Consider the following 55,208-nt stretch of genomic DNA (forward strand, 5'->3'; position numbering starts at 1 on the left):
ATGGAACGAAGTTTAATCAAAGAAAGGAGCGAAATCTAACGATCTGAAAATTGAAATTTTTTAAAACCTTTTCGCCTCAGAAAAACGTTAAAAAAAAATGTATGTTGAAAAACCAAAACCTTAAAAGAAATGAGCTGAATTTATGGAAAAAGTCTACGAAATCGTCAAAATTAAGCAAGAATGTCGTGTTTATGAAGAGTTTCCACCATTAAAGATTACCTCGTCTTATTCAATTGCAAAGTGGTTGCAAGATGAAATTGGCTATGACACACAAGAAAATTTAGTGCTGTTATGTTTAGATACCAAGAATAATATTAACAGTTACTCAATCGTCCATAAGGGAACGTTAAACTATACTACTTGTCACCCAAGAGATATCTTTCAACGTGCGTTACTATCAAATGCTTGTCGAATTTTAATCGCACATAACCACCCCTCAAACAAGCCGAATCCAAGCAAGGAAGATGATATTGTGACCGAAAATATTGAATCGTGCGGAAAAATGTTAAATATCGAGCTTTTAGACCATATTATTGTTGGACAAAATACTTACTACTCGTATCGAGAAAATAATCGGATAGGTGCTTTCTAGTTTATGGAAAGCACCACACAATAAGAAAGGAGAATTGAAATGAATGAATTAATAGAAAAGGCACATGCCAAGATGATGGAAGAAATGAGTGAGGAACGTCCAAGGTCGGAAGATATCATACACAATTGGTTGTGCCAACAGGTACAAGTAGATAATGAGCTTTTAGAGGGGATTCTAAAGGAAGGGAAAAGTATTAGAAAGGCAATGCAGTACTGTTATTCGCAAGCAATGAAGCAAGTAATTGGAGGGTGCGCACTAATTATCCATGATGATGTTTTTCAGTGGGTGACAGATTACTTTAAGAGTGAAGAAGTTGAAATAAAGCAACCAAAGATGAGCGTAACGAATCCATTAGTAACAGTAAGTAAGCAATGCGAAAAAGAAAACCATGTTCCTAAAAAAGAAACAAAATCACCGGAAGGAGAGCAATTAAGTTTGCTAGATTTTCTATGAAAAATGCGAATGATTATGCTAAAAATTGTCTTAAACCGCCAAAAGGATTCTTTGAATGGTGTTATCAACAATTTCCAACGTATGTATGGAAAAACAAACGAGAAACGATTGTCGCTTCGACTAGAAAACATAGTTGCACGTATGAGAAACGGTTAGCAAAAAATTCAAGATTAACATTTTTTGATAAGTGCCAGTATTTCATGATTGTTCTGTCATCGACAAAAAGAATCGAGATACAAACCTATGAAGTATACTCTTTCTTTGAAGAAGGGAAGCAAATGTTTAAATATCACCTTTTAAACTTAGAGAGGTTAGCAGAGAACAAGCACTTGAAGTTATGCAGAGAATCAAATGAGAATTACCGTTTTGGTAAGAGAGCAGTCACTGGAATGTTCAATTATTATATTCCAGAGGTTTATCCTAATGGTTGGATAGAGAAGCTAGGTAGAAGTTCAGAGCTAAAATATCTTGACTTGAGAGGCGTGCAACCAGAACAATTAACCCACATTTACAAATACAGAGAAAGAATTGAATTTGCTCAAAAAATAGGGGCAAAACAGCTTGCACAGGATATTATGAACAAAATATACCTGATAGATATGCGTGTAATGACAAAAAATTGGCTAAGAAAGTTCAAGAAGTTTTTTCAAAAATCCTCTCGTGGATATAGTGACTTCTTGTTAAAAAAAGAAATGGAAACACGAGGCATTCAAATGATTTTAGGTATTGAAAAATATATATCCAGATATGATATCAATGAGTTTTTTGAAAATAATCACTTAATGAAGTTACAAAAGTATTTATTAAAGCAAGAGGTACGTTTTAGTATGTATCGAGATTATCTGAATATGTTAAACGACGAAGGAATCAAGGTGAATAATAAAAACAAGTATCCTGATGATTTAGAAGAATCACATGATAAATTAGTAGATGTTATCAATGCTAGAAAAACAGAAAATGAAAAAAAGAAGTTTGTAATACGAGCCCAAAAATTAGCTTATATGGAGCGACAAGTCGGTAATATCTTGTTCATACTACCTAAGTCTGTAGAAGACATAAAACAAGAAGGAAAAGAACTAAAGCATTGTGTAGCTAGCTACATTGACAGGCACGCAAAGGGGGAAACAACCATTTTATTTGCAAGAAAGATTGATTGTCCAAGCAAACCATACTTTACATTAGAATTTAAAGATGGAAAAATTGTACAAGTTCAAAGTACTAGGAATAGTATGCCAGTTCCAGAAGAATTGAGGGAGGCAATAAGTATTTGGGAAAAAGAACTTAGAAAAGAGAAGTATGCAGCATAGAAACAAGGACTATCTTAAGTACGAATTAAGATAGTCCCATAACGTTTCTGATTTGTATAAGTTCAGTATATCACTGAGAGGATAGTCAATGCAAGAATCAGCTTGTAAAGCTTGAAGAAAACCGAAATGGAGGAGAATAAATGTATACGATCAAATCTGCAAAAGAAAAGTATCTTGTATTTAAAAATGAAAAGAAGATTGCGGAGTTTCTAACACGAAAAGAAGCGGAAAGTTATTTAGATACGTTGACTGCCTATTCTGAAAAAATTAGTTGTGAACCAAAGGAGAGTATTCTTTATGACTAAAACTATAGGTGGGATTCACTCTAACAAGCAGAAATATTTATCTTTGAGTCAATTAGTCGATTTATTGGTAAAGCAACGCGTCTTAGATAAGGAAGTTGCTTGTGCATTGATGACTAATCACAGCTATCGATCCAATGCCCTGGAAGAAGAAGGATTACCTACCAGCATATTATTTGATTTGGTAAAACTGACTGGACGAAAACTAAAAGTATATCCGAGTAAAGACAACACAATTTATTGGTTAAAGTAGATTTACTCATATATTCTGAAAAGTGAATAAGTGTCATAACTAATAGGATTATATTTAAACGATAATAAATCACAAATCGAGATATCAAATCATTGATTTATACGCCTAAAAAGTGTATATTAGGTGTATAAATAGGAGGGGTTACATGTCAACAAAAGAAAGATTGAACGTTAATTTGGATTCTGAATTGAAGAAAAATACAGCAGAAACATTAGAAGCATTAGGACTTGATTTTACAACCGCCATTAATATCTATTTCAAACAAATAGTTAGTAAGCAAAAAATTCCTTTTGAAATCTCTGCTCCAAAATATTTCTCTGCCGAAGAAGTTATGGGAATGAATTGGAGAGAAGACTTAGATAGCATTGAGGACGAGTGGGAATGAGTTACAAAATAAAATACACTTCTGCTTCAAAAAAAGATTATGAAAAACTCGACAATAGTCAAAAATTACAAGTAAGGAAGTCTTTAAATAAAATTGAGGAATTTGGATTAGACACTGGACAACCTCTTAGAGGAAAACTGGCAGATTGTAAAAAAATGAAACATAAAAAATTAGGTTTGCGAGTGATATTCAAACAGTCTGACTTAGGGATTGAAATAATTGAAATTGTAGTGATCGGAAAACGGAACGAAAAAGAAGTCTACAGGGAAGCAGAAAAAAGATTGGGTAGATAGAAATAAACTACCATTAATTTACAAAGGGGGCAGAAACTTTTAAGTTTTTGATCCTTTTTTATATTTCAATATGTAAAACAGATGATCACAAACGAAAAATCCTTCCCGGTAACGGGAAGGATCATGAAGATAATAGCTTTTTAATATGTTTCGTCAACTTTTTTAGTAATCATTGGGAAGAATTTCATGCAGTAGATTGCACAAATGCCTACGACGATATAAATGATTTTTGCAAAGATAGTTGTTGAACCACCAGCAATCATAGCAACTAAATCAAGCTCGAACAAGCCGACTAACAGCCAGTTCAGCCCTCCCACAATCAATAAAGTTAATGCAATAGCATCTAAAGTTTTCATTAGAATTCTCCTTTCTTAATTTGTTATAATAATTATGTACTAAAAAAAGAAACATTGCTTATATAACGCTCAGTAATTTTAGTAAACTACGCAAAAAGATGAAAACAAGGAAATGTATCACAGATAATGTATTTAAAAATACTATCAAACTTATAAAACGTTAGATTACAAATTTTAAGAGTAAAATCAGCTGAAAATCTAAAAATATAATACAATGTGGTTTTTTAGATGATAGATTATCAATATAAAGCAATAACATGTATAATTGTAGTTAGAATATCGATTGAGTTCTAAAAAATAAAAATAGGAGAACAGTATGCGAAAACTAATTATATTGTGCTTGTTGTTTTTTGGTGGTATAGCTTCGAGTATTGAAGCAGCAGAAATCCCTACAAATAGCTTTGGGTTTGCTGGCTATAGTACAGGAACAGTAGGTGGACAAGATGGTCGTCAAATTTTTGTTGATACGGCACATGATTTTCGGGAAGCTGTACGCGGCAATCAACCAGCGACGATTTATGTGAAAAGCAAAATTGATTTAACAGATTTATTTGTCTCTTCTCCAGGAGTAATAGTGGATGTGGGTTCAAACAAATCAATCATTGGTACCAGCCATCATGCAGAAATTACTGGTGGTGGTTTAAGAGTTCGTGGGCAAGAGCAAGTGATTATTAGAAATTTGAAATTAACCAATGCGCTATCTTTTGATGAAGGTGAGTATCCGGATGGTAGTGGAGGTATACAAACAAACGTGCAAAGTCGTTTGAATCCTGGTGATTTTACTGAAATCGATGCAATTACTATTGAGAATAGTCAGTATATTTGGATTGATCATAATTATTTTTCAGATGAACCTTGGACTGCAACTGAGGTACCTACTGGGAGCAATAGACATGATGGATTAATCGACATCAAACGAGGTTCGAATTGGATCACCGTTTCAAATAATATTTTTACCAATCACAATAAAACGATTTTGGTGGGTCATTCTGATTCAAATGGAGCGCAAGATATGGATAAATTAAAAGTTACATTTGCTTATAATTGGTTCAAGGGAACTGAACAAAGAAATCCTCGGGTTCGTTTTGGGGAAGTTCACGTTCTAAATAACCTTTATACGGATATTTCCAGCTATGGAATCGGTGTTGGTGTCAGCGCACAAGTCATTGCTGAAGAGAACACCTTTATTAATACGCGCCGATCTTGGGGGCACCCAGATGGCCCTCCTTCACCAATGGGATACCTATTGAATAAAAATAATCTTTTGATCAATAGTAGTTATGATCAAGATCAAACTGGAAAATACCAAGAAGTACCTTCATATGGTATCAATTGGAATCCGTCCGACTACTATAGGCTACCCTCAATTCCTGTAAATGAAGTTGAAGTATATGTGAAGGCGAATGCTGGACAATATACTGAGTAAGTCATGTATAACATACCTTAAGATGTGTTATTATTTCGAGTTAGTTAAAAGTTCACATAATTAGTCAGATTTAGATGTTTAACAGTAGTCCAGTCGAGTTTACTGTTAAACAAAAAATAAAAGAGTATATAAATAAAATATTATTTTGCGTTTTAGAAACGAAGCTAAAAAGGAAAAACAATTTTTTCACCACCCTATGAAAAAAAAGTTTTCACTTATAGATATAAAGTGTTATTATTGTTAAAGCAAGAGAGTCTTAATTAGCTTTGTCCTTGCACGCTCATTCTCAAAAATCTTCGGTTTTGATAATATAAATACGTTATTTACATTCTTAAATTAAAAACCTAATATAATCACTTTTTCAAGACATCTGATGTTATAAGATGTCTTTTTTTGTGCTCTTCTCAAAACCGAAGATTTTTGAGATAGTTTTAAAAAGGGAGGTGATAGAACATAAAAAAAAAGGTGAAAATAATACATGAGATGGATAAAACCTGACACAGAAGCTAAAAGGAAAGTTTTAGCTACTAAGGTATTTCCTCTAGTTTTCTGTACTAAGAAACGAAGTATCGAATGAAACAACGTATAAATAAAGTATAAGCAAGTTCACTAGTTGGTGAAAATCATGAATATTCTCAGAGTTTGTACTGTGTTAACCTTGTTTAGCAGAGAGTTAATGTGAATAACTCTTATGTGAGAAGGATTATAGGGGGAGGGATATGAAATTCAAAAAAGATACATACTAAGTGTAGGTATGTTACTTATTCAACTGTATGTGCCAATGATTGTTTATGGGACAGAAGTCCGGTCGGTAGAAACAGAAGGAACAGTTAGTTTTACTGGCGTCTATGAAACACCAGGAACGCCAGAGCCAGCACCCGAAGTTGAAGTAAAACCAACCTTTCCCAAAGAAATCGCCCAAGCACCATCAGAAGTGCCAAAGAGCGAGCATAAAAGATTACCGCAAACGAACGAGAGTCAGATGAATATTTGGAAAATATTGGGTATTCTGATCATCGTCGTTACTCTTAGTTTTTGGAAACACAAAACGAAAAAAACAAACCAAGAAAGTAGGATTTAAATACATGAAATTCGTTAGATTAGCAACCATTGCAGCGTTAAGCTCCACCATTTTTGCAGGAGGACTGACAGCTTTCGCAGATGAAACACCTGAAACTCCCGAAGAAACATCAAAAGCAGTAACTAAGGTAGAGACAGATGGAATAATTGAATTTACACCAAATGAAGAGGAAGAGCTAGTCGTTGTGCCGCCAGAAACAGAGCCAGACGTTGATATTAATCCTGAAGTACCAGGAACAACCGGACCTTTATCGATCATGAAAGCTGCCACCATGAACTTTGGGTCACAAGTGATCTCAAATCAAGATCAAACCTATAATATGATCGCAGAAAAGCAACAAAAAGCTGGTACAACAGGTGAGGAAAACAAAGTTCCTTATGTCAGTTTTGCACAAGTACAAGATGTTCGTGGAACGAATGCTGGTTGGGATCTACAAGTACGCATGACCGACTTTAAAGCAACGAATACAACGGTGAATGATACACTGATCGGTGCAGAGATTTCATTGTTGGATCCAAGAATCCAGTATGAAGGAAACACGGCTGGAAATGCACCAGGAGCGCATACAAGTGGATTGAAATTGATGCCAAATGCTTCTGCGGTATCCGTGATGACAGCTGAAAAAGATAAAGGGGCAGGGGTATCTTCCGTTGTTTGGGGGAACCAAGCAGACCTAGATGCGCAAGAGGCGGATCCAGAGAAGGATGTAGTGACCAATGATGCAATCCAATTATTTGTTCCTGGTAAGACAGCGAAAGATGCGACACAATACAAATCAACACTAACTTGGGAATTATCCAATACCCCTGGTAGTAGTGGTGTAGACGAAGAAAATGGTGAAGCATAATCTAGATTCTGAATCGGTGGAAGGCAAGCTATTTTAGATCATAGAAACAAATGACGTAGCGTTACAATTTTGTAGCGCTACTCTCTTTAAAGGAAGGGGTAAACGAATGAAACAAGCAAATACATATCGAAAAAAGAAAATCCAAGAAGTAGGGATGATACTGGTTCTATTATTGGTTAGTTTGCTGGCACCGATGCGCGTGGGGGCAGAAGAAGGAACCTTGAATTTTTATGTAACGCCGGAGTTCTCAGAAAATCAAAAGTCAGGAAATGATCGTTATTTTCAATTAAACCTTGCGCCAGATGCGACAGAAAAGTTGACATTGAAACTACAAAACGCCAATGCCGAAGCAAAGAAAATCAAAATCACGCCACATACTGCGTATACGAATGTGATGGGGGTCGTGGAGTACGGACAAGACGCGGAAGAATCCGATCCAACGCTCAATCATTCGCTGGGTGAGTTGATTGAACAACCCGAAATCATTGAACTTGCAGGAAACGAAACGAAAACAGTGACCCTTGATCTAAAGATGCCCAAAGAAGCCTTCGAAGGATTCTTAGCAGGTGGCTTACGGATCGAAGAAGTCAAAGAAGAAACAACAGAAGAGACGAGTAACGAAGAAGGAGTCTCCATCCAAAATGAGTTTGCCTATATCATCGGGGTGGTGGTGAGCAACAAACAAGATGCTGTACAACCTGATTTAGAGTTGTTAGATGTTTTTGCCGATCAACTCAACTACCGTAATGTGATCAGTGCGAATCTACAAAACTTCACCCCAACATTCGTGAATCGCTTAGAAGTTGAAGCAACGGTGCAACGAGTTGGCGAAGAGGATATTTTATACCAAGCCAGTCAAGAGCAAATGCAAATGGCACCAAACTCTAATTTCAATTTTCCGATTTCTTTAGAAGGCGATCGCTTTCGTAGTGGCGAGTATCTATTAAAAATGACAGCACGTTCAGGAGAAGAGGAATGGCAATGGGAACGAAAATTTACGATTGATGCAGATGAAGCGCGAGCATTGAATCGTGCAGATGTCACGATTGATTCAGGTATTAATTGGTGGATGATTGGCTCAATCATTTTACTTGTGTCATTATTCGGAATCATTCTTTACCTATTTATCCATAAAAGAAAAAAAGAGCAAACGAATAAGACGGAGGGAATGTAATGAGTTCAAGATTAAGAAGAACGATGCTTCTTTTAGGGACGACAATTCTAGTGATTCAAACAGCTTTCATGCCGATCGGCATATTATCCGCAGAGACAACGATGGACACCGATGAACATGAACCAGTTGAACTTTCTTCTACCCAAAACTCCTTAGAAGAACTAACTAATGATCCTAACTTTAACTTTCAACAATCCGACATGCAAGGAATCGTCAATTCCCCAATCAATGTGACAATTTCTTCTGATCAAGAAGTCTCTGAAGTAAAGATTAGATTACCCGAAGAAGCAACAATCATCAAAGATCAGTTATCAGAAGGAACTTCAGTTGTACAAGAAGAGCAGCCTTATGAATGGATTGTTCAATCAGAGAGTGTTCGAACTACGTTTGTTCTTCCTTTAGTATTTGAATCAGAAGGAAACTACGAGTTGTTTTTGGAAGATACAACAGCAATGATTGAGATTAATAGACAAGAAGTGTTATCAGAAGAAGAACTTACAACAGATCAAGAACAATCTGAGGATATTTCAGACACCACTGTTAGCACAGAAACTCAGTTCAGAAATGCTTTCAATGACACGAGTGTGACCAGAATTAATTTGGTTAATAATATTTCTTTAAGTCAATCATTAAATACACTGACAAGAAATCTTGAAATTAATGGAAATGGATTTCAATTATATACAGGAAACATTCAAATTACATTGGGGAACAATTCTGTTCTAGGATTAACAAGCTTAGTATTTCGTACAAATCTCCCTCCATCTAATACAGCTATTCATGTAAATGGTAGCAATGTACAAATTAGATTACGCGATTTTGATTTTAGCAATAACATGATTGTTTTTTCCAATAGGACGGCATCCACATCAAATTATTCTGTAATATTTGATGGAGGCGTAAATACTTTAAGTAAACTTTCCGGTACCTTAGCTCAATCATTGCCTGGAATATTTATTAGTGTACAATCAATCGAGATACTTAATAATAGTGTTCTTAATCTTACAAATGGAGTTTTAGATTTTAGTGACAGTTTAACATCATTTAATATTTCTCAAGGGTCAACATTCAATTTAAACAATACTTTTTTGTTAGGTAATCCAATTCGAAGCCTAAATAATTTAAATGTTGAAGGAAAAGCAAATATGAATATTACGAATAACGGATTAGGAACGATAGAAAATATCAGAATTGGGAATGCAGGTGAATTCTTGTTAACCAGTGACTGGAGTTCTGGAATAATTAGTAAGAGTACTAATAACATAGAGATAATGAGAGGTAGTTTGATTGATATCAAAAACTTATCCGGTGGTACAATAACAGATGGAGATATTAATGTTAGCATTGATTCGACAAATTTAGCCTTGTGGGATTTAGGACTACAAGAAGAAGAAAAGGCTTCTATAGTATTTTCTGATATTCATGCGTCACTATCTGGTGCCAATGCTTCGGTTATTGGTACGACAACGAATGATCGTTTTCAAAAATTATACGATGCTTCCGGATTGGCCTCATATTCTCGAATGAGCAGTCGCCCTGTTGAAGAAATGACACGAACCGTTATCGCAAAGTATATTGATACAGAGGAAAATGAGATTGCAGATCCTGAAGTCATTACGGGACTGCTAGGTGAAAATTATCAAACAAAAGACAAACAGATTTCTGGTTATCAACTAATAAAAAGGCCTTCCAATGAAGTAGGTGAATTTTCTCGAGAGACGATTGAGGTATCTTATATCTATGAAGCATCTAATGTCGTACCAGTGGATCCCTTGGATCCAGAGACAGAAATTGATCCAGAAAATAAACCACAGCTTCCTGAAGATCAGGGAAGGTTAAGTATCGATTTTGTCTCGCAATTCCACTTTGGTACGCAAGGTATCTCGGCGAGAGATCAAACTTATTTCGCGCAAACACAACGTTTATTGAATGAAGATGGTACCGTTAATGAAATTGAGAAACGCCCCAACTATATCCAAGTTAGTGACCGTAGGTCAGATACAGAACGCCATGGCTGGCAATTAGCGGTTACGCAAAAAACACAATTTGAAAATGAAGTAGGCCATCAGTTGACGGGTGCTCAACTGCGCCTAACGAACCAACAATTAGCTACTGCACAAGATGGTATAGCACCTGAACTCCAACAGACCAATCCATTGGCATTGACTCCAGGTGTTAAACGGGTATTATTGATGGCTCAGGGTGATGAAGGGCAAGGAACTTGGATTTATCGCTTTGGCGATGGAGAAACAGCATCGGAGAGCGTGACGCTTACGGTACCCAGAGGAGCAACTCCCGAGGCTACAACCTACAAAAGCACACTGACGTGGGAATTGAGCGCTGTTCCTAGTAATTAAAAGATTGCTCTCTACATCTGTTGTTTCTTTAATGAAACATACTATCTGCCAAAATGATCCACAAAATTATGCGTGATTTCCTGTGGATCCATCAATAGATAAATTTTATCCTGTCAATTAGAAAGGAGTCTAAAAGATGGAAATACCAATAACGAAGGATAGTTATCTGCTTCAGTTGCAAGAAAGCATGCCACAAGATAAAAGGGAAACAGAAAAATTGAATGAGTACCTAACGCAACAATTCGAGCAACTCAATCAATTAATAAGTACGATTTCACCAGATAATTTTACGGAAAATTTCCCGAAGATCCTAGGGGTAGATGCGAAATTAACACTAATGGCAGAATTGATTTGTTATGACTATAGCAAATTGCCAATAAAAGAGATCCTTCGGATTGTTGAGACGGACTATCGTACGTACTTCAAGGAAATTTGTGGTAATGAGCTGATTACAAAAAACAAATATTCGATGGTATTTAATGTAGTCTAAAAATAAACTTGTAAAAGGGTTGTTTAGAAAAAATAATTTCTAGACAATCTTTTTATATTTATATAATTTAAGCAACTTTCTTTTTTCATAGAATTATTTAATAAAACTATATTCAGTTAAACAATGCATTCAATAGACAACAGGAGTCCAACAGAGTATACCCTGTCGGACTTAGCGTTATTCAATAGAATATAATTTATTGATAGGGGACATTTAAGTTGTGCAGATTAGTTGAGTTTAACTATAATAAATTAAACGCTTAGGGTCCTTAAATCATGTTCAAGCATATCTAATGAATACCTAGCGGAATGAGACTGAGCTTGTAAATAGATAAAACAAAAAGAACTAGTACCTTTATCTATTGAATTTCTTTGTAAAGTTAATTTGTTGTGGTCATTTTTATAATTACAATATAGATCGAAATTATCCATAAAATATAATAGACTGATAAGGCTGTAAACATCTGTGTATCGGTCTATATTTAATCGGTTTACGTTATAAAATCCGGGAGTACCCATAATAATAGAAGGTGGATTCCATTGATTCAGATCATAGGAAAATTCAAAATCAATCAAAGAAATTTCCTGATGTTCATCAATTAAAATATTATCGAATGAAATATCCCTATGAATAATATTATATTTTTCATGGAGTAATTTAACTACTGAAATAATTTCTAAAATAATTAATTTTATTTTTTCAGGAGATAACGGTTCTTTTTTCATAAATTGATATAGAGTCTCTTTATTTAGATAATTTATTTCCAAGAAATAAGAGTTTTCTAAATAAAAATCGTCAATAAACGTTGGAAATTGAGTTTCTTTATTTAGTTTTAAGAGGCTCCTCTTTTCTAAAGATAAAAGATTAATAGTATCCACATTATTGATTGTTAAATCACCTTGATGCATACCTTGTTTTAATAGTACTAGCTCATTTCTTTTTAAATCAAGGCATTGATATGTTCCACCTTTACCAGTTTTCTTTATAACTTTAAATAGCAATAAGTGTTTAGGAATTTCTTTTAGTCTGGGAATATAGTAATCGTCTACAGGTATAATTATATCGCTCGGAATAGTTTTGTCTCTAGGGTCATTGAAATTAGGGTCTACAACTATTTCCCCATATCTATAATTAACCACAGAACTTAACATATATCTAAAATCTGAAGGGATTTCAGGAGATAAGTCTGATTTGAAAATCAGTTCTAGCTCATTAAGTGTACAAAGAAATTCATCATCATCGTTTGGATAAATAGTGATTAACTTTCCTATTTGAGAATATCCTAATGCCCCAGTATTTTGTATGTCAAATTTTGCTAGAGTAGAAACGATTTTAAAGTCTAGTTGTTTTGTTTTATTATAGTTTAAAAATTTTTCAGCTATATTAATGGCATTATTAGTATTAGCACTTAAATGAATTTTAAATCCCTGTTTTTTTTTGTTATACAATTGTTTGTATGCATAAATCCAGTGATCTTTTTTTAGGGGATGTAAGTTATATTTAGATAATAAATTAAAATAGATACCATGTTGCTTCTTAACTCGATCATAGTAGTTCATATTAAAAATCCTTTACCATATATTTGCTTGCCATCGTTCAATGCTAATACATAAAGGGAATGAGCGTATATATTTATTAATAAATTTGCTTCAATATCTTCCGCTAATAATATTTCTGACAACGTAGAAATACTGTAACGATTTTCTCTTTTATTATGGTAGGATAGAATTATAAAATCATAAAATAAATAGGAGGTTTGGGGAGTGAGACTTCGATTATCCTTATAGGAATCAATAAAATTTTTTAAAACATTCTGAATTTTCTGATCGATGGTTCGTTCAGCCATATTAGAATCCCTCTCTTTTAAGTAAGATTTAATTAATTATACCTTAGAAAAGGAGTTTAGTAATGAAAAAAAATATATTAGATATAAAAGATTTAAGTCTAAAATATGAAGAAAAATTTGCGATAAAAGACATTAATCTTTCCATATTTACCGGTGAAATAGTAGCATTAGTTGGGCATAATGGAGCAGGTAAATCAAGCTTATTCAATATTATTGCTGGGATTCAAACTCCGACGACGGGTTCAGTAAAATTTAATCAAGATTTTATAGAAAAACGATTATTTGCAACTATAGGTTTTTCACCGCAGACTCAGGTGATGGATTGGTACACAAATGTGTGGGATAACGTTTACTTAGGCAGTCAATTAGCAGGAATAGATGCAAAAACAGGGAAATTATTGACCGAAAAAGCCTTAGATTTATTAAGTATATCGGATTTAAAAAATAAACCTGTAGATGCACTATCTGGGGGACAGCAACAACGTGTTCAAATTGCACGCTCCATTGTTCACCAGCCTGACTTCTATTTGTTAGATGAGCCAACAACAGGACTAGATGCAGAAACATCTAATCGGTTGTTGTCATTTTTAAAAAAAGAAGCAGCTAAAGGGAAATCAGTTTTTGTGTCGTCACATGACTTACATTTATTAGAAGAATTTTGTGATAATTTAGTTTTGATAGATAAAGGAAGGGTTTTATACTCGGGGGATCTAAAAAATTTCTTGATTGAAAACGCGCCTAAAAAAAGTTACAAGATTACTACTGATAGATCAATTGATGAAGAAATTATTCATAAGTTAAATGAAAAAGGTATTGCTGTGACAGGTTTAGACAACTTTCAGTATAGATTTATATTAAATCAGGAAAGTGATTTAACACAATTGTTTATGGATACAAAAGAATTCTTTAGAATAGATGAAATTGTTAAGGAAACTATGTCATTAAGAGACTTATACATTCATTATAGAGAAGGGGGTCTTTAAAATGATGCCAAGTCAATTTAGGGAGCAACATTATTTAGGAATAAAGGGATTAAAAATCATTATAAAAAATGAGCTAAATGCGTTTCTTAGAAACAAAGGATTGATCATATCACAATTGGTTCAACCGATCTTGTACTATATTTTTATTGTCTTAGGTATCAATAGTTTTGTTACAAATATTGCCTATGAGGGGAAAACAATTTCTTATGCCGATTATGCTTTAACTGGGATTTTGGGAATATTGATTATTTCACAAATGACTCAAACAATTTATCGAATTACTATAGATAAAAGATATGGTCTATTAGCTTTGAAACGTCAAAGTGGAGTTTCACCATTTTATTACATTATAGGAATGAGTATGTATCCTACTATAGGCATATGTATTCAGTCTAGTGTACTTTATATCATAGCTACTTTGTTTGGAAGCTCAATTGGTCTAATCAATTATTTGGCAGGGATAATAGTTGTGATAATTGTCTTGTATTTTTGGACATCCATAGCCGCGTTAATTACGATGAAAATTAATGATTATCAGCGAAGAGATTCAATTATTTCGTTTATTATTACTCCATTAGGGTTTACAGCTCCTGCATTTTATTTAATTACAAATGTTCCTACATTTATTAAAGTTATCGGTTATTTTAATCCGTTAACTTATCAACTGTATGCAATAAGGTCTATAGTATTTGCTACACCAGCAAATAGTTTATTAATCATCGTTTTAGTATTTTTAGCTACATTGATTATGATAAGTATTTCGTCATTTGCTGTTTCCAAGATGAGTTTAGTGCTAACAGAACGATAGAAGGTGATTGAGTGAGAATCCTAAGCATTTTTTTTACTAATGATCGTAAATGTATAATTGCAAATATGCTAAGTAAAACAGGTAATTATAGACTTTATTATTCGCTGTATCCATTTGAAAAGAAAGATATGATATGTGAAAGATCTTTTATGGTAGTGCCAATAGGTATAAAAAAAGGAAAGCTTATCTATAAAGAAAAAAATCAAGTGAAACATTTTTATGTGCCTAATTGTAATGCCTCTGGGTTCTTAAATAACGTCAGATCAATTGATTATAATACTCTGTTGTATGATACTTATAAAAATTTGAGTTTATCTGTTACGAATGATAGAGGAGGCAATATTGTATTTGTAAACCAAGACAAATTAAATATTCCATTACATTTTATTGTAAAAAATTGTTATTTTCTTGATAGCAAAACATTGATTCTTTTATGTAGTTCAACTTTGAATAGCTCAATGCTAGTTTATTACAGTATTCCTGAAAGAGAATTAAATTATTTAAAGATGACTAGTCAACTTACTTTCCCCCTTTCTTTCTTTGAACATCAAATAATTGGTGAAAAAAAAATTCCTTGTTTAACTCACATTAATAGAGATGACGATACACTTTTGATATGTTTGCATGGAGGGCCTAAATATCACTATAATCATGAATACTTAGATTTAATCTTTGATTTCTATCATAATTTCAATAATATTTGTTTAGTAAATTTCCCTGGAAGTACAGGATATTCCCAAAAATATGAAAATGAGTTAATAGGTAACGGAGGTGTTGTTGATATTGAAGCTGTAAAATCTGTAGTTAGCTATTATGATTCTCAAGGATTTAAAATAAAAATATATGGTGAGAGTTATGGAGCTTATATCGCAATCTGTCTCTCTCAATTTATTAATTTTAGTATAGCAAGAATAGTCTCTGTTAGTGGATTCACAAATTTATTTTATATGTATCTTTGTTCAGATTCGAGAAATCTTATTGAAAAGTATTTTTCTGATTATAGGAAATTTTCTCCAGAAAAAAATCTGGCAATGAAAGAATTATTACCTATAAGGTTTCTTCATGGAAGTGAAGATAAAACTTGTCCGATTGCACAAATTAACTATTTTGTAAAAAAACACAATGGAATGCATTTGACAGTGCTAGATGGTTTTTCTCATTATGAAGTAAATATAAAAAAAGAAAAAATCAGAAATAAAAGAATAGTCAGATTATTGAAGTGATTATTGATGAATGTTATCATATAATTATAAAATTTACGGAGGTGCAGTATTATGTCTAAAGAATTGAAGAAACTGGTTGCAGATTTGCAGGGAAATATGGATGTTGTCGGTGAATTTATGGATAGTCCTCAAAGTGTCTTGGATAAATACAATGTACAAGGTAAAGAAAGAACTGTGATGTTGGCAAAAGATAGCGAAGGCTTGAATAAACTAGGGTTTTCGAGTCAGTTAGTTGAAGGAGCTTTATCGGGTGCTCACAGTCAAAGATGTCATGCCCCAATATAAAAATATTTCCATATCTCTCTACTTTGTTTATGTAGAGGGATATTATTTTGCTAATAGCATTTTTAAGTCAATCAAGTATATTTAAATAATCTGATTTATTTGCCAAGTTGAAGTTTAATTTATTGTGTTTTTAAATATTTAAGAATAAAGTGGGCCTATTAAATTGTTTCCTTACCATACTTACAAATCGTTTTTTATTCTATAAACTGTTTGTCTAGTAATGTTATAATTTTTTGCAATCTTTGAAATAGCAATTCCCTTATTAAGATCTTCAACGATGCTTTTATAAACAAGGCGACGTTGGGGATCTTTTGTGTCTGCGCTGTATAACTTAGGACGTCCTTTATAAACGCCATTCGCTTTAGCAATCTTAATTCCTTGTGCCTGGCGTCGTTTAGATTCAGTACGCTCTTGTTCAGCAATCATGGCTAAGATTTGAATGATTAAGTCTTTGATGAATTTATCCAGGAGAGGATTTCCGATTGCTTCAGCCATAATCGGCAAACTGCTGATAATGAGTCGCACATTTTTCTTCTTTAGGTAATTAACTGAATCGATAATCTCGTCATAATTGCGTCCAAGTCGATCGATGGCTTCCACAATAAAAATATCTTGCTCTCTGACAAAATCTAAAGCTTCCTGGAAAATTGGCCGATGACTAATAGTCGCTCCAGACTGTTTCTCGATGAAAATTTTTTCAGCACCAAACTTTTTCATTTCTTCAATTTGTCGTTGTTCATTTTGATCGATCGATGAAACTCGGATATATGCAATTTTCAATAATTTTTACCTGCTTTCTCGAACTATATAAAACACACCCTAATCATACATTGGAAAACCATATTTTTCAATGTTATATTCGTGTCTATTTAGGGTACACTTAAAATTACCATTGTTTGGTACAATACAAGATATAGGGTATTATAAGTAGTAAACTATACTATGGTTTAGAGGATAAAAATATGTCATACAAGAAATATAATTTTGCAAGAAAGGAATTCTTATGGAAGAAACTAAATTTTCAAATCAAAATATGCAGCAATACTATAATAAAATTATGAGTATGGAAACTAGTGACTTGAATGTCATAATTGCAGAAAAAAAAGTTGAATTAGATAGAAAAAAAAGCTTATTAAATGTATTTATGATCTGTTATATTTCATTTTTTGTACTAGGTCTTCCACAAAAAGTGTTACCAGCAATATTTTATGGCAATTGGAATATTGCTAGTTATTCGATACTAACATTCATTGCTATAGTTTTAGGTGTTTCAGCTTATAATTCTTTTGTAAGGAAACATGTTGAAGAATATGAAGTATTAAATTACTTAAAAGAGAAAGAATCAAATAAATAATATGAGGACAGCACTTCTAGTTTATATTTGAAAAAGGCTATAATTAAAAATAAATTTCCTCAAAAATTGAAAGTGGGAAGCTCAGTACTTACTGGCAAAAGAAGATGTGAAAGATAGTAGGATTTATGCCGTTTGAATATGGTATAATCGTGAGGTAGAAAAGTGAAAAGATGGTGGCTAATCTCTTTAAAAAGGGGTGATGCCTATGGTTCATAGCTTTATCCCTAGAAGGGAGTAGGCACGTGTCAACTTTTGAAGCAATTCAACTGATGATCGCTTTTGCGACATTAGTTTTGCTGATTATTGACCATAAAGACCAAAAAAAATAACCATCTAACACTTTGACCGAGAGTAGATGGTTTGAAAAAAATTATTTATTTCAGTCACCGTCTTTTTAACGGTTCTACACAGGAGTTATGTTCGCGCATAGCTCCTTTTGTTGTCTTAATTATAGCAAAGCAAAGTGAAAGTTGCAAATACGTTGAATTTTTATAAGTAATGTCACTATAGTCAAAAAAACTAGGATTTTTCTAAAATAATCAGCATTGAAATCTATAAATGAAGATGTATTATAGTAAAAAGGAAGAAAAACAAAAAGCCGATGTTCGTACGAGCATTCTAAGGTCAGATTCACACGTTAAGAGGTATCATTAGTCGAACGAAGCGTCATACCAGCTACGAATAGACATATTTTTAGGGGGGAACGAAGTAAATGAAAGAACAACAATTAGGCTATACTTTTTGGGGACGTCCATTATATGGATTAGAACGAAGAACGGCTGTATCGATCGATTGTGCTTGCGGTGAGCTGATTCAGCAAAATATTCAAACGAAACAATATCAATGTAAAAATTGTGGGAATTGTTACCAATTCGTTGATCAAGACTTCCAATTGCTAAATGAAAAAAATAAGTAGGTTTATTATAGTCAGACAATTAGTCTGACTTTTTTGTTATTTTAGAATGTTCCCCTTTACAGAAACGAACATATGTTTGTATAATCGAATTGAAATGGGGGAGATTATTATGCTTGATTACTCAAATGAACCAGTAAATGATTACTACTTAATTGATATGAAGTCGTTTTATGCGAGTGTTGAGTGTGTAGAAAGAAATTTAAATCCATTAACAACTGCTTTAGTTGTGATGAGTCGAGCAGATAATACAGGGTCAGGACTTACTTTAGCAGCGTCACCAACTGCCAAAAGTAAATATGGAATCACAAACGTTAGTAGACCTCGTGATCTACCTTATCCTTTGCCTAAAGAATTACACATTGTTCCGCCAAGAATGAACCTATATATCAAAAAAAATATGGAAGTAAATAGTATTTTTCGTCAGTACGTCGCAGATGAGGACTTATTGATTTATTCGATCGATGAGTCGATTCTAAAGGTAACAAAATCGCTGAACTTATTTACAACACGTGGTACAAGAAGTGAGAGAAGAAAACAGCTCGCAAGACAGATACAGTTACACGTTTACCGTCAAACTGGTTTGATTGCAACTGTCGGTGCCGGTGATAATCCACTTTTGGCTAAACTTGCCTTAGATAATGAAGCTAAGCATAATAAAGGATTTGTTGCGGAATGGACGTATCAAAATGTGCCAGAAAAAATTTGGACGATTAAAGAAATGACGGACTTTTGGGGTATCGGATCACGCATGAAAAAAAGATTGAACCATATGGGGATTCTGAGTATTAAAGATTTAGCCAATTGGGACCCATACGCGCTTAAGAGGCAACTAGGGGTTATTGGACTACAGCTCTATTTTCATGCGAATGGGATTGATCGGACAGATATCGCAGAACCGCCAGAACCAACCAAAGAGAAATCTTATGGGAATTCTCAGGTGCTACCGAAGGACTACACGAGGAAAGAAGAAGTTGAGATCGTGGTGAAGGAAATGGCAGAACAAGTGGCTGCACGTATTCGGCAGCATAAGTGCAAGACTGGTTGTGTTCGCTTGTATATAGGTACGTCGATTCTGGAATCAAAGTCAGGGTTTTCGCACCAAATGAAAATCCCACTCACTGATAATACGAAAGAGCTTCAGTACTACTGCCTGTATCTATTCAACAAATATTATGAAGGACAAGAAGTAAGGCACGTTGGAATTACGTATAGTAAGCTCGTTTATACCGATTCGCTTCAGCTTGATTTGTTTAGTGATCCACAACAACAGATTAATGAAGAAAAACTAGATAAGATTATCGACAAGATCCGACAGAAATATGGATTTACGTCGATTGTACACGCTTCTTCTAAGTTAGAAGGCGCACGTAGTATTACTAGAAGTACATTGGTTGGTGGACATGCTGGGGGCAATGGAGGGCTTAATAATGATTGAATATAACGATCGAGGACGTTTGAAATGGGCAGGCTTTTATCTTTCAGATCACACAGAAAAGATCGATGCCGACGTCGAGCAGCGTGCAAATCAAAACTTGGCCAAAGAACAAATGACGACTGAAGAGATTACGGAAGTATTGAACGCTGCTGTCCTGAAAAGAAAAGTTGTTTGTATCCAAAAGGAAGAACGTGATACTGAAGGCTACTATCCGGATGATATTAAGGGAGAAATTCATGGTTATGATGAACTAGGTATTTTTATTGGAGAACATAAGGTCCATTACGATGAAATTCGCCACATTGAAATCCAGGAGTTAGATAAATGGAGTCAGCTATGAATATCATTCAGCAGTACGAATGGCGCTATATTTGCTATGAAGAATTACTAGAGAAAATTTGGGGATATGGGCAACAATTGATTAACGAGGTTGGCGTTGAATGCTTTACCTTTTATGTGGAAGCTAGCGCAGGGTATCATAGTTTCTACTATTATATTGCGCCGTATGAAGAAAGTTAGAGAAGTACTGGGAGCAAAAAGGCTTTTTAGGGATCACTGGATCATCTGTACAGAAAATAGCGGTAAGGAAAGTCGAATAGATGCTAAATCACCCTTTCCAAAATCTAACGCTATTTTCTGTTTAGTTGTTTCAGTGATCCCTTTTCTACTGAAAATAAAGAGAATTGATGTGTGATAGAATAAATAGAAAGCTATTTGAAGAAAAAAATTATTATGTGTAGATAATATACAAAAGGAGTAAAAGAATTGAATCGATCAGAGTACAAACAAATGCTGACAATGAAATATTTTTACGAGGAGAAATTGCAAGAAATCAAAAAGAAACATAAGTCTGATCCGGATTTGTTTCATCCGATCGGGAAGGATCGTTATTGTCTATACTGTGAGAAGTATCAAGAAATCCAAGATAAGCTACAGCCTACTTTAAAACAATTAATGCAGTATGAAAAAACACACGAAGTGAAACAACCAGTGATTCAACAGTTGGCCGCAGTCCCCAAAAAGGAAAAGGCGAAGCCAAAAAAAGTGTATCAAGTCTATTCTTTCTTGTTCAAAGATGGTTCAGAATATTTGGTTTATACGTTCGCCCAGGAAACGGGTTGTCGTTTATTAGGGAGACAGATTTCAGAATTAAGCAAGGCAGTTCCTATCTCTAAGGATTATTATTCTTCTATTTATTTAGAACAAGAAGATGGCTCGATTATTTCAGTAGAAGCACGCTTGCAAGAGCATTCGACTAAGAAAAGTTGGTTATTAGCAGAAAAACAGCAAACGAGAATAAAAGCGACAGGGAATTGTTTTAATGAAAAACCATTTGAATATTTGAAGTATACTAAAGAGCAATACAGCTGTTTGGTCACTTTTTGTGGGAATACGGAAATTAAAAAAACAAAGAAATTCTCAAAAAATGGGAAAGTAGCTTTTGAAACAGCGCGTGGCATGATTGCGTTAGAGTACGGACAAGTCCTTCTGAAGCTCTTCCCAGGCACGTTCATAGTCATTAGTGAACAAGAATTTAGCGAATATTTTGTAGAAGACGAATCATTAGTATGGATGAAGAAAGAATAGAAAAGTAATAAGGATTAAGCTTATTTAGGGATTAGCCCCAATGAATAAAAAAAGTAGACAATAGCATGTTATAAACGTTAATATATTATTGCGAACGCAATAATAGTAAGAGAGGTAGGCTCACCCACCATGTCTCGAAATACCTTTGTTTATTCCCACCCAATCAACGTATTTATTATCAAGTATCTAGGAGTTACTGTCGATCAATTTTGTGAGTCTTATGGCTATAGTCAAGGTACTGTTGCTAGTTGGATCACACGGAATCGACGAGTTGAATCACTACCTGTAGGTTTCATTTATGATTTAGGGCTTGCGGCAAGCTTAAACATGTCTGATCTGTATGATAAACTACTACTACTTCAAGAAGATTATGATGCTTATTTGATTAGTACAGGGAAAAAGAAAAAGAAACATATTGAATAATAAATATGTTTCTTTTTCGTATTTAAAAAGGATAGAAAATTTTATATTTTTATATTTATATAAATTTATGAAACTATAAATCAATTTACTTCAAATCAGCAGCGAAAATTAAAGACACAAATAGATTAAAAATTTATATTTGACCAAATCATTAAGGTATAAGTTATACCTTAATGATTAAAAGTATAACTTATACCTTTAACAAAAAAGTACAGCTTATAATTTTTTTTACCTATATTTCAGCGTTCTTATACATCAATATTTAACTTATACTTTTATTGTTGACCTTAATTGATATTTAAGTTATACTTTAAATATCAATTAAGGCTTAGGAGGATTTATATGGATAATTTTCAAGGAACTACATTTACAGTTGGCAATTTCAAAGGCGGCGTTGGTAAAACTAAGATTGTCAGCATGCTTGCTTATGACAATGCAATTATAAGAAATAGAAAAACACTCATTATAGATTTAGATCCACAAGCAAACTTAACACAAGTTATTGCAAGAACTTTTGGTATAACCACTATCAACACTACTATAACAACTGGTATTGCAAAGGGAGAATTAGCAAGTAGTATTATTAATATAAATGAAAACCTTGATTTACTAGCATGTGACACAAGTTTTCGATCGTTCTCTTCTTTTGCGAACAAACATGAAAATGAATTAGATCAAGTTACAGTCTTAAAAAAATTACTTCTACCAATAAAGAACAACTATCAAGAAATATTTATTGATGTTCCACCGACAATTAGCGAGTTTTCCGATAATGCTATGGCAGCGTCAGACTATTCGATAATTTCATTTCAGACAGCCGAAGAATCTTTGGAAGGAGTTAACAAATATGTAAATTATCAAAAATTCATGGTCGATAGATATAATCTTAATTTACAAATTATAGATATTGTACCTTGTATGGTAGAACCAAATGATGATTTTGATAAAGAAATATTAGAAGAAGCAATCGAAAAATACGGAACTGTGGTATCCAAAAATCTTATTCACTATCAAAAGAGATTGAGAAGATACTCTAAAATTGGCATACAATTAAGGAAATATAAAAATGGAAATTTTGATCAATGGGATTATAAAGCACACCAAGTATTTATAAATATTTTGGCAGAACTGGATGCCAGACAAGAGTTTTTAAATAAATAAAAGGAGTTGTATAGGTAATGCCTAAAGACTTTGATATTCCTAAAACAATGAAAAATGGTGAGTTTGAACCTTTATTACCAAATAACAAACGACAAGACGTAAATATATCCGGTGAATTTAACTTTAGTAATAGTGCATTGAGTAACACAAAAAATATATCTTTTAAAAAAAGAGGCCGACCAGTTTCAATTACTGATACAAGAAATAAAGTATCAGTTCCCAAAAAGATCTCTCCAGCATTAAATAGTAAACTATCAATTTTACAAGATTATATGACAGAGTTGCAAAGTGAAAAAGGACGAATTTCTTTTGAAAAAATCGTGAATACATTAGCAGATTCATATATCCAGCATAGACTAGGAGTAGCAAAAGAAGAACATATAAAAGAAGAAATACAAGAAGAATTTGATAAGCTACCAAAATAATTTTTCATCTTGTAACTTCAAATTAAAGTATAACTTATACCATAAAAACAACAATTAAAGTATAAGTTATACATTATATATTTAAAGTATAAGTTAATTGTCCACCAATATATTAGCTATTAAATCAGCATTATCATAATTATATTTAAAGTATAAGTTATACATTATTTGTATTTAAAGTATAACTTATACTTATTTTTTTAATGTATAACTTATACTTTAAATGCGGTAGTTGTTTTATTAAGTCTAAATACGTGATATAGTTCAATTGTTGAAAATCGAGAATTGATATATAAATTTTTAAGAAAGAAGGCAAACAATGAGTACTTTTAATTATTTAAAAGCAAATCGTGCTTATAACGAATTATACTATCAATACCCAAAAGTCTTTATTGAAAGTGATACTTATAAAGAATTGTCGGAAGGTGCAAAAATTGCATATATGCTATTAAAAGCAAGAAGTGAACTTGCTATAATAAAAAATCAAATTGACGAGCAAGGGAATCTCTATTTCGAATTTACTGGAAAAGAGTTAGCCAATATGATGAATTGCAGCGAACGACGTATTACAAGCATAAAAAAAGAATTAGAAGATTTTGGCCTTCTAAAACAAGTGCCTATGGGATTCAACAAAACTACTGGTAAAAATGAAAAAAATAGACTCTATTTAGCTGAACTAGAAGTATCAAATCAAGATGTATATTTAATGCAGAAAAGAGAAAATTATGATCAAACCCTTGATAATAGCGGACTAGCAGAATTTGCTACCCAGTCTAAAGAAGCGAAAACTTCCGAATCCCTTGATAATAGCGGACTAGCAGAATTTGCTACCCACTCGAAAAGCTCTCAATCCCTTGATAATAGCGGACTAGCAAAATCTGCCAAAGAACTTAATAATAATAACTTAGACACTAATAGACACAATCTAGACACTGAGAAAGACCACCTACAAGATCAATTATTGCTTGATAATTTTGAAACGATCATGAAAGACAATAGCATTGCTACCTTTGTCCCTGACCGAGTACTAAGTTTGATTAAAACATTCTCGTCAAGTTACAATGAAGCTCAAAAAACCGTTCAGACAATCCATAACGCAAAAGCAAAAGCAGAAAAAGACGCTCAAACTAAAATTATTTTTGAGGATCTAGATATTTATGGGCTTAATGCCGAACAAGAATTATATCAAACTCTGTTGAAAGCTTATCAAAAACAGAAAACAGAAAAAGTTGAAAATATTCAAAATCTAATCTTTGTTTACGTTAAGAACTGGTTTATGGAAAATCCGATTGCTGCAAAACAACAAGCTGAATCAAGCGAAGAATTACCGAAAGTCCCTTTGCATGATTGGCTCAACGAAGGTTAAGATCAGTCGTGACTAGGGAAAGTGTCTAGGTGTGTCTCAGCGTAGCTGACGTGTCTTTTTAGTTGAAAATTAAGTGATCAACTAAAAAGAGCTAATCTATAAAATAGGCTACTGCACCAGGTGTTCCAGAAGTGATTAAATTGTTCAAACTATACAACGCAATATCAGCTGTGGTTCTAATTTTTTCACCGTGATAGTCTTTCAAGTTAACAATGAATTCTATGTCTTTTTTGTAGTTTATAGCTTTTTTTATAGCGACTTCTTTTTCGCCTGAAGTCAAAGCTTTGTAATATTCAATTCGAATTCTAAATAAAGTAAATAATAAGCTGAAATTAAATACTGGGCGAGAGGATAGAATTTCTCCGAGTTTGTCACAACTTTCTTCTGCCTTAGCTAATAATTCAAAATCAATATTGGTTTTGTCTAAAACAGCATGATCAATCAACGAATCGGTTATGTTAGAGATTGCGGCAGGAAGTACGTGTAAATATTGACAATCAATTGAACTGATATGATCTACTTCATAATCTTTTAAAGTTTCTAGAAAAAATTTTAAGTGATCAATTTTAAACTTAGGGGTAAAATCTGCAATCAGTTGGAGATAATAGTTTGTTAAATAGTTTTTACTTTGTATTTGATCAAAAAGTCTGTCCATTTCTGCAGATATAATTGGTTCAATGAATGGTGCAGTTTGTTCAAATTGATGTTTAATATATAAAAAACTGCGGTAAGATCGCAAGGATTGATCTTTCTCTGCCTTAGCAATATCGTATAATTCTTTTAATTCGTCTAAATCCACCTCATTGGTGATCGATTTTTGAGTAAGTTCTCTAATTTTTGCTGCGACAGCATTTTCCATATTTTCGATGTCGCTAAGATCCGTTATATGGGCATTGAGTCGGCACATGATCAACTCTAATTCGGTTGAAGTTAACGCACGTTCACCTCTTTCAAATCTTGAATAAGCAGAGGTGTCCATAATCCCTTTTGCAATTTCAGATTGCTTCACACCTTGTTTAATACGTAGTCTTCGTATAAGTAAATGAATGTTCATAACATTTCCTTTCAGTAATGTCAACAAAAAAATGGCCATTTGTGAAATTCACAAGTCAGCAGTTTTTTGGAGATTTTTGTAAAAACTTGTTGTATGATTTATTTGACGTCAATATTAAAAGCTGTACAGTAATAAAAAAAAGGAGGAGAAATACTATGTTTCCATTTCCAATTGATCCACGTGACGCACAAGTAACACGTCCTTAGAAAGTTATTTTTATCCCAAATAAACGAATAGACCAATTTATTTAAAGAATCATGTGAAACTTTTTATTATCTTTTTTTTAGGTAAATTGTCTAAATTTAGTATAAATTAGAATAACTATTAAGACAAATTATTTCTAGTTAGAAAACCTTTAGGTATGCGTTTATTTCTTAAATTAAATAAAGGATTAGTGGGATTTATCAAAGGATATTTTTCTTCAAAGGGAGTAGTGTCTAAATAGATTTAGGATAATTTATTGTTGCAAGAGGGATAAGAAGCATGTTATCGTTAAAAGGAATTAAATAAAGTACTAGTTTTTGTTTGTCGAAAAGTAACTAGACATTTTAGTCTAGTTCTTGAAATGAAGGCAAACAAAAAGGAGCACCTTTTGCTCTCTCGCTTCATACTGACGCCAATCAGTTTGAAGGTCGTTGAGAGTCAAAGGGTCCAAACAACATTGTCGCATGTTGAATGGATTGCTCCTTGATAATTGTAGACGATGTCTACAACGTTGCTATTATAACAAACAACTAAGGGGTATTCATTCGTTTTTACTTATTTTTTAAAATCTTTTTTTATAAGACAGTTTGAAAAGGTGATTTTCAGAAGATGAGTGAGGACGTATGTGTATGGCCTTGGACTAATACGATTCGTTTTTTTACATGTTTGATTCAGTGGGGGAGTGCGTGTAAAACGAGGATCAAATTAGCTGTTATAGGGCGTTGTCGACAACTACAATCTTTGAGGAGGGATTTCACGCATGTGGAATGCCTCCTTTTTGTTTGCCTTTATTTTAAAATTAACTACTTGAAAGGATCTGAAGATGATGACAAAAGGCTATGTGGTTAGATTGATTGACTTACTAGAAACAAAGGGAGTGATAGTTCAGCTTTTTAATGGACAACGGTGGAAAATCAATAACGAGAAAGCTCTAAGATTCTCAATTTTTTATGAAGGTGGTAAACCTTATGAGGTAAACTTTGGAGAAAGGTCGACAGAAGAGCTGTTTGATCAAATTAAATTAGTTTTCGATAAGAAAGGCAGTATCCTTGCAAGAAGAATTCAAACAAATCTGCCTTTAAAAACAATTAAAGCAAATGACATTTTTCGTTATAAAAGAGCTGATCCAAAAAAAGCAGCACTTAAAATCTATCAAGCAATCGAGGAGCAAGAGGATCAAGAATTTGCTCGTCAAATGATCACGCATTGGTATTCTAATGATTCAGGCGAACTAATAAAAAAATAATTACTCAAACAAAAACGTCTTATATTTGCTAATTTTTTAGCAATAAAATCTTAAATTCTTGTTGGGTGTTGATGACGAACAACCAACAAATAAAATTGAATAGGGCGAGTAGAACCGCCCCTCTGAACTAATCAGCATGGCTACTAAAGGGTTCAGTGACCGTTACCCAGCTAGATGGGTGTGCCAGAATCATGGAAGGATTTGCGAAGATTTATCTGAAAGATAAGGAGCGAATATCCTGCCTTCCTAGGAGTTAGACTTCTCCGGTTGTAAAAGTCTTGCGAATAATGGTTCTACAAAAATTAGCAAATATAAGACGTTTTTGCTATGAGTAATATCAATACGAAAGGGGAAAATATATGCCAAAAGCTACCGCAAAGAAGAGAAATAAAGATAAAAAGAAACGGTTGTTCCAATTGGAAGAACTATTGTTAGAGAAGAAGGATTTGGAGTTTGTGATCGGACAAGAAGATTTATTTGCAAGTAATATCCAGTTCAAACATGATGAAGTGTTACCAGGCGAACGAGCATATATTGTCACGAATACTGTTGTCCATAATACCCCTTTATACCAAAAGCAATTGATCCATTTACGATATATCCATTCATTGAGAATCGTGAATAATTTGGAAGAAGGGCGACTAGTGAAAGAAGTGCCAGTAGCAAAGATTGTTCGGTCGAAAGCAGGGATTTATTTCGTTGTCGATCGAGAAAGAATCACCCAGTCTTATCATCAACGAAAACAGCATAACCAACTTTCAGGAATTATTTCCGAAGAAATGTTTCGGAATTACTAAAAAGACAGATTTTCCTTTGAAAATTGTGAATTATTTTGCTAAGTAAAGAACTTTCATTTTTAATATATTTAAAAATGTTATCTTAAAAAAAATGGTTTGAATTTATTTACAATTAAATCCAATATTAAATTGTTTTTATCAAGTAAAATGTTAATTGGTCTATATTAATCAATCGTTTTATTAAAATTGTATGAAAAAACACAGGTTATCGTTTGGCGAAAATTATTTGGTTTGATATGCTTAATTTATAGTTATTTTAATTTAAGTGAATCCTAGCTTAATAGTTGCCAGGGAGATCTTTAAATCCAAACTCCAATTTTTAGTTTATTAGTTTAAGAATACCCTTTTGAAAGTCTCAACACTTTACTCTTGAAATATTTCAACCCTAAGCGTTCTTTTTAAGAGGGACGCGATCCCTGGCAACTATTAGGCTAGGCATCATTCGTTTTCTAATGGATAATAATAATGTTGCTGATTCTTATCCTGAGCTAGTCCAAACGTTGAGCCAATCGTTAGAGTAGAAGGACTACCATTTAATTCAAGTAATTCAAATTGATTTTTATCAATGTTTGTGACAGATATCGGGAAATGAATTTCTTCGTCACCTATCGCAAGAATAGCCTGATTGACGTCTTCAAAATGAACAAAGGTGATCATTGCTTCACCTAAGTCAGTAAGATCGGACTTGATTGCATATTGAAGTTGTTCAAAGGGGGATCTAGGAGATGTATTAGAAAATTCCTCTTGAGTGACATTTTCAGATCTAATTTGATTCGATTGATACAAGAATCCTCCAGCTAAAGTAAGAAAACAAATAGGTAAAAGGTAGAATATATACTTTTTCATCGGTTCCTCCTTTTTTTTATTTATTTAGTATAATACAAGGGAATGAAAAATAAAAATACCTATTTCACTATTTGAACTCACTTTGAGTTTGTGTTGCACTCAAAAGTGTGGTATAGTGAATTTAGCCTTAGGAGGAAATATTATGGCGACACCAAGTGTACGTGTAAGCGAAGAAACAATTCACATGTTAAAGGAAATACAAGAACATTGGTCTAAAGACCAAGTAATCCCAGTTAAAATATCTCAGCGTATCGTGGTAGAAGCATTGATAAAAGCTGAATATGATAAAATAAAAAATTCTGAATGAGGAGAGAATATATGAAACTATTAAAAGTGTTAGCAGTCGGAGTAACAGTTGGAGGGATGGCGTTAGCCATTCATACGGAAAATGCAGAGGCCGCAGAATGGACACCACGTTCGGTCGAACAAATTAAAGCAGATATCGCAAAAACAGACGGTAAAGAATACACGATCGTCACTGGTGATACTCTAAGTGGTATCGGAGAAGCCACAAACATGACAGTGAAGGCATTGGCAGAAAGAAATTCAATTGCAAATGTAGATTTAATTTATGCAGGAAATAAACTTGTATTTGAAGGTAATGTAGTCACTGTTCAAAATCCTCAAGGAGAAACCATTGCGCAATCTGTTGTTAAAGACGAAGATAAAATAGATCCAAGTCAACCAATTGGGCAAGCACCGACAACTGGCTCTGATAATAGTCAAGGTTCACAAGCAGTGACACCTCCAGTAACAGGAGATAGTGGCTCAGTAGGCGGAGGAAATACAGTAACACCACCAACTGGCGCTGACAACGGTTCTACAGGAGGCGGAGGTACAGTCACACCGCCAGCAACAGGAGACAATGGCTCAACAGGCGGAGGAAATACAGTAACACCACCAACTGGTGGCGATAACGGTTCTTCTGGTGGGGGTACAGAAACAACACCGCCAACAGGTGGGGATAATGGTTCAGGAGGAAACGAAACTGGTCCAGAAGAAGAATTATATCGTGTAACGCCACTAGGTAATAGTGGCATGGAGTTCAAGACGAACATCGAAGCAGCTGAATGGGGGTTAGCACAAGTTATGAATCCCGATAGTCAATGGTTTGGTATGCGTTCTACTTCTAAACCTTTAGTTTGGTCAAATGGAGAGGTTTTAAGCTATTCAGTAGATTTTTATTAATATAATTAATTATCTAGAAGCGATTTAAGATTATAATCTTGAATCGCTTCTTTGTTTTTTCTAGGCTAAGAAAGGAAGTGAATGCCTTGTGATTCGGGCACCCTGTATCATTAATTTTCCTTATTATTAGAAATTTTAGGAGGGGAATTATTGAAAGCAAAGATGTTTAAAAGAAGCCTTAATATAGTTGCTTTGTTTATAATTATAGGGCAGTTGATTATTGCACCAAGCATGGCTATTGCTGATCATATAGAAGAGTTTAAAATAAGCCAAGTGGATGCGAAAGATGAAGAACTTGAACAAGATAAAATTGAATTGAAAAAAGTTCTTAAGAACAACTCAATACTATCAAATACAATAAAACAAGGAACTGTCCAGTCGGAAAATGCGCGAGCAAATGATAGTCCTGAAGAGAGTGAATTGCCCGTTGTTGAAACAATAGGTAATTCGCTTTTTATTTTACCTTCAGGTACTGATGTCCAACCAATTGACCAAGTTGAAGAAGAAATTACTGGTGAGTTCGATGCGAAATATACGTTAGATTATATTCGTGAACATGCTAAGAGCACTAGCGAACAAAATGAAATGTTGAAAAAATCAGAAGAATATACCCGTTTAAAAAGAAATTTTACTCGATCTACAGGGTTTACTATAGAAAATGTTCGTACGATTGAACATCGTGTATGGCGAAATATTCCAAACGGGACCAACTTTTTGCATGATAAGTTCTATATGTTTCGAATAAGAGAAACAGGACAGATTGCTTTTTGTATTGAGGAAGGTGTTCCCATTGTCTTAGGTAGTGGAGCATCGCAAGAAAACGTAACACAAATCATTTCAAATCCACAATTAAGAGAACGATTATCCTTGATTGCTTATTTTGGTTGGTATGGAAATTCAGATAAATCAGATACACAATATGTTGCTGTTCAACAAATGCTTTGGGAAGCATTTGGAGGCGAAACATTGTCCACCACAGTTTCTAATTACGGGACACGTAAACAATCCGTGGAAACAGAAATATCAAAATATAATACTCGACCAAGTTTCCATAATCAAAAAGTAACTGTCAAAGTTGGAGAAACGGTTACAATCAATGATACAAATGGCGTATTTGCAAATTATGCTATGAATAATCTTACGAATACAGCAAATGTAACACTTCGACAAGAAGGTAATAGACTGCATATCACGGCAAACGCCAATTCAAATAAAAATGGTATCGTATCTATTGCAAGAATACCTAATGAGTTTGCTAGTGCTGCATTAGCCTATCGAGTAGGTAACGGACAAAGGGTAAGTGTATTGCATGTTGATGATCCAATAACTGTGAATTTAAATATTGAAGTTTTAAAAGAAGGTCACGCTGAAGTATTAAAAGTGGATGAAGATACTGGAAAACCTTTAGCTAATGCAACGTATCGTTTTACAACTTCAACTGGGCAAACGAAAGAATTAACAACAGGAGCAGATGGAAAGGCACGGTGGGAGAATCTTTTAGTTGATACAAAAGTAACCATCGAAGAGATTCGAGCGCCACATGGCTATATCTTGAATGCACAACCTCAAACCTTAACTATACGAGCGAATGAAACAACCACTCTTCGATTTAATAATAAAGAACAACTCGCAAATCTTACAGTTATTAAAGAAGATGAAGAAACTGGAAACAAACCACAAGGTGCAGCTACACTTTTTGGTGCTAAATATGAATTAACAGATTCAGAAGGCAAATCGATTGCGATATTAACTTTGGATGATGTTGACGGTCTTTCACAGGCAGAGATTAAAGGACTGAAACTTGGAACGTACTACCTAAAAGAAGTAGAAGCACCTGAAGGGTACAACCTTGATCCAGAAACACACGAAGTTCAGTTGACCTATGCAGGACAGAATGAGACAGTCGCTATTCATAGTAAGACAGTCAACGATCGAGTGATTAAGGGCGGAATCGAAGGCTATAAATTTGGATCAAAAGACTTAACACCGTCAATAATGGGGAATATTCGTTCATTTTTCCGCTTGGGTCAAAAAGAAGAGGAGAAATCATCTAAAACAACGAATCAAGATATTAAACCCCCACTTGAAGGAGTTGAGCTAACAGCAACTTCGAAAACAACAGGATTAAAATATACTGCAACGACTGATAAAAAAGGATATTTTCATATTGGAGACTTGCCGTATGACACGTATACCGTAGAAGAAACAAAAGGTGCGCCTGGCTATTTACTGATTGAACCCTTTGAGGTAACAATCACTGAAGATGGCTATGTGCATTTTTATTTGTTAGAAGATCGAATTATTGAAGCACGTTTACGTATCTTAAAAGAAGATGCTGAAACAGGTGAACGAATTCCTTTATCAGGAACTAGCTTTAAGATTTGGGATCGTTGGGGTAACGATGGTGAGGGTGCTTATGTAAGCATGCGTGAGAATAATTCATTGGAATTGACTGATACGTTTGTTACCAATGATGAAGGAGAAATCGTTACTTCTGAAATGTTAGCATTTGGAGAAGATCGCTATGAATTAAGAGAAATCCGCGCCCCAGAAGGGTATATTTTACCAACAGAACCGGTCGTATTTTCAGTTACTGGTGATAATGCGAATGGGGTAATCACACTTCATGTTAAAAATGATCCACAAAAAGGATTAGTCACTGTCAATAAAAGTGTAGAAACTGCTATTCAAACAAGTATAAATAATTCTGAATATGGTGAGTATACTCAATTTGATTTTGATCAATTAAAAGGAAAAGGATTCCGATTCAAGATCGAAGCGGCTGAGGACGTTGTGACACCGGATGGAACTGTTCGCTTTAAACAAGGAGAAACAATTCAATTTGATGGCGAAGATTATATCCTTGAAACCACTGAGGACGGATCTGCTACTTCACCAGCATTTCTCTATATTGGAAGCTACTATCTAGTAGAAATCGGTGCGCCTGCAGGCGTAGCTATGCTAGAAGAACCAGTACCATTTTCGATTGAGTACGCAGGGCAAGAAGTAGAAGTTTCGACTAGTGAAGTCGATGTAGATAATTTCTTACAGGAAATCAATATTTACGGTCAAAAGGATCAAGAAGTAGTCGTTGATTGGACAGATGGTCAAGCAGTGATCGATGTCGAAGCAGCGAACAATGGTCAAGTATTTGCTTTGCGATTGGCAAAAGGACTGACAATCGGAGAGTCTGTGCTAGAAGAGGACACGACGTTGGCTTATACCGTCGTAAAAGAGGGTGTAATTGCGTTTGAAGGTTTGAAATTACCAAATCAGACGATTCAAATGTACATTCAAGAAGTGGATGCAGGTTCTGATCATGTATTGAATGAAGAAAAATACTACTTCACTTATGAGCCAGAAACGAATGAACAAACACACGATATTCATGTTTCAGCTAAACAAACAGAAATGGAAGAACCGAAAGAAGATTCGGAGCAGCCAAATGAAGAAGAACCAGCTGAAGAAGATGAAAACAATGAAGAAATAGATACTGAAGCTGACCGAGAAAACGAAAATGATTCAGAAAATCCAGAAGCAGACACTGTTGTCTCTGAAGAGCAAGACAACGATTCAAACGAGACTGGAGAAGTAGAACAAGAAGATACTGAAGAAGAGTCTGATGTGATTTTAAACAAACTGGCACGTGCCAATGTAAAAGTGATCAAGACGGACGCCATGGATCAAAAAGCACTGCAAGGTGTTGAATTCGATTTGATTCGCATTGGGGAGTTCAAACAAATCGACTCAGAATCAGAGGACGAAGGAACTACAGGTGAAGAGGAACAAGCACCAGAAGAAGACGGTACTGAAGAATCTGATACAGAAACGTTTACAGACGATGTAAGAGATACAGAAGAAACACGGACAGTAATTGGGACCTATGTCACAGATGAAAATGGTGAAATTGCCATTGAAGATTTACCTACCGGCCAATATGTACTAGTCGAAACAAAACCACTTGAGTGGTACCACGAAAATGACGAAGAGTACGATTTTGAGATCTCGGCTGAAAATAATGGTGAAACTATTATTTTTGAAGTTGAAAACAACCGCTTGGATCTTGAAATCGAAACACTTTTTGCAGAAACTGAAACTGGTTCAAAAGTGGTCGATCCAACCGTTGATAACAAATTGACGGATTACGCTTGGACTTTGGGTGGAAAAGAAGGACATGAATACTTTGTCGTGACGCAATTTATTAATGGAGCGACTGGGGAAGTGGTTGATAAAGGTATTTCTTCCTTTGTCTCAACAGGAGAAGAAGAACAGGAACTTCTCTTTGATGTAATGATTCCAGCGAACACGATGAATGACGGAGACGAGTTGGTAGCTACTCACATGGTATATAGTGATGAAGAGCTAACAGACCTTGTGAGTGATCACTTTGATTTAAAAAATAAAGAACAAACTGTTAGTTTCGTAAAACCAACTGAAGAAGTACCTGCAATTCCACAAGCAGGCAGTGTAACTACAGGGACATGGATTCAAGAAGCATTTTCAATGTTGTTCAAATAAAATACTTGATTTAAAGGTAAAGCTGATTATCAGTTTTACCTTTTTCAATTAGGAGGTGAGCGATGTTAAGAAGAAAAAAGTGATCAAAATCGGACGATCGAGAGCAAAAAGGAAGAAACGAATTCTAATAGCCGCAGGGTCTGCTAGTGTCTTTCTTTTTGTGTCTATGTTCTTCTTGCTTGGATATTTACAGCAACGATCGTTTGAAAAAAGTATCGCAGAAATACAGGTTGAAGCGTTGACAGCGATGGAAAATAAAGACGAGATTAAGCCTAGACCGGCAGATTATTCGGGTATGGATGTAGAGACGCTAGAACCAAGAACATTGAATGTAAATGTTCAAACTCAAATTTCTAGATTTGGTGTTGGAATGATTGAAATTCCTTCAATTGAGTTGAAATTACCGGTACTAGAAGGAATCACTCAAGCAAATATTAGCGTTGGCATTGGTACGGTAAAACCGAATCAAGCCATCGGAAAAGGGAATTTTGCTCTATTAGGACACTATATGACGAATAGTGGGCTTCTACTAGGAGGATTGAAACAAGTCTCTATAGGTGACGAGATCCACTTAACGTATTTTGACAAGCAAGCGACGTATAGAGTCATTGAGAGCAAAGTCATACACCAATCGGAAGGAGAATATATGTTAGATAATCCGGAAGATCCCCACTATTTAACTTTGTTGACGTGTGACGGTAGCCGAGTGGAAACAGATTATCGGTTAATGGTTCGTGCTGAACCGATTGAGTAATTAAGGAGTGATAAATATGGCCGCCAAAAAAACAAGTCTGATTGTAGAATCCGCAAAAGAACTATTAGAAGAAAAAGGCATGAACTTTAATCAGTGGAAAAAAGAAATCGTAACAACGAAAAAACTAGAGATTATGGAAGGCAAAAATCTCCAGTGGGAACATTCAATAGTTGAAGAAGGAGCATTAGAAGTGATTACCACTGATTTAAAGGAACGTCGGAAAAAAGAAAAGAATACCAGAGAATCAAATAAAAATATAGAACAAGAAGGAGTCGAATACACATGAAATCAACAGTTTTAAGCCTTGTCGTATTACCTCAGAACGATTTAATCTCAAATTTGGTCAACTCTCTAAATTCAGTCGTCTCAGCAGCACAGACATTAGCCCCAGCAGTAGCGGCGGTGATGGCAATAGCAGCCATGTTTATGTACATGTACTCGGATAAATTTGCCGATGTCGCTAAAACGAAGCTGTTCAAAATCTTTGTTAGTGTGGGCGTTATCGCAGGAGTCACTACTGTTATTAACTGGATGACAAGTACAGCGAGATTCTAAAAGTAAACCGGCTAAGTGTTTAACTTAGCTGGTTTATTTAATTATTGGCAAGTACAGGAAAGAAAGGAGAAAAAATGTATTTACTAAAGTTTGTTAAGGTACCTAAGACAATAAAAAAACAGAAAGTACTCCCATTGAAAAAATGGCTATATCTGCCTCAAGCGCAAGATTTGTATTTCCAAGTGATTGAAGAAGAGGGCTATGAAGGTGAAATAACCCTTTTGGTACAGAACCAAGAAAACTTACAAGAGATTCAATTTGATATTTCGTATGAAGAAGGGTACACCTTATCGGATTTGATTAACCAGGACTTAATCAAGGAAATTCGAAACACAGCTGATGAAAATCTACGTATTTCTTTAGAAATTATGGAAAACGAGATCAACTTATCATTTACTGAACCTATTACAATAGAATCAACGGATACAGAAGTAACAAAGAGTAACTTTTTCTCAACAATTAGCTCAAAACTTCCGTTTAAGAAAAAAGAAGATGCGACGGAAGAACCTGCTGAAGAAGAACAATCTGAAGTGGTGAATGAACTAATCGAAGTAGATGAATCAAGCTACGTACCAGATTATGAAGAGGGCGAGGAAACAGAAAAGGAACTCTTGCTACAACCAGTGGAAGAAACTGAAGATTTGAAAGTTAATAAAAAAGAACCAGTTGATAAAAAAGTGGAAACAGATTCTCAAGAAAAAAATAAACCCAAACTTCCTTCTTTGCAGGAATACGTATCGATTGAACAAGTGCCTATTATCCAAGAACTAGATGAGCTAATCAATCAGATGGACGGACGTATTAAGAATGGGGTATCCCACGTATTATCGGAATTCAATTTGACGGAACCGGCAACATTTATTGAAAAGAAGCAAAAAGAATTTATTGAAAAATCTTTTACAAAAGATTTTTATTCGTCCCTCATTTCTAGCTTGGTAGAGACGAAAAGTAATTTGTTAAATACAGCTATTTTAACATTGACTGAACAGTATGAACGACAGATAAAGCAAACTGATCCATCATTTTTGAAAGAAGAAATCTCCACTATTAAAGCGAATATCGAAAGTCACTGGCAACAAGAGCTGACTATAAGAATCCAAACGATTTCGGGAAGACACAAGCAAACAATCGATCAACTAAGAGTGAAACAAGAGAAAGAACTTGCACAATTGAAATTAAAACATAGCCAAGAAATGACTAGTGTTAACAACAACTATGCGACTGAAAAAATGCAACTTGAAAATGAGATTCAAGAAAAAATTGAACAAGAAGCACAGATAAATATTCAGAAGTTTAAAAAGAAAGCGACTCAAAAAATCGAGATGGAAAATCTTCAAGCTTTAGAAACTTTCAAGATCGCTCAATTTGAGAGCATGCGTCAGGTCGTGACAGAAACCTTGACAAATACTAAGCAGAATGAAGGGAATTATCTAAATGCGCTTAAAAAACGCTTAGAAGACGAACAACCAAGGTTTGAACAAAAGTATCAACGATGGTTAGAGATGCAGCGGGAAGAGGAAATAAATAGAAAGGAAAACGAAGAGTTGAAACTTAAAGCGCGCGAAATTGAGATTCAAGAGAAGAAAGTTGCATTGGAAGAAAAAGCGATCCATGAAACCGTGGATACCACCAAACGTATGGAAAAACAAAACCATGATCTTCTTGTTGCGCAACAAGCCCAACTACTTGAAACAATAAAAGCTTTTCAGATAAATCCTCCGGCTACTGGTTCTCAACCAACAGAGTCTAATTCAACTCAGCAACCAAAAAATACTTGGTGGAAAGGATTCTTTGTCGCTACGGTTACTTTTGTAACAATCGGTGGCATTGGCACCTTACTATATACGATTCACAATGTCTATGCTGCGCAAGAACAAACGACACAAGTGATTCAAAAAAAGACAAGTGAAATGGAGCAACGCTTAATGGGAGTAATAGAAAAATCGGTTCAGACCACACAAAGTACAGCCGAAACAGCACCACAAACGTTTGAAGATTATTTGATCGAAAACCAGTACTTAGAAGCTGCAGAAACGTTCCCAGAGAAGAAAAAAGACATTGTCGATTATTTGCTTGCGCAAGGAGATAAAAGCCGTCTGAACGAATATCTAGAGGTGTATCCGACCACTGATAAGTTACAGTTGTTAGAGGTGGCTATCTTGAACGGTGACAGTAAAGAAATTTTTGAGCGTTATCGAGAAAATGATTTGGATACACTCAAAAAACTACCAGCTATTCAGAAAGAAAAGCTCGCATTGGTTTTATATCAAGAAAACTATCCAGGAGAAGCGAATTTACTATTAAAAGATTAGACAAATCAATCATTTGTAAAAAGCAATCTAACTATAGACTGCTTTTTTTGTTGTCTTTTCACTGAAAAAAGGAGAGAAGGAATGGAAGAACAAGCTTTAGAATTTCTACTTCGATATTCCGATTGGATCAAAGACGCAGGATTTTTTAGTTCTATTTGGCATATGTTCATCATGTGGTTAATTAAAATATCTTATCAAATTGCTCTTTATACGGAAAAAGTTATTGATCAGATATTTAAAATCACAGGCTTTCTTGACGAGGGGATGATTGGGACCGTTTATACCAGTATGCGGATTTTAGCTGCTTCTGTATTGACGGTGACGCTTCTTTATATCGTCTACAAATACATGTTCAGCGATCAAGTTGATCTAAAAGGTAGTCTACTTCGTGGGATTATTTTCCTTAATTTGATTATCTATCTGCCTGCACTGATGAATTCTGCTATGAATGTAACGAAAGCAACCTTTGATGCCACAAAAGACTTGCACGGTACCGGATCAAGCTTATCTTATAATATCGTACAAAGTAACATGGCCGATCTCACCTACTTATCGAGAAATGGCTTTGAGCTACTTGATAGTAGCAATACAAATGACCGGGCAATGAATTTATCGGAAAATGCGTTCAAAAATGCCGATTTAACAGAAATGATTTTACCTAGTGATATCGGTGATCTAAAGAAAACAGCCAGTAATGAAGAAAATACAGAAGCTTTAGGCTACCAGATCAAGGTAGCTGATGATGGATCACTTTATGCGGACAAAATAAAAAACGGGTGGTTTTCAACGTTTGATAACGGGAAATTCCGGTTTAGTGCTGACACAGCAACAATTTTGATTTCCTTATGGACCATGACATTTGTTTATCTTTGTTCGGGGTTCACCATCGGTGCAGCGATCTTGGAGTTGGTTTTTGCTCGGATTCTATTCCCAGTTTTGGCGGCTATGGATATTGAAACAGGTCAAAAAGTGAAAAGGATTTTTGGAGATATGGGCAATACGTTTGTAACAATCATGCTAACCGGTTTTTCAATCAGTTTGTTTTCGATATATTTCACGTATCTTGCCACATTGAACCTAAATATAGTTGCTTATGCCATTTTATGCCTTGTGGGAGTGTCTATGGCAATGACTGGACCACGAACATTCGGAAAATATTTAGGTGTGGATACTAGCGCTCGAAGCGGGTTCAAATCAATTGTGGGTGGATATTATGGGGCGAAAGCAGCCATGGGACTTGGGAAATCTGCAGTCGGTTTAGGCGAAGCAGCGTTACATGCACCCGAAACAATGCGCACTACAGGGGGCAAAATCAAAAATGGTGTCTCCAATAAACTAGATAGCGATAAGAAAATGATGAATAATATTGGGAAAGCTAAGGATCATATCGACGATAAGTTGGATGATAAAGTCGATGAAATCTTTGATAATCCACCAACAACGCTAGATAATATTAGTCCAATTTCAGAAGATCAGTACGAAAAAGAAAATCTAAATCAATCGATCGATGGACAAGAAAATTCAACAGACGAAGATACAAAGAATACCGATAAAAATAATGGTGAGCTTGATCAAGACGGAAAAGAAATCATAGCTGAAGCGGATAATAGTACTCACCAAGACCACAATAAAGTACAAGATTCAGCTGACGAGAAATCTGTTTCTGACAGTGAACTGAACACTGAAGGACATGATTTGTCTGAAAATCCTAACGATCAAGGAGAAGAGACAGACGAAAATGGAAAAGTGATCGTTCAAGATTCTTCCAATAATGAGGATAAAACGGTAAATGACGCTTCAGCTATCGAAACGAAAGGTTCAAGTCAACGTTCAGAAGACTTGAAAAATGAAGAGTCAGCGAATAACGCAACCTTAGATGGCTCAGAAGGAAATAGTGAATCTGATCCCCAAAATAAAATGAATTCAACAGTTGAAAACCCAGACAAGAAAAAAGTTGACCAGGGTTCAGAAGAAGGACCAAAGAAAAATCCTACAGAAGTCGGTACGCCTCGAGGTACACAAAATGAAGGCGATTCTCCTCAAAAACAAGTCGTGCAATCTGAACAGCCAACCACAGCTAGGAAAGAAGATAACGTTGTAGAAACTAGTTCTGGAACGGTTTCTAAGACCACGGAATCGACAAATGGGAAGAAAGATTCACTAAGAAAAGAGAAAGAAGCAACGAAGCCCTCAGACACCTTAGAATCAACAGAAAGAACTATCTATAAAGAATCTGAAACCAAACCAATTTGGGAAGAAAAGAAACAAAGTGACACACGTTTTGCAAGTGCAAATGACACTCTAAAGAATATGAATGCAGAAGACTATTTACCACCAAGAAATAATGACCGAGGTGATAGAAATGGCGAATAAATATCAACATATGAAAATCCAAAAAAACATTAAGCAAGAAGTTCGCTTGAAAGCTTTCTACTTTTTGGATCTTGCTTTGATTCTAGGGCTTTGTGGTGGCATGTTTTATCTTCAAGACTATATTCAACTACCGATCGGGCATTTCATCGTTATTGAGTGCTTGCTATTTGCATTAGGGATCTTCTTATGTGCAAAGCCAAGCAGTAACGGAGGACACAGAAACCTATACACTCTTTATTGTCTGCTTAAAATGGATCGAACGATTTACGGTACACAGAGCTATAAGAAAGGAGCAAATTAGTTTAATGGCAAAGATAAAACAAGGAAAAAGTCAGAAAAAGCGTCCCCTTAAAAAAGGGGAGCTTCCTTCTGTTCAAGAAGTAATCCCTATCAAGCGAATGGATCAAAATGACGTGGTGAAAAACGACGATAGCTTTTTTGCTTTCCTAAAGATTTCTACTCAAGATATCAACGGACTAAGTGCAGAAGAGCAACAGCAAGCACAGTCTCAATTTGAAAATCTTTCTCGGATCTATGACGATGACATGAGTATTTTATCTATGATGTTTCCTACGAACATTGATTCCAACTTGGTTTTTTGGAACAAAAAGCTGATGCAAGCAAGGAGTAGACAAAACATGGCGCAATTGATGATTTGTCGAGAACAGATTCAGCGTCTCCTTTGGGTAGAAATGGAACTATCCAATTTAGAGTTTTATTGCATGGTCTATGGAAGAACAAAAAAAGAAATTGTTTTAGCCAAAACGTTACTGAAACGTTCCGGTGGATCACTACTTAGAATTAAGGATGTTAGTGCAGAACAGACAGAAAAGATTCTTACCAAACTGTTCAATATGAATACAGCGATTTAGGAGGAAATTATGTTATCGAAAAAAGAAGTATTAGATCTAGAAAAAAAAGGTTATGACTTAGAGTTTATTTCTAGAATTCAGCCCCAGGGTGGATTTAAGCCGACGGAAGACAAAATTATCGCGGGTGACGGTGTCTATGCGACGTTACACGTCTATGAGCTGCCGAAAAATCCAGTTCCTTTTTGGCTTACCGCACTAATGGGGAACCGTAATACAGTAACAAAGGTTGATATCGCCCCTTTAGAAAAAGAACGAGCATTGAAGGATATCAACAATTCTTTGAATGAATATCGGGAACAAGCGTCAGAAGGACGTACACAAACTGATAGAAACGACGCCGCAGCTGAGTATCGATCGCTAGAGCGATACGCTTCAGAAATAAAGCAAGGAGGGGAGGTAACGAAATTAATCGACATCCGGATTTATTTGGTCGCCGATACACAAGAGGAACTTGACAAGGAATTCACTACTCTTCGAAAATCGCTCAAAGCTTCAGACTACAAAGTAGTGGCGTTTATCGGAAAACCGCTAACCGAATGGCTTGCCTTTTCCCAGAGTTATACTGAGCAACAGAAGATTTCTGGTGCAAGAGCAGGTCTCGCCGTCGGTACAACAGCAATCGGGGGAAGTTATCCATTCAATCATAAGTATCTTGTTGATCCCAGAGGGCAATATTTAGGACAAACAGATACGGGTGGGCCCTTCATTTATGATCCTTTTTACGTAACCAATGTACGTAAATCTTTCAGCTCCATGCTTTTAGGAAAACCAGGAATGGGAAAGTCAACCCTCCTCAAGTTGATTGAAGAAGGTTTGTTTGGAAGAAATACGTGTATCCGTGGATTTGAAAAAAATGGGGACTGGAAAAAAACGATCGGACACCAAAAGGGCAGAATCGTAGATTTGTCAGGAAGAGGCGGCATGTTAAATCCTCTTGAACCATTGGCTACAATTACGGATGAAACCGGAATGAAGGTCGATCAACTAAATAGTTATTTGCAACATCGAGCGAAATTCTTTAATCAAATTCGGTTCTTAAATCCGTTAATGCGTTCAGTGGATGTTCTTGATTTTGGAAAGATACTTGACGCTTTTTACATTGAAAAAGGACTCTTACCGAATGATTATATGACGGAAGAAAACCAAAAGAAAATTAATATCATTGGTTTAGATCCTAAGCAATACCCCATCATGAGTGAATTTAATGTCTTTCTAAACCAATATGTGAATAATGGCTATAAAGATCGAGTAACAAGTGTAAAAATGGTCGAAATGGAGAACTTTCTATCTGTTATTGACTCAATGACCAATCAATACGGATCAATATTCAATGGAACAACCTCATTTAAGAATCTTAATGATGAGCAAGTATTGTTTTTCGATATTGAAACGATCGGTCACTTTGATACAGAAATCTACAAGTGCCTACTGTTTACGGCCATGAATATTGTTTGGAATCAAGCATTGAACAACGGACGACGACAAAAAATCGCACTGGCGAACAATGAGATCGAGATCGATGATGTCGTCTTTTTTGCTTTCTTTTTGGATGAATGTCAGGAGATTCTTAGTCCAGACACTGTATTCGTAGTTAAGCAAGTTGTCAAGTTCTTAAAAGAAATGCGGAAGTTCTCAGCTGGTGCTTTCTTTGCGACACAATCGCCACAAGAATTGCTTCCTGAAAATTCTTCTGATGATTATATCTCAAAAATCAAACAAGTATTCGAATTGTGTTCAAGTAAGTTCTTCTTAGGGTTAGATGCTTCTGTTGCTGGAACGATGAAAAAAGCAATGGGCAGTCTTTTAACTGAAGGACAATACAATGATTTATCGTTGATGGAACAAGGAGAAGTATTTATTAATTTAGGTGGAGCTAATAACTATAAAATCACGACAGATCCAGACGAAAAACAATTGATACGATTTGCTGGAGGACATTAAGTTATGAAAGAAAAAGGGAAAAGCACTAATCAGTTAAATGAGTTTATTTTTAATTCTATTGATGAAATCAATCAATTTGGTCTAACAGTTCCAAAAAAAAACTCAAAAATGGTTGATAAAATATTTAAAACTCAGGAAAAAATAATTTTTGACTTTGGTATGATGCACTTTCAAACAGTAGAGAGCATCTATTTGTGTGAAGCAATTCCAATCCAATAATAGATCCTATCGACTAATTAATGGATTAAAGTAGAGGACAGGAGGGCATTGTGTTTAGGAAAATTTTACGAGTTATAACTGGTGAAGCAACGAAAAGAGAAAAAGTAATGCTCGCACTAAAGACTTTCGGAAGTTTGTTTTTTACGACCGGTGGTCTTTTTTTAGTGTTTATCTTTGTGTCGGTCACTATGATTATCTCCATGACCAATTCGACGAAAGACGAAGGGGTAGGCAGCATTCAAAATATTCCGGCGGATGTATTGAAGTGGGAGTCCTACTTTGTCAAAGAAGCACAAAAATACGACATTGTGGATCACGTACCCATACTCATGGCCATCACGACTGTAGAAACGGGCGGACGTTTACCAGACATCATGCAATCTTCAGAGAGCGCAGGATTGCCGATGAACACAATCGATAATGAACCCGATTCGATTGCTCAAGGAGTGAAACACTATGCAAATGCGTTACAGCTAGCCGAAGCCGTAGACACAGATAAATGGGCAGTTGTTCAAGCCTATAACTTCGGTACAAGCTATATCGGTTACGTATCGCAACGAGGAAAAAAACATACGATCGATTTAGCAGAAGCCTATTCAAAGGACGTGGTAGCTCCTTCTTTAGGCAATGTTTTAGGGAATACGTACCGCTATGTAAATGCTGTTTCAGAAGTGAATGGACGCCCCTACTTATATTGGAACGGCGGAAATTTCCATTACGTTGATTTAGTCAGGCAGTACCTAAGCCAAGGAGAAGTTGGTAGCAACGAAGGATTTATTTTGCCATTGAGTCCACCGCAGATAACTTCATGGTTCGGCACGCGTGTCTTAGGTGGAGTGCAAGAATTCCATCGAGGAATTGACTTTGGTCATCCGCAAGGAACACCGATAAAGGCAATCGCTGACGGTGTCGTCATTGCGTCTGAATATCATTACTCCTGGGGGAATTACGTCCGGATTGAACATGCTAACGGCTACTGTAGTTTGTATGCACACAATGTTTCAAACAATGTAAAAGTTGGTGATCAAGTGAAACAAGGTGACATTATCGGTCATGTAGGAAATACAGGAAATAGTTTTGGCGCTCACCTCCATTTAGAAATTTCAACGTCAAGAGATTTGTCAATCGCAAGCTTATTAGACCCAGCAGAGGTTTTGGGAATCAGTCAATGAAAGGAAAATAAAATGAAAGATAACGAGAAAAAGGTGGTAGGAATTGGAATAGGTGTAGGGGTAGTTATCCTAGCAATATTGGCTATGACAGGCTTTTTTAACACGAAGAATGAAGAAAATCCGAGTACTGTTGAGAGTAGCACCGGCGAAACAATTTCTTCCATAGCGCAAACTCAAACTACAGAAGATAGCACGCAAGAATCCTTACTAGAAGAAATACTAGGGGAAGAAAAAACAGAAGAATCAACAACCGAAAGTTTAGAAGTGATCCCAGAAGCAGATGTCGATAATGCGTATATCGAGTGGCAACAAAAGTCACAGTATGAACGAGAAATGAAGAAAGTGAACGAGGCATTCATTGCTGCTTATTATGGAAATTTAAAACCCAAAGAACGAAATGCCAAGCTGAAAGAGTTAGTCACGGAATCTGTTTTTGAGGAAGAAGAACTTCCTGAAAGTGGTCAAGTATTCCAACCACACATTGAAGATTTAGAAACTGAATCGATCGTTAAAACGGTTGATCATATCCAAGGTACAATAATCAATATACTTTCAATGAAAGTCGATAATGTTCCGCAAAAAATGCTTGTTACAGTTTCAATGGTTCAATCAGATGGGTGGGTAATTGATCAAGTAGGGTTCCAAATTATTCTTTCTAGTCAAGAGTAAGACCACAGAATAGAGAGGGAAAAGTGCAATGGAATTAAATGATATCGTCATTGTTTCAGATGAATTTGAAACAACGAACGGAGATTTATTTGGACAAATTGGGTGCGTTACAAGCATTAAAAAGGAAAAAAATTATCCGATTACGGTCACTTTTTTTCAAACAAATGACAGTGAAATATTTCATGAATCGGAACTAACTATACTGAATAAGGGGGATAGTAATGGAGGAAATTAAACGATTTAAACAAAAATATTTTGGTACAAAAAGCCAAGTATATTTCAAAACGCTGTTTGTTTTTCTCCTTTCCATAGTCGTAGTTTTTGTTCATGGCATGGCACAAAAATCTGATTTAGACTACCAAGAAGTTGAATTATTTGAAGAGCATTTGGTTCAACAAGGCACCTTGTCAGTTGTTAAAAAGGTGTTCAATGAAGAAGAAAATAGTTTCCGAATGGACTTATTTTTTGAACCAACGTCCCAATCAGTCGATGATTTGCAACGAAAAATTGAAGCTGATTTGGTGACAGATAAGAATCCAGAGGAACAAATAAAGGTAAAAGTTATTCCTGTTACGAGTCGCTACTTTGTATTAATGGCAGAAGGAATTGAACCAGACGCAGCAACTGTAAGGTTGGATATTTCTTATTATGCAACCCAAGAAATGAATCAATCCTTGAGATTTTATGTCTCAAAAGAGGAATCTAAGATGGAAAATGAGTCCATTTTAAATGCGGAAGAAAGCAAATTACAAATCGATTCAATTCAAAATGATATACGTATTCAGACGGTAATAATCGATGAAAGTGAAAAAAATAGTCAAATAATTAATCAAGATATTGCCCTTCGTTTAGATCAATATGAACAATTGACGGAAGAAAAAAGATTCCAAGTCGGAAGTGTTTTACAAGAAACAGAAGGTAAAATATCCACGATAAAAAGTACCATTTCAAATCTAAACGACCAATTAGAAACAGAAAAAGATTTGAGAAATGAGGCAATAGAACGTATTAAGTTACTAGAAAAAAGGATTGAAGAAATTCAAAAGTAAGTGTTCCATTTCCTTGACCCAATATCCCTTTATTGTAAGAGGTCCTATATAGGGTCTGGTCTTGGGTCCGGTATCTCATTTATGGTATTTTAGGGGTCCGGTCTTGGGTCTTTGCCATGGACCCGCTGCCCGCCCCCGCAAATTATGCAAAACGTTGTTATACCGCCTTTGTTGGGTGTGGGGGGTTAGCGCTCTTCGACCGCTAACCCCCCACACCCAACAATAATAAAATTTTGCAAATTTGATTACCGGCAATATGGTATAACAAAGCATATTTGCGGGGGCGGGCAGCTAAGATAAGAGAACATATAAAGAGTAAAAAAATAAAATAAATAGGATGAAAAAAATAAAAAATGGGTGTGGAAGAGAGAAAAATAAAGGGATAAGGTCAAGGTCAAAAGATCAACCCCCTCCCCCCAGTCTTGGGGGTCTCGAACTAACTCCCTCCGCCCTCTTTCAATCGTTGAAAGAGGGAACTTACAACTACCCCTAGCGCCAACGCCCCTTCACCAAATCTTGAAGGGGCTGTCTTAAAAACATAAAACCAAAAGAGATCGTCCGACTGATGATCAGATTGGCAAGCTATCTCGGTCGATTCATAAACCTGAATGAGATCATATGACTGATCATTGGATGTAAGTAAGAGTTTTAGTTCGAACCGTAACCCTAAAAGAGCGCAGTTAACTAAGTTTCAGTATGAGTAGAAATATGGTTCGAAAATAAAGAAGCGGAACCTCATTGCTAGTTCAATGATTTCCGCAGAATGGAGAAAATAGTTTCACTATTTTCTTTTTTTATTGGAAAGGTGAGGAAAAGTATATGTTGTTAAACAATCGACTTGAACTAACTGACAGAGATTTGATGATGCTTGAAGTTGTTAATCGATGGAGGATTGCACAACCGAAACATTTTTGTTCGTTACTTGGTTTTCCCTCAATTGAATATGTACGTAAAAGAATTCGTAAATTAGAATTAAATGGTTATTTGAAACGAGACTTGCGTCAAGGAAGGGAGGCGCAAATTTTCTCGCTAGGTACCAAAGGTAAAGATGTTCTTGAATTACAAAGTGTAGGAAAAGTGAGTGACGCGACAGTTCGCCATGAGTTGGGTGTGTTGACGTGTACTTGCTTTTTTCGCGAGTATTTTCCTGAAGCAAAATTAGACTACCATTCTATTATAACTGATCGAGATTTTCGAGTTCATGAATACAAAAAAGGTAACTATCATGGTTATGGAAAAATGAACCGAACGGGTGATTTAACATTCAAGGTAGAAAATGATTGGTGGATAGTTGAATTTGAGAAAGAGAAGAAAGACGCTTTTCGCTTACAGACGAATGTTAGTGCCAATAAAAACCGTGCTTACGGTCAAATTTGGGTTTATCCCAAAGTGAAAAGTTCGATTTATCACGGATTGTTAGAGGCAAAAGAGTACATCGGAATTGATGATGCTCAATTCAAATTACTCACTTTTGAAGAGGTTGAGAAGGTTTTAGAAAGACCATCAAAGCGTCTTGCGACTCTTTCTACTACACCTATCGATGCACTCATTGAGGAGTTCTATTCTTATTCTGAACACAGGGAAATGGACTTGTTCCATACCAATTATTAACTGAAAAGAAAGGTGAACGTATGTATCAAGATGTCGTTTTTGTTTGGCGAAGCCGATTATCAAAAGCAGGTATCGTCTTATGTTGTCTAGGAATATTTCTCTTTCCATTACCAGGATCACTTGCTTTGCTTTCGTATTTAATTTTTCAGGAATACTATGAAAAAAAGTCGTCAAAATTGATGATACTTACCTTGGGAGTTTTCCTTCTTGTGGTAAGTATCTTTTATTTGAATCAGAATCAAATGGTCCGAAGCTCAATGGGCTTGTTAAGTCTAATCTATACCCAACTAATTGCAAACCAAGATGGTTTTGCAAGTATGGTGGCATACGTCACAGCTGACGGATATTTTCGAGAACATTTCCTACCGTCAACAATTCAATGGATTTTGGGAATCAATCTTTTTGGTTGGGGTGTAGGAACGATGATAGTCAGTACAGGTTTACTATTACAAAAAAGTTCTTCAGAGATTCTCATGGATGAAACAGTTAAGCAGGAAACACGAAGAGAAGTTATGTTAAATAGTCGTGGCGGGATCAACTTTAATGACAAGGGACACGTTGGTACTTTTGGTTCTACTCGTACAGGGAAAACCGCGACTATCTTACATTATATTGAAAAATCAATTCGTGAAGGACAATTTACCGTCGTGATCGATGGAAAAGGCGGGACTTTAAATTACGATTTAAATATAGTTACCGAAAAATTAGCAAAGAAATATAATCGAAAAGTATATGTTATTAACCAATCAGAGATTTCTAAAACGAATCCGTACAATCCGTTTAAAGGAATTACTGAGACAGAATTAAAAGATTTACTCTCTAGTTTAACCGAGTGGTCCGAAGAACATTATCGAATTCAAGCACTTACCTATTGGCAAGTGATGGGACGTGTTATGCGAGCGGCCGAAATTCAGTTTAGCTTTCAAAGTATCATTAAGTATTCTGATCCGTCAAACTTTAAAAACTTAATTGAAGGACTGTATGGAAAAGAGATTATTTCCAAGGAATTATACAGTAGAGCGAAGCAAGTATTAGCTTCTTGTAAAGATACGGTCGTCCAAGCAATCGGTCGTTTAGCGATTTTTAACGATGGAGACGGCCGCTATCTTTTTGGACAAGATGGGTTTACTTTACGGCAAGCCTATGAGGAAGACGCAGTCGTTGTCGTGTACTTAAATGAATTCAAATACAGTGATTTTGCACGAAGTTTAGGAAAGCTGGTTGTCGCAGAGTACAAATTGTTTCTGAGTCAAAAAGCTGAAAGAGACGACCAAACAGAAGCCTTGTTAGTGATGGATGAATTGGGCGTTTATGTTGATGAATCCTTTGAAGCCTTGCTGAATAGAACCGCATCCTTTAGCGTAAAAACCATTGTAGCTATGCAAGTAATCGCTGATGTAAATAAAGTATCAGAAGAGTTAACGAAACAGATACTTGGTAATTTAACAAATTTTGTCATTCTACGGACAGATGATGATACGGCAAATGAACTATCAAAATTTATTGGAACTGAAAAACAAGTGAAACAAACGAGTCGAAGTAATGAGGAAGGAAATACCGGAGAAAGTTCGAATAATGTAGTAGATGAATTTGTAATCAATCCGAACAAAATCAAACGTCTTCCTAATCTTCATGGCTATTATTATTCCCACAATCGCCCAGGTGAACCCTCGAAGTTTGTTACAACCTTCGTAAAAACAGGAAAGGAGAAATCAACTAACGAAAATGAACGTAAGGTCCATAAAAAAAAGCCTGAAAGAATTGTTCTTTCAAAAAAATAAACTTGATTGGGTTTTGTTTATCGTCAGTTTGTGTTTATTGGTGGGTACTTCGTGGATTATAACGTATGCAGCTAACCATTTGTTGGACGTGCCTCCGTTTGAGAATATAGCTCAAAAAGTAAATCTATTCAGCATAATCGGAAGCCTAACGTGGGTACCAGTGATAGAGGAAATGATTTTCAGGAAATACTTAATTTCACTGCTACAAAGAATTTTTTCTTGGAAAATGAGTGCAGGAATTTCTAGTATCCTTTTTGCCATTCTTCATTGGCAAAAGAACTTTTTCCCATTTTTAATAAATGGCCTTATTTATTCATGGGCATTTAAAAAAAGTGGAACGATCGTCATGCCAATACTGCTTCATATGAGTTATAACTTTGTAGCAGTGATCACACAATTAATACAATAATATATCACAATCGATGGAGGAATAGATAAGGTGAAAGAAACAAGAGGAATATTGATCAATCAGAGGCTTGCTCAATTAAGGAAGGAGAGATTTTTAACCCTTGATGATGTGAGTAATATTTTTGAGCCACCGGTCAGTAAAGGAACAGTAAGCAATTGGGAAAATGGCCACCAATATCCTAGTAACAAAAGAATTGTAGCTTTATGTGATTTTTACGATGTAAGTATCGATTATCTTTATGGTCGAACAGAGGATCGAAATTTTACTAATGAAAATAATAAAAAAAACTCGTTGGAGATAGGATATGAGTAAAAAATGAATCTAGTTAATAAGATAGATGTATTGTAAAATAAGTTTTTTTGTTGCCCCGACACTCCGACCGCCACCACCGTTTACGGGGCAACAAAAAAAGGAAAGCAAGCTTTCCGGTTTTGGCATTTATGTAGTTTTTTTAGCAGTATCATGGTATAATCAGTATGTAAAGAGGAGTTGCGCTAACAACTCCCCTTATGACAGCACCGATTAAAGACGGTGGCGAATATAACTATATCAAAAAGAAATAGCTTGTCTGCTCGCTAAAGTGACGGCTATTTCTTTTTGTCGTTGTTTACTATCGCTAGAATACCAAAAATGATTGTTGCGATTAAAGAACCGAAACTAATCATTAAGGCAAGCGCTGTTTCAACAGGCAAAAGGCGTCTCCTTTCATAAGATTTCGGAAGTACGATCATACGCACCACCTCACTTTCGATTGGATAGCCACCGTCATTAAACTTTACTGTCACCTACTATTATACCATAAAAACCAGTGTGAATCCTTAAATCTAAGGCATTCATGCTGGTTTTTTGTTTGTCAATTAGACGTATTTCTTCCTTCGCTCCAACCGCCACCGCCGCTACGGAAGAAGCCATGTGTTTACTTCAGAAATTCAAAAGATAAAACCAGTTCAAAACCTTTCTCACGTCAGGCTGATGAACTGGTTTTTTCTTTGTCAATTTCCAAGTATCTTCCTTCGCTCTGTCTGTCGTCGCTACGGAAGAAGGCGTTTATGTTCGCTAGAAAGTCAAAAGAAGAAAGCGAAAGTTCAAAAGAAAAGAGAAGCGGAACCTCATTGACAAGCAATGATTTCCGCAAGAAGTAAGATTCCGCATGCGGAATCTTTTTTAGATTTTTAAAAATGTCAGGGCGATGGGCCTTTATTTCACCTTCTCGCTGTTGTTTTGTCTCATGTCGATCTGAAGCGCTGCTATCGGATTGGCGAGAGTGCTTATACACCTTCCGCATTCAGAAAAAAAGGGGCGGGAAAACTTTTAAGAAGCCCACTTAAAACTTTTCCCTACAGCACTCCCTTTTTTTCTGTCTGCTACAGGTGTATGGAACAAGCACGCCAAACCGCTATCAGCTCAGCTCGAAATGATCCAAGATCAAACAAAGCTAAGAGGAAAAGAATAAATAAAGGACCATTGACATTCTTAAAAATCAAATTCTTTTCGCCTCCCACAAATCGCTTGCTGAAATGAACTTTGGGGAACAAAAAACGACAAATAGGAGAGATTCGCATGGAAATAACTGCAAATAATATCAAAAGAAGTTTGAGAGAGCAAGGAATTAATACGAAAAACCTACGCATTCGGGTTGAAATGGTGGGCTACGGAAACACTTCTATCAGAGTAAAATTGCATGATTTAACGCTAGAAACGGAAACGATTCGTTACGAAATCCAAAAACAGTGGGGGAGCATTCGATATGACGAAAAAGTACAAGGTGAGATATTAGAGGGATGTAATACGTACGTGTTTTGTGAATATGAAGAGGAAGTCTTAGAACAAGCGATTAAAGAGAAATACGATCAAGCAGAAACCATTTATCGGCACTTAGAACAGCTAGACACATACAATGGCGAACAAATATTTGAAACAGAGAGCGTGAGAGCCGTTGCCTTTTTCAAAGATAAATTAATTTCATTAATGATGAAAGATCGTTCTAGTTCGATTCGATACCGCAGACACCCTATGAATAGTGTTTATGATTTAGCACATGCCCTTGTTTTACTAGAAACAATTGGTCATTTCGGCAAAATCTAAACTAAAGAATTAGGAAAGGAGACATACGAAAGGGTTCCATAACCCTTTCGTATCAGTCAAAAGATGAAGATATACGAGTGATGTCGTTAGTGAGATTAGTATAACAATGATTCAATTCATATTATTCTTTAGCATGCTTTTTATAAAATTTTAGACTTAAAAAAACAGAAAAGAGGAATTTATTATGATTAACAATGTAACTTTGGTAGGACGTTTAACAAAAGACCCTGATTTGCGCTATACGTCAAGTGGCAAGGCGGTAGCAGGTTTTACATTAGCAGTCAATCGAAGATTTACGAACCAGGCAGGACAGCGTGAGGCGGACTATATCCAATGTGTCATTTGGGGGAAATCAGCGGAAACCTTAGCAAATTATGCAAAAAAAGGTTCTTTGATCGGGATTGTGGGACGCCTTCAATCAAGAAGTTATGAAAATAACGAAAAACAACGGGTTTATGTGACTGAGGTTGTGGTTGAAACTTTCCAATTTCTTGAATCAAAAACAGCCAACGAACAACGGCAAAATAATCAACAAAACGATAATAGTGATCCAAACTTTGAAGGTGCAGCAATTGATATTTCAGATGATGATTTACCATTCTAAGATTAATGATTTAACTAAAAATGAAAGATCGGCAACCGCATATGCGGTTGCCGAATAAAGGAGAAAAGATGAATTATAGAAATGAGATTACGAAACGACTAAAAAATTTATCTGGCAAGCAAAATATATCTACAATTTTCTTTGATTGGGTTCACTTAATGGCATACACCATATCAAATAGTGTAGATAAAACACAATTTGATAGCCGAGAAGCTGATTATGTCGAGATAATCGGAAAATACACGAAGACGGAGAGTGATGTCTTTGTAAAATGTTTCTGTTTATTGGTACAAGCTTTTGATCGAAAAGTGACGGATTGGCTCGGTGAAATTTATATGGATCTCGAAATTAGTAACAAAGATTCCGGACAATTTTTTACACCCTATGAGATCTCAAGGTTAATGTCCGAACTAACTTTAACGGAAAATGAACCACTAATCGAAGAAAAAGGATGGATTGGTTATTACGAGCCAGCGTGTGGCGCAGGTAGTATGATAATCGCATTTACGCAGGCAATGGAACGTAAGGGATATAACTATCAACAGCAGCTACGTGTATTGTGTGAAGATATCGATGAAAATTGTCTGTTAATGGCGTATGTACAACTTTCATTACTTGGTGTAAACGCCGTATGTGAGGTAAAAGATTCGCTATCAAGAGAAAAATTTTCAACTTGGTATACACCCTTTCATATGATCAATCCAAAATACCTATTTTCTGAAAAAAACAGTGATCAAGAGAAAAAAATAAACCCACTGCTTCAGACAGAAAACAAATTAGAAGAAGAATGGACACTACCAACTGACGCCGAACAACTTGTTTTATTTTAATTAGTTTCATGGAGAGAAGAAGGACGCTGACGCTCCCTTCTTCTTTGCTAAAACCTAAATTAATAAAAAAGGAGAAAAAAAGTGAAGAAATTAAAGATTCTTATTACGACTTTAATTGGTTTGATTGGTTTATTTATAGGTAGTGAGATGATAAATGTCGATGTAGAAAACATGATCGAGTCTTTTATGATCCAAACCAATAGCCACCCGGTAAAAGAGCTTGGAGAAATTAAAATTGATGAGATAGAAAGCCTTGTACAAGTAAATGGTAATTATGCGAGTTTCACTCTAGAAGAATTGGAATTGACTAACGAACCCTGGCACACGTTATCGGATTTAGATTCAATGAACAGAGTTGGAGTTGCTGACGCCTTGCTACATAAAAGTATGATGCCTTCAGAACCAAGAGAGGATATCTCAATGATTTATCCGACTGGTTGGAATCAAAAGAAATTAGATAATGGTAATTGGCTTTATAATCGATCGCATTTACTCGGATTTCAACTAACAGGCGAAAATGCAAACTGGAAAAACCTATTTACTGGCACACAAGAATTAAATCAGATTCACATGGTCAAGTATGAGAATGAGATTGCGCAATACTTAAAGAGTACAAATAATCATGTACGTTATAGAGTAACACCTATTTTTATCGATACAGAGTTAGTCCCACGCGCTATCCAATTAGAAGCGAAGAGTATTGAAGACAAGCAGATAGATTTCAACGTTCTGATACCAAATGTACAGACTGGAATAATCATTGATTATTCAACAGGAGAAGCGACAAAAGAATAAGTAAAAAACAAGAGATCAAGATCAAAACCACAAGGCAAGTTCAAGGTCAAGAGCTTAAATTTCAAAGCGATTTTCAGCTCGTTCGTTCGATGTCTTGATTAAGCTCCATTTCTTCCCATACCACTGTTACCCTCAGCGTCACTGCTTATACACCTTCCGCATTCAGAAAAAAAGGGGCGGAAAAACTTTTGAGAAG

At 35.3% G+C, this 55,208-nt stretch carries 61 protein-coding genes; 54 read left to right on the plus strand and 7 right to left on the minus strand.

Annotated elements, in window-relative coordinates; genetic code table 11:
* Positions 1-142 precede the first annotated feature (142 nt).
* The 7 genes from ACH0AK_RS13585 (at position 143) to ACH0AK_RS13615 (ending at position 3,585) form a co-directional block, all read left to right on the plus strand.
* Complete coding sequence (locus ACH0AK_RS13585; RefSeq protein WP_010736452.1) at positions 143-592, plus strand: JAB domain-containing protein; 450 nt, start codon at positions 143-145, stop codon at positions 590-592.
* Between the two features lie 39 nt (positions 593-631).
* A complete protein-coding gene (locus tag ACH0AK_RS13590; protein WP_499796977.1) occupies positions 632-1,045 on the plus strand; it encodes a Cas9 inhibitor AcrIIA9 family protein in 414 nt (137 codons plus the stop codon).
* Positions 1,042-2,352: a PcfJ domain-containing protein gene (locus tag ACH0AK_RS13595; protein WP_499796978.1), complete on the plus strand. Its 1,311-nt coding sequence runs from the start codon at positions 1,042-1,044 to the stop codon at positions 2,350-2,352. Before ACH0AK_RS13590 ends, ACH0AK_RS13595 begins: the two co-directional genes overlap by 4 nt.
* Positions 2,353-2,492: 140 nt before the next feature.
* Positions 2,493-2,657: a hypothetical protein gene (locus tag ACH0AK_RS13600; RefSeq protein ID WP_016249989.1), complete on the plus strand. Its 165-nt coding sequence runs from the start codon at positions 2,493-2,495 to the stop codon at positions 2,655-2,657.
* Positions 2,650-2,907, plus strand: coding sequence for a hypothetical protein (locus tag ACH0AK_RS13605; protein WP_499796979.1), 258 nt, complete (start codon positions 2,650-2,652; stop codon positions 2,905-2,907). The genes ACH0AK_RS13600 and ACH0AK_RS13605 overlap by 8 nt, the downstream gene beginning before the upstream one ends.
* A 145-nt stretch (positions 2,908-3,052) precedes the next feature.
* Complete coding sequence (locus tag ACH0AK_RS13610) at positions 3,053-3,292, plus strand: type II toxin-antitoxin system RelB/DinJ family antitoxin (RefSeq protein ID WP_499796981.1); 240 nt, start codon at positions 3,053-3,055, stop codon at positions 3,290-3,292.
* Complete coding sequence (locus tag ACH0AK_RS13615) at positions 3,289-3,585, plus strand: type II toxin-antitoxin system RelE family toxin (protein ID WP_499796983.1); 297 nt, start codon at positions 3,289-3,291, stop codon at positions 3,583-3,585. The genes ACH0AK_RS13610 and ACH0AK_RS13615 overlap by 4 nt, the downstream gene beginning before the upstream one ends.
* Positions 3,586-3,725: 140 nt before the next feature.
* On the opposite strand, the gene ACH0AK_RS13620 is transcribed toward ACH0AK_RS13615, so the two are convergent.
* Positions 3,726-3,941 (minus strand): DUF378 domain-containing protein, encoded by a 216-nt coding sequence (locus tag ACH0AK_RS13620; protein ID WP_071868076.1) that lies wholly within the window; start codon positions 3,939-3,941, stop codon positions 3,726-3,728.
* A gap of 316 nt (positions 3,942-4,257) precedes the next feature.
* Between ACH0AK_RS13620 and ACH0AK_RS13625 the strand changes: the two genes are divergently transcribed.
* The 6 genes from ACH0AK_RS13625 (at position 4,258) to ACH0AK_RS13650 (ending at position 11,316) form a co-directional block, all read left to right on the plus strand.
* A complete protein-coding gene (locus ACH0AK_RS13625; RefSeq protein WP_499796984.1) occupies positions 4,258-5,367 on the plus strand; it encodes a pectate lyase family protein in 1,110 nt (369 codons plus the stop codon).
* 724 nt (positions 5,368-6,091) lie between these two features.
* Complete coding sequence (locus ACH0AK_RS13630; RefSeq protein WP_499797023.1) at positions 6,092-6,448, plus strand: EF2685/EF0750 family sortase-dependent surface protein; 357 nt, start codon at positions 6,092-6,094, stop codon at positions 6,446-6,448.
* 4 nt (positions 6,449-6,452) lie between these two features.
* Positions 6,453-7,295: a WxL domain-containing protein gene (locus tag ACH0AK_RS13635; protein WP_499796985.1), complete on the plus strand. Its 843-nt coding sequence runs from the start codon at positions 6,453-6,455 to the stop codon at positions 7,293-7,295.
* 106 nt (positions 7,296-7,401) lie between these two features.
* The gene (locus ACH0AK_RS13640) at positions 7,402-8,469 is read left to right on the plus strand and encodes a WxLIP family cell surface protein (protein ID WP_499796986.1); all 1,068 of its coding nucleotides are present in this window, start codon (positions 7,402-7,404) and stop codon (positions 8,467-8,469) included.
* Entirely contained in the window at positions 8,469-10,826 is a 2,358-nt protein-coding gene (locus tag ACH0AK_RS13645) for a WxL domain-containing protein (RefSeq protein ID WP_499796988.1), read from the plus strand. Before ACH0AK_RS13640 ends, ACH0AK_RS13645 begins: the two co-directional genes overlap by 1 nt.
* Before the next feature lie 136 nt (positions 10,827-10,962).
* Complete coding sequence (locus ACH0AK_RS13650) at positions 10,963-11,316, plus strand: DUF7006 family protein (RefSeq protein ID WP_499796989.1); 354 nt, start codon at positions 10,963-10,965, stop codon at positions 11,314-11,316.
* A 251-nt stretch (positions 11,317-11,567) separates the two neighbouring features.
* Here ACH0AK_RS13650 and ACH0AK_RS13655 read toward each other — a convergent pair whose 3' ends face one another.
* Positions 11,568-12,875, minus strand: a complete 1,308-nt coding sequence (locus tag ACH0AK_RS13655) for a class III lanthionine synthetase LanKC N-terminal domain-containing protein (RefSeq protein ID WP_499796991.1) — start codon at positions 12,873-12,875, stop codon at positions 11,568-11,570.
* Positions 12,872-13,162: a hypothetical protein gene (locus ACH0AK_RS13660; RefSeq protein WP_086335645.1), complete on the minus strand. Its 291-nt coding sequence runs from the start codon at positions 13,160-13,162 to the stop codon at positions 12,872-12,874. Before ACH0AK_RS13660 ends, ACH0AK_RS13655 begins: the two co-directional genes overlap by 4 nt.
* 62 nt (positions 13,163-13,224) lie before the next feature.
* Between ACH0AK_RS13660 and ACH0AK_RS13665 the strand changes: the two genes are divergently transcribed.
* From ACH0AK_RS13665 to ACH0AK_RS13680, 4 genes are read left to right on the plus strand one after another with little or no spacing between them, the layout of a single operon-like run.
* Positions 13,225-14,145, plus strand: a complete 921-nt coding sequence (locus ACH0AK_RS13665) for an ABC transporter ATP-binding protein (protein ID WP_499796992.1) — start codon at positions 13,225-13,227, stop codon at positions 14,143-14,145.
* 1 nt (position 14,146) lies between these two features.
* A complete protein-coding gene (locus tag ACH0AK_RS13670; protein WP_499796993.1) occupies positions 14,147-14,953 on the plus strand; it encodes an ABC transporter permease in 807 nt (268 codons plus the stop codon).
* An 11-nt stretch (positions 14,954-14,964) separates the two neighbouring features.
* Positions 14,965-16,176: an alpha/beta hydrolase family protein gene (locus ACH0AK_RS13675; RefSeq protein WP_499796994.1), complete on the plus strand. Its 1,212-nt coding sequence runs from the start codon at positions 14,965-14,967 to the stop codon at positions 16,174-16,176.
* Positions 16,177-16,227: 51 nt separating this feature from the next.
* Positions 16,228-16,461, plus strand: a complete 234-nt coding sequence (locus ACH0AK_RS13680) for a hypothetical protein (RefSeq protein ID WP_002299564.1) — start codon at positions 16,228-16,230, stop codon at positions 16,459-16,461.
* Between the two features lie 180 nt (positions 16,462-16,641).
* Here the strand turns inward: ACH0AK_RS13680 and ACH0AK_RS13685 are convergent, their stop codons facing one another.
* Positions 16,642-17,241 (minus strand): recombinase family protein, encoded by a 600-nt coding sequence (locus ACH0AK_RS13685; protein WP_499796995.1) that lies wholly within the window; start codon positions 17,239-17,241, stop codon positions 16,642-16,644.
* Between the two features lie 223 nt (positions 17,242-17,464).
* Between ACH0AK_RS13685 and ACH0AK_RS13690 the strand changes: the two genes are divergently transcribed.
* The 11 genes from ACH0AK_RS13690 (at position 17,465) to ACH0AK_RS13740 (ending at position 25,128) form a co-directional block, all read left to right on the plus strand.
* Complete coding sequence (locus ACH0AK_RS13690) at positions 17,465-17,815, plus strand: hypothetical protein (protein ID WP_499796996.1); 351 nt, start codon at positions 17,465-17,467, stop codon at positions 17,813-17,815.
* A gap of 242 nt (positions 17,816-18,057) precedes the next feature.
* Complete coding sequence (locus ACH0AK_RS13695; protein WP_219842351.1) at positions 18,058-18,144, plus strand: putative holin-like toxin; 87 nt, start codon at positions 18,058-18,060, stop codon at positions 18,142-18,144.
* A gap of 383 nt (positions 18,145-18,527) precedes the next feature.
* Positions 18,528-18,731, plus strand: coding sequence for a DNA helicase UvrA (locus ACH0AK_RS13700; RefSeq protein WP_108146546.1), 204 nt, complete (start codon positions 18,528-18,530; stop codon positions 18,729-18,731).
* A 109-nt stretch (positions 18,732-18,840) separates the two neighbouring features.
* Complete coding sequence (locus ACH0AK_RS13705; protein WP_499796997.1) at positions 18,841-20,166, plus strand: Y-family DNA polymerase; 1,326 nt, start codon at positions 18,841-18,843, stop codon at positions 20,164-20,166.
* Entirely contained in the window at positions 20,159-20,506 is a 348-nt protein-coding gene (locus ACH0AK_RS13710; RefSeq protein WP_062806309.1) for a hypothetical protein, read from the plus strand. Before ACH0AK_RS13705 ends, ACH0AK_RS13710 begins: the two co-directional genes overlap by 8 nt.
* Complete coding sequence (locus ACH0AK_RS13715; RefSeq protein WP_499797024.1) at positions 20,503-20,685, plus strand: hypothetical protein; 183 nt, start codon at positions 20,503-20,505, stop codon at positions 20,683-20,685. Before ACH0AK_RS13710 ends, ACH0AK_RS13715 begins: the two co-directional genes overlap by 4 nt.
* Before the next feature lie 246 nt (positions 20,686-20,931).
* Entirely contained in the window at positions 20,932-21,753 is an 822-nt protein-coding gene (locus ACH0AK_RS13720; protein ID WP_499796998.1) for a hypothetical protein, read from the plus strand.
* 129 nt (positions 21,754-21,882) lie between these two features.
* The gene (locus tag ACH0AK_RS13725; protein WP_499796999.1) at positions 21,883-22,176 is read left to right on the plus strand and encodes a type III secretion system protein PrgN; all 294 of its coding nucleotides are present in this window, start codon (positions 21,883-21,885) and stop codon (positions 22,174-22,176) included.
* A 342-nt stretch (positions 22,177-22,518) separates the two neighbouring features.
* Positions 22,519-23,337: a ParA family protein gene (locus ACH0AK_RS13730; protein ID WP_153830638.1), complete on the plus strand. Its 819-nt coding sequence runs from the start codon at positions 22,519-22,521 to the stop codon at positions 23,335-23,337.
* Positions 23,338-23,354: 17 nt separating this feature from the next.
* The gene (locus ACH0AK_RS13735; protein WP_142433693.1) at positions 23,355-23,762 is read left to right on the plus strand and encodes a hypothetical protein; all 408 of its coding nucleotides are present in this window, start codon (positions 23,355-23,357) and stop codon (positions 23,760-23,762) included.
* A gap of 319 nt (positions 23,763-24,081) precedes the next feature.
* Positions 24,082-25,128, plus strand: coding sequence for a replication initiator protein A (locus tag ACH0AK_RS13740; RefSeq protein ID WP_499797000.1), 1,047 nt, complete (start codon positions 24,082-24,084; stop codon positions 25,126-25,128).
* Between the two features lie 91 nt (positions 25,129-25,219).
* On the opposite strand, the gene ACH0AK_RS13745 is transcribed toward ACH0AK_RS13740, so the two are convergent.
* On the minus strand, positions 25,220-26,182 hold the full coding sequence (locus tag ACH0AK_RS13745) for a helix-turn-helix domain-containing protein (RefSeq protein ID WP_499797001.1): 963 nt from the start codon (positions 26,180-26,182) through the stop codon (positions 25,220-25,222).
* 1,030 nt (positions 26,183-27,212) lie between these two features.
* On the opposite strand from ACH0AK_RS13745, the gene ACH0AK_RS13750 reads away from it, so the two are divergent.
* Together ACH0AK_RS13750 and ACH0AK_RS13755 are read left to right on the plus strand one after the other, a co-directional pair.
* Positions 27,213-27,632, plus strand: coding sequence for a hypothetical protein (locus tag ACH0AK_RS13750; RefSeq protein ID WP_499797002.1), 420 nt, complete (start codon positions 27,213-27,215; stop codon positions 27,630-27,632).
* A 359-nt stretch (positions 27,633-27,991) separates the two neighbouring features.
* Positions 27,992-28,429, plus strand: a complete 438-nt coding sequence (locus ACH0AK_RS13755) for a hypothetical protein (protein ID WP_224434931.1) — start codon at positions 27,992-27,994, stop codon at positions 28,427-28,429.
* 438 nt (positions 28,430-28,867) lie between these two features.
* Here ACH0AK_RS13755 and ACH0AK_RS13760 read toward each other — a convergent pair whose 3' ends face one another.
* A complete protein-coding gene (locus ACH0AK_RS13760) occupies positions 28,868-29,275 on the minus strand; it encodes a hypothetical protein (RefSeq protein ID WP_499797003.1) in 408 nt (135 codons plus the stop codon).
* Positions 29,276-29,417: 142 nt separating this feature from the next.
* Between ACH0AK_RS13760 and ACH0AK_RS13765 the strand changes: the two genes are divergently transcribed.
* The 20 genes from ACH0AK_RS13765 to ACH0AK_RS13860 all read left to right on the plus strand — a co-directional run bounded on the left by ACH0AK_RS13765 (position 29,418) and on the right by ACH0AK_RS13860 (position 51,010).
* Entirely contained in the window at positions 29,418-29,582 is a 165-nt protein-coding gene (locus tag ACH0AK_RS13765; RefSeq protein WP_499797004.1) for a hypothetical protein, read from the plus strand.
* Positions 29,583-29,593: 11 nt separating this feature from the next.
* Positions 29,594-30,463 (plus strand): LysM peptidoglycan-binding domain-containing protein, encoded by an 870-nt coding sequence (locus ACH0AK_RS13770; RefSeq protein WP_499797005.1) that lies wholly within the window; start codon positions 29,594-29,596, stop codon positions 30,461-30,463.
* Between the two features lie 150 nt (positions 30,464-30,613).
* Positions 30,614-34,981 (plus strand): SpaA isopeptide-forming pilin-related protein, encoded by a 4,368-nt coding sequence (locus tag ACH0AK_RS13775; RefSeq protein ID WP_499797006.1) that lies wholly within the window; start codon positions 30,614-30,616, stop codon positions 34,979-34,981.
* Between the two features lie 79 nt (positions 34,982-35,060).
* The gene (locus ACH0AK_RS13780) at positions 35,061-35,735 is read left to right on the plus strand and encodes a class A sortase (protein WP_499797007.1); all 675 of its coding nucleotides are present in this window, start codon (positions 35,061-35,063) and stop codon (positions 35,733-35,735) included.
* A gap of 16 nt (positions 35,736-35,751) precedes the next feature.
* On the plus strand, positions 35,752-36,021 hold the full coding sequence (locus tag ACH0AK_RS13785) for a DUF5415 family protein (protein WP_499797008.1): 270 nt from the start codon (positions 35,752-35,754) through the stop codon (positions 36,019-36,021).
* Complete coding sequence (locus ACH0AK_RS13790) at positions 36,018-36,290, plus strand: hypothetical protein (protein WP_207700311.1); 273 nt, start codon at positions 36,018-36,020, stop codon at positions 36,288-36,290. Before ACH0AK_RS13785 ends, ACH0AK_RS13790 begins: the two co-directional genes overlap by 4 nt.
* A gap of 74 nt (positions 36,291-36,364) precedes the next feature.
* Positions 36,365-38,602 carry a hypothetical protein gene (locus tag ACH0AK_RS13795; RefSeq protein ID WP_499797009.1) on the plus strand — a complete coding sequence of 746 codons (2,238 nt, stop codon included), beginning with the start codon at positions 36,365-36,367 and terminating at the stop codon, positions 38,600-38,602.
* Positions 38,603-38,683: 81 nt separating this feature from the next.
* Complete coding sequence (locus tag ACH0AK_RS13800) at positions 38,684-40,975, plus strand: pLS20_p028 family conjugation system transmembrane protein (protein ID WP_499797010.1); 2,292 nt, start codon at positions 38,684-38,686, stop codon at positions 40,973-40,975.
* Entirely contained in the window at positions 40,965-41,276 is a 312-nt protein-coding gene (locus tag ACH0AK_RS13805) for a DUF5592 family protein (protein ID WP_207699729.1), read from the plus strand. The genes ACH0AK_RS13800 and ACH0AK_RS13805 overlap by 11 nt, the downstream gene beginning before the upstream one ends.
* Positions 41,277-41,280: 4 nt before the next feature.
* The gene (locus ACH0AK_RS13810; RefSeq protein ID WP_207699730.1) at positions 41,281-41,847 is read left to right on the plus strand and encodes a TraC-like domain-containing protein; all 567 of its coding nucleotides are present in this window, start codon (positions 41,281-41,283) and stop codon (positions 41,845-41,847) included.
* Positions 41,848-41,856: 9 nt separating this feature from the next.
* Positions 41,857-43,788 (plus strand): putative type IV secretion/conjugal transfer ATPase, encoded by a 1,932-nt coding sequence (locus ACH0AK_RS13815; RefSeq protein WP_499797011.1) that lies wholly within the window; start codon positions 41,857-41,859, stop codon positions 43,786-43,788.
* 3 nt (positions 43,789-43,791) lie between these two features.
* Positions 43,792-44,007, plus strand: a complete 216-nt coding sequence (locus tag ACH0AK_RS13820; RefSeq protein WP_499797012.1) for a hypothetical protein — start codon at positions 43,792-43,794, stop codon at positions 44,005-44,007.
* Between the two features lie 50 nt (positions 44,008-44,057).
* Positions 44,058-45,179: a lysozyme family protein gene (locus ACH0AK_RS13825; protein ID WP_499797013.1), complete on the plus strand. Its 1,122-nt coding sequence runs from the start codon at positions 44,058-44,060 to the stop codon at positions 45,177-45,179.
* Positions 45,180-45,191: 12 nt separating this feature from the next.
* Positions 45,192-45,848 carry a hypothetical protein gene (locus tag ACH0AK_RS13830; protein ID WP_301359770.1) on the plus strand — a complete coding sequence of 219 codons (657 nt, stop codon included), beginning with the start codon at positions 45,192-45,194 and terminating at the stop codon, positions 45,846-45,848.
* A gap of 28 nt (positions 45,849-45,876) precedes the next feature.
* Entirely contained in the window at positions 45,877-46,083 is a 207-nt protein-coding gene (locus ACH0AK_RS13835; RefSeq protein ID WP_207699735.1) for a hypothetical protein, read from the plus strand.
* Positions 46,070-46,897: a hypothetical protein gene (locus ACH0AK_RS13840; protein WP_301359772.1), complete on the plus strand. Its 828-nt coding sequence runs from the start codon at positions 46,070-46,072 to the stop codon at positions 46,895-46,897. Before ACH0AK_RS13835 ends, ACH0AK_RS13840 begins: the two co-directional genes overlap by 14 nt.
* A gap of 819 nt (positions 46,898-47,716) precedes the next feature.
* The gene (locus tag ACH0AK_RS13845) at positions 47,717-48,508 is read left to right on the plus strand and encodes a hypothetical protein (RefSeq protein WP_499797016.1); all 792 of its coding nucleotides are present in this window, start codon (positions 47,717-47,719) and stop codon (positions 48,506-48,508) included.
* Between the two features lie 209 nt (positions 48,509-48,717).
* Positions 48,718-50,289 (plus strand): type IV secretory system conjugative DNA transfer family protein, encoded by a 1,572-nt coding sequence (locus ACH0AK_RS13850; RefSeq protein WP_499797017.1) that lies wholly within the window; start codon positions 48,718-48,720, stop codon positions 50,287-50,289.
* Entirely contained in the window at positions 50,234-50,698 is a 465-nt protein-coding gene (locus ACH0AK_RS13855) for a CPBP family intramembrane glutamic endopeptidase (protein WP_499797019.1), read from the plus strand. The genes ACH0AK_RS13850 and ACH0AK_RS13855 overlap by 56 nt, the downstream gene beginning before the upstream one ends.
* A gap of 30 nt (positions 50,699-50,728) precedes the next feature.
* Positions 50,729-51,010 carry a helix-turn-helix domain-containing protein gene (locus ACH0AK_RS13860; protein WP_207699898.1) on the plus strand — a complete coding sequence of 94 codons (282 nt, stop codon included), beginning with the start codon at positions 50,729-50,731 and terminating at the stop codon, positions 51,008-51,010.
* Positions 51,011-51,285: 275 nt separating this feature from the next.
* Here the strand turns inward: ACH0AK_RS13860 and comI are convergent, their stop codons facing one another.
* A complete protein-coding gene (comI, locus tag ACH0AK_RS13865) occupies positions 51,286-51,429 on the minus strand; it encodes a competence inhibitor ComI (RefSeq protein ID WP_066026087.1) in 144 nt (47 codons plus the stop codon).
* 829 nt (positions 51,430-52,258) lie between these two features.
* Here comI and ACH0AK_RS13870 point away from each other — a divergent pair.
* From ACH0AK_RS13870 to ACH0AK_RS13885, 4 genes are all read left to right on the plus strand, one after another.
* Positions 52,259-52,783 (plus strand): hypothetical protein, encoded by a 525-nt coding sequence (locus ACH0AK_RS13870; RefSeq protein WP_301357556.1) that lies wholly within the window; start codon positions 52,259-52,261, stop codon positions 52,781-52,783.
* A gap of 184 nt (positions 52,784-52,967) precedes the next feature.
* Complete coding sequence (gene ssb, locus ACH0AK_RS13875; RefSeq protein WP_499797020.1) at positions 52,968-53,387, plus strand: single-stranded DNA-binding protein; 420 nt, start codon at positions 52,968-52,970, stop codon at positions 53,385-53,387.
* 68 nt (positions 53,388-53,455) lie between these two features.
* Positions 53,456-54,217 carry an N-6 DNA methylase gene (locus ACH0AK_RS13880; RefSeq protein ID WP_499797021.1) on the plus strand — a complete coding sequence of 254 codons (762 nt, stop codon included), beginning with the start codon at positions 53,456-53,458 and terminating at the stop codon, positions 54,215-54,217.
* Positions 54,218-54,298: 81 nt separating this feature from the next.
* On the plus strand, positions 54,299-55,012 hold the full coding sequence (locus ACH0AK_RS13885; protein ID WP_499797022.1) for a DNA/RNA non-specific endonuclease: 714 nt from the start codon (positions 54,299-54,301) through the stop codon (positions 55,010-55,012).
* Positions 55,013-55,208 lie beyond the last annotated feature (196 nt).

Source organism: Enterococcus pernyi (assembly GCF_045371165.1).
Lineage (GTDB): Bacteria > Bacillota > Bacilli > Lactobacillales > Enterococcaceae > Enterococcus_B > Enterococcus_B pernyi.

Bases quoted from the DNA above. Each gene is read 5' to 3' on its own strand.
- ACH0AK_RS13765 (WP_499797004.1), top strand. From the start codon at position 29,418: ATGGCGACACCAAGTGTACGTGTAAGCGAAGAAACAATTCACATGTTA.
- ACH0AK_RS13610 (WP_499796981.1), top strand. From the start codon at position 3,053: ATGTCAACAAAAGAAAGATTGAACGTTAATTTGGATTCTGAATTGAAG.
- ACH0AK_RS13615 (WP_499796983.1), top strand. From the start codon at position 3,289: ATGAGTTACAAAATAAAATACACTTCTGCTTCAAAAAAAGATTATGAA.
- ACH0AK_RS13750 (WP_499797002.1), top strand. From the start codon at position 27,213: ATGACAAAAGGCTATGTGGTTAGATTGATTGACTTACTAGAAACAAAG.
- comI (WP_066026087.1), bottom strand. From the start codon at position 51,429: ATGATCGTACTTCCGAAATCTTATGAAAGGAGACGCCTTTTGCCTGTT.
- ACH0AK_RS13840 (WP_301359772.1), top strand. From the start codon at position 46,070: ATGGAGGAAATTAAACGATTTAAACAAAAATATTTTGGTACAAAAAGC.
- ACH0AK_RS13640 (WP_499796986.1), top strand. From the start codon at position 7,402: ATGAAACAAGCAAATACATATCGAAAAAAGAAAATCCAAGAAGTAGGG.
- ACH0AK_RS13625 (WP_499796984.1), top strand. From the start codon at position 4,258: ATGCGAAAACTAATTATATTGTGCTTGTTGTTTTTTGGTGGTATAGCT.
- ACH0AK_RS13680 (WP_002299564.1), top strand. From the start codon at position 16,228: ATGTCTAAAGAATTGAAGAAACTGGTTGCAGATTTGCAGGGAAATATG.
- ACH0AK_RS13590 (WP_499796977.1), top strand. From the start codon at position 632: ATGAATGAATTAATAGAAAAGGCACATGCCAAGATGATGGAAGAAATG.
- ACH0AK_RS13880 (WP_499797021.1), top strand. From the start codon at position 53,456: ATGAATTATAGAAATGAGATTACGAAACGACTAAAAAATTTATCTGGC.
- ACH0AK_RS13660 (WP_086335645.1), bottom strand. From the start codon at position 13,162: ATGGCTGAACGAACCATCGATCAGAAAATTCAGAATGTTTTAAAAAAT.
- ACH0AK_RS13725 (WP_499796999.1), top strand. From the start codon at position 21,883: ATGTCTCGAAATACCTTTGTTTATTCCCACCCAATCAACGTATTTATT.
- ACH0AK_RS13815 (WP_499797011.1), top strand. From the start codon at position 41,857: ATGTTATCGAAAAAAGAAGTATTAGATCTAGAAAAAAAAGGTTATGAC.
- ACH0AK_RS13730 (WP_153830638.1), top strand. From the start codon at position 22,519: ATGGATAATTTTCAAGGAACTACATTTACAGTTGGCAATTTCAAAGGC.
- ACH0AK_RS13655 (WP_499796991.1), bottom strand. From the start codon at position 12,875: ATGAACTACTATGATCGAGTTAAGAAGCAACATGGTATCTATTTTAAT.
- ACH0AK_RS13805 (WP_207699729.1), top strand. From the start codon at position 40,965: ATGGCGAATAAATATCAACATATGAAAATCCAAAAAAACATTAAGCAA.
- ACH0AK_RS13795 (WP_499797009.1), top strand. From the start codon at position 36,365: ATGTATTTACTAAAGTTTGTTAAGGTACCTAAGACAATAAAAAAACAG.
- ACH0AK_RS13715 (WP_499797024.1), top strand. From the start codon at position 20,503: ATGAATATCATTCAGCAGTACGAATGGCGCTATATTTGCTATGAAGAA.
- ACH0AK_RS13735 (WP_142433693.1), top strand. From the start codon at position 23,355: ATGCCTAAAGACTTTGATATTCCTAAAACAATGAAAAATGGTGAGTTT.
- ACH0AK_RS13605 (WP_499796979.1), top strand. From the start codon at position 2,650: ATGACTAAAACTATAGGTGGGATTCACTCTAACAAGCAGAAATATTTA.
- ssb (WP_499797020.1), top strand. From the start codon at position 52,968: ATGATTAACAATGTAACTTTGGTAGGACGTTTAACAAAAGACCCTGAT.
- ACH0AK_RS13620 (WP_071868076.1), bottom strand. From the start codon at position 3,941: ATGAAAACTTTAGATGCTATTGCATTAACTTTATTGATTGTGGGAGGG.
- ACH0AK_RS13790 (WP_207700311.1), top strand. From the start codon at position 36,018: ATGAAATCAACAGTTTTAAGCCTTGTCGTATTACCTCAGAACGATTTA.
- ACH0AK_RS13830 (WP_301359770.1), top strand. From the start codon at position 45,192: ATGAAAGATAACGAGAAAAAGGTGGTAGGAATTGGAATAGGTGTAGGG.
- ACH0AK_RS13690 (WP_499796996.1), top strand. From the start codon at position 17,465: ATGGAAGAAACTAAATTTTCAAATCAAAATATGCAGCAATACTATAAT.
- ACH0AK_RS13600 (WP_016249989.1), top strand. From the start codon at position 2,493: ATGTATACGATCAAATCTGCAAAAGAAAAGTATCTTGTATTTAAAAAT.
- ACH0AK_RS13585 (WP_010736452.1), top strand. From the start codon at position 143: ATGGAAAAAGTCTACGAAATCGTCAAAATTAAGCAAGAATGTCGTGTT.
- ACH0AK_RS13760 (WP_499797003.1), bottom strand. From the start codon at position 29,275: ATGAAAAAGTATATATTCTACCTTTTACCTATTTGTTTTCTTACTTTA.
- ACH0AK_RS13745 (WP_499797001.1), bottom strand. From the start codon at position 26,182: ATGAACATTCATTTACTTATACGAAGACTACGTATTAAACAAGGTGTG.
- ACH0AK_RS13755 (WP_224434931.1), top strand. From the start codon at position 27,992: ATGCCAAAAGCTACCGCAAAGAAGAGAAATAAAGATAAAAAGAAACGG.
- ACH0AK_RS13740 (WP_499797000.1), top strand. From the start codon at position 24,082: ATGAGTACTTTTAATTATTTAAAAGCAAATCGTGCTTATAACGAATTA.
- ACH0AK_RS13710 (WP_062806309.1), top strand. From the start codon at position 20,159: ATGATTGAATATAACGATCGAGGACGTTTGAAATGGGCAGGCTTTTAT.
- ACH0AK_RS13835 (WP_207699735.1), top strand. From the start codon at position 45,877: ATGGAATTAAATGATATCGTCATTGTTTCAGATGAATTTGAAACAACG.
- ACH0AK_RS13670 (WP_499796993.1), top strand. From the start codon at position 14,147: ATGATGCCAAGTCAATTTAGGGAGCAACATTATTTAGGAATAAAGGGA.
- ACH0AK_RS13635 (WP_499796985.1), top strand. From the start codon at position 6,453: ATGAAATTCGTTAGATTAGCAACCATTGCAGCGTTAAGCTCCACCATT.
- ACH0AK_RS13855 (WP_499797019.1), top strand. From the start codon at position 50,234: ATGAACGTAAGGTCCATAAAAAAAAGCCTGAAAGAATTGTTCTTTCAA.
- ACH0AK_RS13870 (WP_301357556.1), top strand. From the start codon at position 52,259: ATGGAAATAACTGCAAATAATATCAAAAGAAGTTTGAGAGAGCAAGGA.
- ACH0AK_RS13810 (WP_207699730.1), top strand. From the start codon at position 41,281: ATGGCAAAGATAAAACAAGGAAAAAGTCAGAAAAAGCGTCCCCTTAAA.
- ACH0AK_RS13665 (WP_499796992.1), top strand. From the start codon at position 13,225: ATGAAAAAAAATATATTAGATATAAAAGATTTAAGTCTAAAATATGAA.
- ACH0AK_RS13770 (WP_499797005.1), top strand. From the start codon at position 29,594: ATGAAACTATTAAAAGTGTTAGCAGTCGGAGTAACAGTTGGAGGGATG.
- ACH0AK_RS13700 (WP_108146546.1), top strand. From the start codon at position 18,528: ATGAAAGAACAACAATTAGGCTATACTTTTTGGGGACGTCCATTATAT.
- ACH0AK_RS13785 (WP_499797008.1), top strand. From the start codon at position 35,752: ATGGCCGCCAAAAAAACAAGTCTGATTGTAGAATCCGCAAAAGAACTA.
- ACH0AK_RS13705 (WP_499796997.1), top strand. From the start codon at position 18,841: ATGCTTGATTACTCAAATGAACCAGTAAATGATTACTACTTAATTGAT.
- ACH0AK_RS13650 (WP_499796989.1), top strand. From the start codon at position 10,963: ATGGAAATACCAATAACGAAGGATAGTTATCTGCTTCAGTTGCAAGAA.
- ACH0AK_RS13845 (WP_499797016.1), top strand. From the start codon at position 47,717: ATGTTGTTAAACAATCGACTTGAACTAACTGACAGAGATTTGATGATG.
- ACH0AK_RS13800 (WP_499797010.1), top strand. From the start codon at position 38,684: ATGGAAGAACAAGCTTTAGAATTTCTACTTCGATATTCCGATTGGATC.
- ACH0AK_RS13820 (WP_499797012.1), top strand. From the start codon at position 43,792: ATGAAAGAAAAAGGGAAAAGCACTAATCAGTTAAATGAGTTTATTTTT.
- ACH0AK_RS13645 (WP_499796988.1), top strand. From the start codon at position 8,469: ATGAGTTCAAGATTAAGAAGAACGATGCTTCTTTTAGGGACGACAATT.
- ACH0AK_RS13595 (WP_499796978.1), top strand. From the start codon at position 1,042: ATGAAAAATGCGAATGATTATGCTAAAAATTGTCTTAAACCGCCAAAA.